The following is a 55,499-nucleotide window of genomic DNA, read 5'->3' as shown; positions in this document are numbered from 1 at the left end:
CAAGCTAGAAAGGCAAGTTGCCGACGCTCAAGCTCAAGGCAAAGTTCCCTTTGCCGCAGGGGACGGCGTCACAGCGCTGCGCCGCGCCGCGCTGTTCGGTCACGCAAGTCCTTGCCACCCTGACCGATTCGGCGAGTTGTCCACAGGCCCCGGCGATCCCACATGCTGAGTCCCATGCCGAGCCCCACCGACGCGCAAGCCGACCTGATCGCCTATCTCGACTTCCACGTGGAGGCCGGGGCCGACGCGGCGCTCGACGAGCAGCCGCACGACCGCTTCAACGAGGCCGACACGCCCGCGCCTACCCTGCGCGCGCCGCGCCGGGCGCCCCCCCGGGCCGCCGAGCAGCCGCCGGTCAGCCCGGTCGCCAACACGCTCGTGCCGCCCCCCGGATCGGCGCCCCCGGGCACGGCCGCGCCCACCGCGGCGCCGCGCACCTTCGGCCGCGCCGCCAGCGCCCAGCCCGACGAGGCCGCGAGCGACGCCCGCGCCCGGGCGGGGCAGGCCAAGTCCCTCGACGAACTCGAGCGGATTCTCGCGGATTTCGACGCCTGCCCGCTGCGGTTCACGGCGAAGAACCTCGTCTTCGCCGACGGCAATCCCGAGGCGCGGGTGATGTTTCTCGGCGAGGCGCCCGGCGCCGACGAGGACCGGATCGGCAAGCCGTTCATGGGCCGCTCGGGCCAGCTCCTCGACAAGATGATGAAGGCGGTCGGGCTCGACCGGACGAGCGCCTATATCGGAAACATCGTGCCCTGGCGGCCGCCCGGCAACCGCAACCCGACCCCCCAGGAGGTGGCGGTGTGCCGGCCGTTCGTGGAGCGCCAGATCGAGCTCGTCGACCCGGACATCATCGTCTGCCTCGGCGCGCCCGCGACCCAGACGCTGACCGGCACCAAGGACGGCATCCTGCGGACCCGAGGCCGCCTCTTCCCGTACAAGTTGCCGAGCCGCGAGGTGAAGCTGCTCGCCACGCTCCACCCGGCCTTCCTGCTGCGCCAGCCGGTCCAGAAGCGCCTCGCGTGGCGGGACTTCCGGTCCCTGCGCGCCCTCCTCGACGGGAAAGCGTGACCGCGAGCTTGACCGGAGTGACGGAACCGGCTCTCCCCTCCCGCCATTAGAGCTTCGTTCCCGCTGCTGGCGCGCCATCGGCCGGACACGACGACGCACAGCCAATCCCGGCCCGCCCGAGGCGGCCGGCGCAGCACCGATGGCGGGACCCAACCATGCGCTGGGAAGATCTACGCAGCTCCGACAACGTCGAGGATCGCCGGGGCGAGGGCGGCGGCGGTGGCGGCATGGGCTTTCCCGGCGGCGGCGCCGGCGGGCTCGGCATCGGCACCATCGTGGTGCTGCTGATCATCAGCTACTTCACGGGCATCAACCCGGCGATCCTGATCGGCGGGGCCCAGCAGATCGGCGGCGGCGGCCGCGGCCAGCAGGAGCAGGTCGACCCGCAGACCCAGGCCAAGCGGCGCCAGGCCCCGACCGACGAGAGCGGCCGGTTCGCCTCCAAGATCCTCGGCAACACCGAGGACGTGTGGAGTCAGATCCTGCCGCAGCAGACCGGCAAGCAGTACACCCCGACGACGCTGGTGCTCTACACCGGCGGCACGCGCTCCGGCTGCGGCTCGGCCCAGGCCGCGATGGGCCCGTTCTACTGCCCGCTCGACAAGAAGGTCTATCTCGACACCGGCTTCTTCAAGGAGATGGCCTCGAAGTTCGGCGTGAAGGGCGACTTCGCCTACGCGTACGTGATCGCCCACGAGGTCGGCCACCACGTCCAGGACGTGCTCGGCATCCTCGGCAAGGTCCAGGCCCGCCAGCAGCAGGCCTCCAGCAAGACCGAGGCGAACGCCCTCTCGGTGCGGATCGAGCTGATGGCCGACTGCCTCGCCGGCGTCTGGGCCAAGAACTCCAACGACAAGTACGCCGAGCTCGAGCAGGGCGACATCGACGAGGCGCTGAACGCCGCCGCGCAGATCGGCGACGACGCGCTGCAGCAGCGCTCGCGGGGCTACGTGGTGCCGGATTCCTTCACCCATGGCTCCTCGGCCCAGCGCCAGCGCTGGTTCATGGCCGGCTACAAGAGCGGCCAGACCAAGTCCTGCGACACGTTCCGGACGGCCAACAACTGAGGCCGGCTCAGGGCTTCGCGAGCGGGCTCCGTCATCGCGGGCGTTGCGAAGCGACCCGGGGCAGCGCGACGTCGTCCGCTGCGCCGCCGGTGGATCGCTGCGCTGCGCTCGCGATGACGGCGTGCTGGAACGCGCGCAGGCGCGGGCCTCACCCCTGGCTCAGCCGCCGCGCGTTGGCCTGGACCTTCCGCCGGTAGCTGCGGATCACCTTGCCGTTCGAGGCGCCCGCGGCGAGCATGAGCGCCGCCTCGCCGGCGGCCAGCATCTTCTCGGTCACCATGAGCTGCGCCTCGGCCTGGGCCGCCGGGCCGCCGAGGGCGAACATCGCCATGCGCTGCGCGATGACGCCCTGCGCCTCCAGCCCCAGCATGGCCATGTCCATGCCCGTCATCCACCAACCGAACAGCATCGCGATCCTCATGTTGCCCAGGGCAACGGCCGAGCCTCATCCTGGGTCCCGGGATGCGCCCAGGCCTGCGCCGGACGCAAGCGTTATCCCGCACTGCGGCACCCTGCCTTTGCGCCGCGTCGGCCGATGCCGTAAGCGGCCGGGATACTCCCGGACACCTTCCGGACAGCGACCTCCCGGACAGCGCCCGCCATGATACGCCTGGACAAGATCACCAAGCAGAACGGGCGGCAGCTCGTCTTCATCGAGGCCTCGGCCGCCCTCCAGCGCGGCGAGAAGGTCGGTCTGGTCGGCCCGAACGGGGCCGGCAAGACCACCCTGTTCCGGATGATCATCGGCCAGGAGCAGCCCGACGAGGGGCAGGTCGCCGCCGACCGGGGCATCACGATCGGGTATTTCAGCCAGGATGTCGGGGAGATGTCCGGGCGCAGCGTCGTCACCGAGGTGATGGACGGGGCCGGCCCGGTGAGCGCGGTGGCGGCCGAGCTCGCCGCGCTCGGCGCGGCGCTCGCCGACCCCGACCGCGCCGACGAGATGGACGCCCTGGTCGAGCGCTACGGCGAGGTCCAGGCCCGGTTCGAGGAGCTCGACGGCTACGCCCTGGAGGGCCGGGCCCGCGAGGTTCTCGACGGGCTGAGCTTCAGCCAGGAGATGATGGACGGCGACGTCGGCGCCCTCTCGGGCGGCTGGAAGATGCGCGTGGCGCTCGCCCGCATCCTGCTGATGCGCCCGGACGTGATGCTCCTCGACGAGCCGTCGAACCACCTCGACATCGAGAGCCTGATCTGGCTCGAATCGTTCCTGAAGGGCTACGACGGCGCCCTGCTGATGACCTCGCACGACCGCGAGTTCATGAACCGCATCGTCACCAAGATCATCGAGATCGACGCCGGCGCGCTCACCACCTATTCGGGCGACTACGCCTTCTACGAGGGCCAGCGGAAGCTCAACGAGGCGCAGGCCCAGGCGCAGTACGAGCGCCAGCAGGCCATGCTGGCGAAGGAGATCGCCTTCATCGAGCGCTTCAAGGCCCGGGCCTCCCACGCCGCGCAGGTGCAGAGCCGGGTGAAGAAGCTCGACAAGATCGAGCGCGTCGAGCCGCCCCGGCGGCGGCAATCGGTGGCCTTCGAGTTCCAGCCGGCGCCGCGCTCGGGCGACGACGTCGTCATGCTCAAGGGCGTGAACAAGCGCTACGGCAGCCGCACGATCTACGAGGGATTCGACTTCTCGGTGCGGCGCAAGGAGCGCTGGTGCGTGATGGGCATCAACGGCGCCGGTAAGTCGACGCTGCTCAAGCTCGTCACCGGCACCACCGCGCCCGACGACGGCTCGGTCACGGTCGGCGGCAGCGTCAAGCTCGGCTACTTCGCCCAGCACGCCATGGACCTGCTCGACGGCGACCGCACGGTGTTCCAGACCCTGGAGGATTCCTTCCCGCAGGCCGGCCAGGGATCGCTGCGGGCGCTGGCCGGCTGCTTCGGCTTCTCGGGCGACGACGTCGAGAAGCGCTGCCGGGTGCTCTCGGGCGGCGAGAAGGCCCGGCTGGTCATGGCGCTGATGCTCTACGACCCGCCGAACTTCCTGGTGCTCGACGAGCCGACCAACCACCTCGACATGGGCACCAAGGAGATGCTGATCGAGGCGCTGGCCAATTACGAGGGGACGATGCTGTTCGTGTCGCACGACCGGCACTTCCTGGCCGCCCTCTCGAACCGGGTCCTCGAGGTCACGCCGGATGGAATCCACCAGTACGGCGGCGGCTACACCGAGTACGTGGCCCGCACCGGCCAGGAAGCGCCCGGCCTGCGGAGCTGACGGTCCGCTCCGTCCTCGCGGGCGCCGCGTTCCGGCCGGGAGCCCTGCGACCGGCGCGCCGCTATCGCCCCCCGACGCCCCGCGCTAGGCTGCGCCGAAACGGCCCGGGTGAGACGCCGTGCGACGCCTGCTGAAATTCCTCCACACGATGGGGTCCGCGGGGCTGCTGGGCGCCATGGCGTCCCTGGTCGTCATGCTGAGCCTGTCGCCCGCGCCGTCCGCCCTGACGGGCTACGCGGCGATGCGGGGCGCGATGGGCGCCGTCGCCACCTGGATCTTCCTGCCCGCCCTGGCGGTGACGCTGATGTCGGGCCTGCTGGCGATGGCGCTGAACCGCGCCTTCCTCAACGCCGGATGGGCGTGGGTGAAGCTCGCCACCGGCGTCCTGATGTTCGAGGGCGGGCTGGTCTACGTCCAGGGCCCGATGAAGCAGGAGGCGGAGCAGAGTGTCCGCGCGCTGGCGGGCCTCGTCGACCCCGCGGTGCTGGCCGTCTCGCTGACCGGCGAGCGCGGCACCCTCTGGGTCCTGCTGGCGGTCGCGACCGCGAACGTGGCGCTCGGGATCTGGCGGCCGCGGATCCTGCGGATCCCCCGGTAGCGAAGCCGCGTCGGGCCCGATTCCAGCCCGATTGGTTGCCGGCTTTAAATCTATTTCCCGATGCAGAACCCGCTGAACAGCCGGTCGAGGACGTCCTCGACGCCGACATGGCCCGCGACCGCGCCGAGCGCCCGCACCGCGAGCCGCAGATCCTCCGCGGCCAGCTCCGGGAGACCGCCGGCACTCCCCGAGACGCGGTCAAGGTGGCCGATGCAGGCCTCCAGCGCGGCCCTGTGCCGGGCGCGGGTGATGAGCGCGTCGCCGGTGCCGAGACCGTCCTCGGCCGCGGCCTGGATCGCATCGAGCAGGGCGTCCATGCCGGCGCCGGTACGGGCCGAGACCGTCACGTCCACCGGATCACCCCCCTGTTCTGAGCCGGCAAAAAGATCGGCTTTGGTACGCACGGTCAGGACCGGGCCGCGCGCCGGCCCGAGGTCCGGGACCGCGCCGCCGGGGGGCATGAGGGCCACCACGAGATCGGCCATGTCGATCCGCGCCCGCGTCCGCAGGATCCCCGCCGCCTCGATCGGCTCCGCGGTCTCGCGGAGCCCGGCCGTGTCGACCAGCAGGACCGGCAGGCCGCCGAGGTCGAGCCGCACCTCGATGGCGTCGCGGGTCGTCCCCGGGCTGTCCGACACGATGGCCACGTCCCGTCGGCTCAGCGCGTTCAGCAGGGTCGATTTCCCGCTGTTCGGAGCCCCCGCCAGCACCACCATGAACCCGTCACGCAGGCGCTCGCCGCGCTGGCCGTCGCGCAGCGCCGCGGCGATCGCGTCGCGCAGGCGGGCGGCGCGGTCGAGCAGCGCCGCGTCGAGCCCGGCATCGTCCACGTCCCCCTCGTCGGCGAAGTCCAGCGCGGCCTCCGCGGCGGCGAGGCAGTCGATCGCCTCCGCGCGCCACGCGGCCACCTGCCGGCTGAGCGCGCCGTCGAGCTGGCGCAGGGCCTGCCGGCGCTGGCCCTCGGTCTCCGCGTCGATCAGGTCGGCGACGGCCTCCGCCTCGGCGAGATCCATCCGCCCGTTGAGGACGGCCCGCCGGGTGAAAGCCCCGGGCTCGGCGGCCCGGCAGCCCGGGAGGCGGGCGAGGGTGGCGAGGACGCGCATCCGCACGGCCGCGCCGCCGTGCAGGTGCAGCTCGCCCATATCTTCGCCGCTGTAGGTGTCGGGCCCGGGAAACCACGCCACCAGCGCCCGGTCGAGCTCGGTGCCGTCGTGGGGATCCCGGAGGCTCCGCAGCGACAGCCGGCGGGGCGGCGGCAGGCGTCCGCCCAGGGCGACGAGCGCGTCGCGCGCGGCCGGGCCGCTGATGCGGATCACCGCGACGGCGGCCCGGCCGAAGCCGCTGGCCGGCGCGAAGAGTGTTTCGGTATCGGTCATGGTCCCACAGGGCCGCGCGAGGGGCGGAGTTTCACGTGAAACAATCGCGGTCGCCCTATACCATCCCGGCGCCGATGCGCCGCACTCGCTTGCGCCGTCGCGAACTCGAACGGGGATGCGCCATGATCGTCTGGACCCGCCGCGCCGTCGGCCTCGGCCTGCTCGCCGCGCCCCTCGCCGCCGCCCTCCCCGCGTCCCCGGTCCTGTCCGCGCGCGCCGCGGAGGCCGAGCCGGACTGGGCCGCCATCGAGCGCCGGCTCGGCGGCCGCCTCGGGATCGCGGCCGCCTCGGCGGACCGCGTCCTCGCCGCCTACCGCGCCGACGCGCGCTTCCCGATGTGCAGCACCTTCAAGGCGCTGGCGGTGGCGGCGGTCCTGGCGCGGGTCGATGCCGGCCGCGAGACCCTCGACCGGGTCGTCAGCTACGGGGCCGGGGACCTCCTGAGCTACGCGCCCGTGACCCGGAAGGCGCTGGAGGCCTGCGCCGGGACCGGGCGGATGAGCGTCGCGGACCTGTGCGCGGCCACGCTGATCTGGAGCGACAACACGGCCGCCAACCTGCTCCTGGCGGATCTCGGCGGGCCCGAGGCGCTGACCGCGTGGCTGCGGACCACCGGCGATCCCGTCACCCGCCTCGACCGGACCGAGCCGACCCTCAACACCGCGTTGCCCGGCGACCCGCGCGACACGACCACGCCGGACGCCATGCGGGCGACCCTAGGCCGTGTCCTCCTCGGAACCGTCCTGTCGCCGGCCTCGCGCGCCCGGCTGGAGGCCTGGATGGTCGCCTGCGAGACCGGCCGGAAGCGCCTGCGAGCCGGCCTGCCGCCCGACTGGATCGCGGGCGACAAGACCGGGAGCGGCGACAACGGCACCGTCAACGACGTGGCGATCCTCCGGCCGCCGGGGCGCGCGCCGATCCTCGCGGCGGTCTACGTCACGGAATCGACCGCCTCCCCCGACACCTGCGCGGCGGCCTACGCGGAGATAGGCCGCCTCATCGCCGCGCGCGCCCATTCGACCTGACCGGACGAACCATGAAGACAGCCGCCAAGACACCCAACAAGACACCTTCCAAGACGACCCGCGCGACGCTCGCCCTCGACAAGGCCGGCATCCGGTACAGCCTCCACGTCTACGCGTACGATCCGGACGCGCCGCGCATCGGCCTGCAGGCCGCGGAGGCGCTCGGGGTGGACCCGGGACGCGTACTGAAGACCCTGATGGCGTCGGTGGACGGACGGACAGTCTGCCTGCTCGTGGCCTCCGACAGGGAGGTGTCGATGAAGCGGGTCGCCGCCGCCTTCTCGGGCAAGGCCGCGTCCATGCTCAAGCCGGCCGATGCCGAGCGGCTGACCGGCTACCATGTCGGCGGGATCAGCCCGCTCGGACAGAAGCGGTCCTTCCCGACCGCGATCGACGCCGGATCCCTGACCGAGCCGGCGGCCGAGATCCACGTCAACGGCGGCGGCCGCGGCTTGCAGATCCGGCTGACCGAGGGCGATCTCGCCGCCGTCTTGGACGCCCTCGTCGTGCCGCTGACGTAATCCCGCGGTAATCACTCGTTTACCCTGCCGTCGCACGGTGTCGCCTTCCGACAGAGACGAAGGCGGTGCAGGGGCGGCATGCGGGAAACGGCGCGCAGGGCGATGACGGCGCTCGGACTCGTCCTGCTGCTCGCGGTACCGGGCTGGGCGGCCGATCTCGACGTCCGCTACGGCGCCGAGGCGGGCGCGGGCGGCAGCCCCCGCTTCTTCCCGCGCAACGACGGCCTCGACCGTCGGCCGGTCTACGCGGTCCGGTCCCGTCGCGTGCCGGTGGGCTGCACGCCCCGGCGGGTGCCCGTGCCGACCAACGCCCCGGACGATCCGAGCTACGTCGGCTCCGAGTACGGCCTGGGGCATCCGAGCTACTACGGCTTCACGCCGCCGCTGGGCGTGGACGACCCCTTCGGGCGCTCCCTCCTGCCCTACTGCCCCTGACGCCGATCGCGACGACTCGGTCCGGCGTCGACTGCCGGATTCCACCGCCCGGCATCATGCTCTAGACCGGCCCTGCCCTCCCCCGGAGCCCGTGCCGTGTCCGAGTCGACCTTCCAGTCCTTCCGCGACCTCGCAGCCCTGCGCGGATGCGTGGCCGCGTGGCGCGCGGCGGGCGAGCGCGTCGTCCTGATCCCGACCATGGGCGCCCTGCACGACGGGCACCTCGCCCTCGTGGCCGAGGCGCGGCGGATCGGCCGCCGGACCGTGGCCAGCATCTTCGTCAATCCGACCCAGTTCGGCCCGAACGAGGATTTCGCCCGCTACCCCCGCGACCTCGACGCGGATCTGGCCCTGCTGGCGGGGGCCGGCGCGGACGCCGCCTGGACGCCCGGCGCCGAGACCATGTACCCGCCGGGCTTCGCCACCCGGATCGAGGTCGCGGGCCTGACCGAGGGGCTGTGCGGGCCGTTCCGGCCCGGCCATTTCGCCGGCGTCGCCACGGTGGTGACCAAGCTCCTCAACCAGGTCCGGCCGGACGTCGCCCTGTTCGGCGAGAAGGACTTCCAGCAGCTCCGCGTGCTCCAGCAGGTAGCGGCGGATCTCGACCTCGCGGTGGAGATCCGCGGCGTGCCGACCGTGCGCGAGCCCGACGGCCTCGCGCTGTCGTCGCGCAACCGCTACCTCTCGGCCGAGGAGCGCGCCGTCGCCCCGAAGCTCCAGGCCGTCCTGGCCGAGATCGCCTCCGCCTCCCGCAACGGCACCCCGGTGGCCGGCCGGATCGCCGCCGGGCGGGCGGCGCTGGAGGCGGCGGGGTTCCGCGTCCAGTACCTCGCGGTCTGCGACGCCCGGACCCTGGTGCCGGTGGAGCGGGTCGACGGCCCGGCCCGCGTCATCGCCGCGGCCTTCCTGGGCCGGACCCGGCTGATCGACAATCGCGCCGTCTAGGCCGGCGCCGGTCCGACCGCCGACGGTCGTGGCCGCCGGGCCACGACGCGCGGATTTCCGGGTTTCACTGCGCCAGGTGATTGGCGCCGCCCGGCCGACCTGCTCTCTGCTGGTCGCGTGATCGGAACGCGCACCGCACCGGCCATCCTGGCCGTGTCCCTCGCCCTGGCGGGCCCCGCCGGCGCCGGCGAGGACGCGTTCGAGGGGATGGCCGGCCCCTACCGCGAGCGCCTGCGCTACGACGCGAAGGGGTTGACGCTCACCTTCCCCGACCCCGACGTGAAGCTCCGGATCGGCGGGCGGCTGCACATCGACGGCGGCGCGGCGGGTTTCAGCCGGCCGGACCTGCCCGAGGCCTTCCCCGACAACGTCGCCGTGCGCCGGGCCTGGATCGAGCCGACGCTCACGATCGGCCGTGACTGGGTGATCGCCTTCCAGTACGATTTCGCCGACCCGATGCTGCCGATCAACGACGCGCTGGTCGCCTGGAAGGGGCTGCCGGACACGATCCTGACGCTCGGCAACATGAAGGAGCCCTTCAGCCTGGAATGGCTGCAGAGCAACAACGACACGCTGTTCGCCGAGCGCTCGGTGGCCAACGCCCTCGTGCCGGAGCGCCGGTTCGGCTTCGCGGCCGGGCACCATGGGGCGGCCTGGACCGCGGTGGTCGGCGTCTTCGGCAACGCCGCCAGCAGCGGCATCGACGGGGACGGTGTCGCGGTGGCGGCCCGCGCCACCGTCGCGCCGATCATGGAAGGGGACGAGACCCTGCATCTCGGTCTCGCCGGGGTCTTCCGCAGCCGGTCCCGGTCGGACGGGGCCTTCAGCTTCTCCAGCCCCGCTGGCGCCTTCCTGTTCGAGCGCCCCCTGGTGGATACCGGCGACCTCCCCGACGCCGCCAGCGTGTCGCGCCTCGGCGCCGAGCTGGCCTATCGCCGCGGCCCGTTCCTGCTGCAAGGCGAGTACATCCGGGCCGCGTTGCAGCCGTTCCGCGGTCCCGGCCAGCCCGGCACCGCGCTCGATTTCCAGGGCGGCTACGTCGAGGCGGCCCTGGTGCTCAACGGCGAGGGCCGCGCCTACGCGCTGACGCCGCAGAGCGGCACCACTTACGCGACCTTCCGGGGCGTGACGGTTCCGGAGGCGCAACGATTCTCCCGGGGCGGGATCGGGGTGTTCGAGCTTGCGGTGCGCTACAGCGCCGTCGACCTTGACGCCCGGGGCTTCCGCGGGGGCATGGAGCAGGACGTGACCCTCGGTCTGAGCTGGTATCCCGAACCCAACCTCCGGTTGATCGGGAACGTCGTGCACGGGCGCGTGCAGCCGGGGGTGGCCCAGGCCGAGACGCTGGGCACCCGCCCGTTCACGGTCGACACTGTGATCGCGCGCCTGCAGATCTACTGGTGACGGGGACCGCCGGGCCGGCAGCGTGCCCGGGCACGGCCCCTCACACAGGCTCTCACACGGCCCTGCGCAGGACCGACCGGAACGGGCGCCGCTCCGGCTCCGGCGGGGGCGTCGGCTCCTCGGCGGGCGGGGTCGCCAGGACCTCCGCGCGCACCGGGCGCGGGGCCGCGAAGGCCGTCCCCTGCGCGAACGGCACGTCGAGGTCGATCAGGTCCGGGACGTCGGCCTCGTCGGCGACGCCCGTGGCGACGACGCGGATCCCGGCCCGGGCCAGGGCCGGCGCGGTGTCCTCCAGGGCGATGTCCGACAGGCTGTCGCGGCCCGCGCCGGGCCGGAGCAGCATCTCCGCCGGCACCTTGACCTGCCCGATGCCGAGCGCCGCGAGTTCGGCGGCGTCGAAGCGGAGGTCGTCCGGGCGGTCGAGGCTGAACCCGATCCGGCCCTGCAGGGGTGCGAGCAGGCCCCGCTGGCCGGCATCGAGACGGCGCCAGCTCTCCTGCGGCAGCGCGATGGTCAGGCCGGCCAGGGCCGGATCGTCGGCGGCCGTGCGGGCCAGCTCGCGCAGGAGGCCGGGCTCGAACAGCGACAGCGGCGACAGCCCGTAGGTCAGGAGGGTCTCGCTGCCGCGCCGGGCGAGGTGGCGCGCCACGATCGTGGCCCGCTGCAGCATGCGGCGGTCGAGCTCGGTGGTGCGCCCGTAGCGCTCCAGCACCGGCAGGAAAACCTCGGGCTCGGCCGGCGGCGCGCCGGGGCCGCCGATCCGCAGCCGGGCCAGCGCCTCGTAGGCCACCACCTTGCGTTGCGGCAGGGTGACCACCGGCTGCAGGTGGATCTCCAGACCGTCCCCCTCGAAGGCCGCGACGATCGCGCCCTCGTCCGCGGGGGGGATCGCGGGGCGGGGCGGGATCGGCCGCGGCGGGATCGGCCGCGCCGGGACGGACGGGGCCGGGGCGAGCTGAGACCGGGGCGGGACTTGCTCGAGCGGGGCGGCCTGAACCTGCGGAGGCGGTACCGGCGCTGGCTGCGGCGACGGGGCCGCTGCGGCATCCGGAAGGGCTGCGCCGGGCACCGCGGGCAGGGGCCGGGGCGCCTCGGCGGGTGCGATCGCGGGCGCGATCTCCGGCCTCGCCTTGAGGCTCGCGATCTCGGCATCCTGGGCGCTCACGACCGTGGTGAGGTCGCGGACGATCCCGCTGAGGAGCCCGAACTCGACGGTCAGTTCCTCGATCTGGGCGCGCAGGGCGGCCTCGGCGGTCTCGGGCCGCGGCTGGGCCGCCGCGGTGGCGGCCGCCGTCTCGACCTTGAGCAGGCGCCGGGACAGCAGATCGACCTCGCCGGACAGCTTCTCGCAGCGCGCCTTGAGGGTGGCGATACGGGTCAGGGCGAGACCGCCCGCCAGGGCGGCCGCGGCGCCGAGCGTCAGGGCACTCCAGAGCGGCAGGAACACCGCGAGCGGCCCGAGAACGACGAGCCCGAGAAGGCCGACCGTCAGCAGCCCCGCGTACCGGCCGAGGACCGGGACCATCGTCTGAACACCTGCCAGGAACGCGCGCCGGTCGCCGGGGGACATCCCGAGCGATCCCCACCGGGCGCGAACCGAATCGCAGGATCATTGGCCGCCCGCACCCCGCCCGGCAAGGCTCAGGGACCGCGATGGGGCGGCGCCGCCTGTTAATTCCGGGCGGTGTGACGCCCGCGCCCGCTGGAACGTTGCGGATTCATCACGGCGGACCCGATTGCGGGGCGATCCGGGGAGGGTTGCGCGGCTTGCGAATGCGGACGGGATGAAAAAGGATCATAAAGCGTGGCCATGACGCCCGCCCCCCCGCGTACTCCCCGATTTCGCGCCGTTCTCGGCGCCGGCGCGCTCCTCGCGACCCTCGGCACGACGGCGCCGCGGGCCGCGGATCTCGGCGCGGATCTTCCGCGCACCACGCCGACCTTCGCGATGGTCGATCCCAACACTTGGATCGTCACGCTGAGCGGCTCGATCCAGGCCGTGCCGCGCTATCCGGGCGCGAGCGACTACACGGCCGTCGGTTACCCGTCGATCGACATCCGCCGGGTCGGCGAGCCGCGCCGCTTCTCGACGCCGGATGACGGGTTCAGTTTCTCGCTCTTCGACACCGAGTCGTTCCGCATCGGCCCGACCGCGCGCTTCGTGCCGGGGCGCTACTACGGCGACGACCGGCGCCACCTGTACGGTTTCCGCGACGCCCGCTTCGCCGTGGAGCCCGGCGTGTTCGCGGAGTTCTACCCGGTCTCGTTCATCCGGACCCGCGTCGAGCTGCGCCAGGGCGTCTACGGGCACCACGGAACGGTCGGCTCGGTGGCGGCCGACTACCTGATCCCGGCGGAGAAGTTCCTGTTCTCCATCGGGCCGCGCCTCAATGTCGGCGATGCCAGCTACGCCCGGAAGTACTTCGGCGTCTCGCCGATCGAGGCGGCGCTGAACGGGCGCGTCACCCCCTACGATCCGCGCAGCTTCTACTCGGCCGGCGTGCTCGGCGGCGTGACCTACACGCAGAGCGAGACCTGGGCCTACACGGCCTATGCCGGCTACACCCGGATCCTGGGCGCCTCCGGCAACAGCCCGCTGGTGCGGCGCCCGTTCGGCAACCCCAACCAGTATCAGTTCGGCCTGCGCATCGATTACGCCTTCCGCATGCCGGCGCTGTTCTGAGCCGACACCCGGCTTGCGCCCGCCCCGCCGGGCCCCGACATCCCCGGGAAGCGGTTATGGAGGCCCCGATGGACGAGACGCGCGCCGACCTGCTGATGCGGGTCGAGGGCATGACCTGCGACGGCTGCGCCGCCGCGGTGACCCGCACGGTGAAGCGGATCGATCCCGCGGCCGACGTGCAGGTCGACCGGGACGCCGCGCGCGTGGCGATCCGCACCGACGCGCAGGCGCTGACCATCGCCGAGGCCCTGACCAAGGCCGGCTACACCGCGACGGCCATGACCGGCTGAGCCGGCTCGGCGTCCCGCGTTCGCGGGCCGCGGGAGGCACCGCGCGGCCGTCCGCGCGCGCGGTGCGGTCATCCGGGCCGGCGCGACGCTCGGCCGGGAAGCCTGGCCCGAGACGATGCGCCCCCGGGAACCGCCCTCAGGAGCGGCTCAGGAACATCCCGGTCAGGAGCAGGGCGAAGCCCGCGAGGCCGAACAGGCCTTCCTTGCGCCGGGTGCGGTCGAGGAAATGGGCGGCGGCGCCGGCCGCGCAACAGGCGGCGCCCAGGCCGATTGTCAGCGACGACATCTCGAGTCTCCTCCTCGCGCGTCGCTCGGCGGCGCGGCGAAAACGGTCCCTCTCGTGGGCCTGCCGGACGGCGTTGTCCGCACAGGATCGCGTCACGGCGCAAGATTTGCACGGCCCGGAGAGACTGGCAAGACGCGACGCCCAAGTCCTCGCGGGTTCCGCGACAGCAACGCGCGCGGGAACGACAGATCTTCGCGCGACGGGCATTCTGAATACCGCATTCAGAGGATCCGCCGGCGCCGGCGGAGGGGGCGTCGTTGCGGCGGGCGGGACGCGTTGACCGGCGCGCCTTCGCGCGCTTAGACCTCCCGGCAGATCCGCCGGTCCCGCGCCCACCCGCCGTGCACGGTCCGGGGCGCTCCTCGCACCCGCGGCGGGATGTCCGCGAAAGGCTGCTCGGTACCCGATGCTCACCCCCTCCTCCGCCCGGTTCGACGTCGCGGTCGTCGGCGGCGGCCATGCCGGCGTCGAGGCCGCCGCCGCCGCGGCGCGCTGCGGCGCGCGCACCGCGCTGGTCACCCACGATCCGGCGACGATCGGGGCGATGTCCTGCAACCCGGCGATCGGCGGCCTCGGCAAGGGCCACCTCGTCCGCGAGGTCGATGCCCTGGACGGGCTGATGGGTCGGGTCGCCGACGCGGCCGGCATCCAGTTCCGCCTGCTCAACCGCCGCAAGGGACCCGCGGTGCGCGGCCCCCGGACCCAGGCCGACCGCAAGCTCTACGCGGCCGCCATGCAGGCGGCCGTGGCCGGGACCGAGGGGCTGACGGTCATCGCCGGCGCCTGCGAGGACCTGGCCTTCGACGCCGAGGGCCGCCTCCGCGGCCTCGTCCTAGCCGACGGCCGGACCCTCGCCTGCGGCGCGGTTGTGCTGACCACCGGCACGTTCCTGCGCGGCCTGATCCATATCGGTGAGCGGCAGATCCCGGCGGGCCGCGTCGGCGAGGCGCCGGCGGTCGGTCTGGCGCGGACCCTCGAGCGGCTCGGCCTGCGCCTCGGGCGCCTGAAGACCGGCACGCCCCCGCGCCTCGACGGGCGGACCATCGACTGGTCCGGCCTGGAGATGCAGGAGGCCGACGCCGAGCCGGTGCCGTTCTCGACGCTGACCGAGCGGATCACGACGCCGCAGATCCGCTGCGGCATCACCCGGACGAGCCGGGCGGTCCACGACCTGATCCGCGCCAACCTGCACCGCTCGCCGATGTATTCCGGCGGCATCGCCAGCCGGGGCCCGCGCTACTGCCCGTCGATCGAGGACAAGGTCGTGCGCTTCGGCGACCGGGAGGGGCACCAGATCTTCCTGGAGCCCGAAGGTCTCGACGACCCGACGATCTACCCGAACGGCATCTCCACGGCGCTGCCCGAAGAGGTGCAGCACGACCTCGTCCGCCTGATCCCCGGGCTGGAGCGGGCCGCGATCCTGAGGCCGGGCTACGCCATCGAGTACGATTACGTGGACCCCCGGGAACTCGACGTCGGCCTCCAGGTGAAGAGCCTGCCGGGCCTGTTCCTGGCGGGCCAGATCAACGGCACGACGGGCTACGAGGAGGCCGCCGGCCAGGGGCTGGTGGCCGGCCTCAACGCCGCCCGGCACGCGGGCGGCCTCGGCATCGCGGGCTTCGACCGGGCCGAGTCGTATCTCGGCGTGATGATCGACGACCTCGTGACCCAGGGAGTCAGCGAGCCGTACCGGATGTTCACCTCGCGCTCGGAGTACCGGCTGTCCCTGCGGGTCGACAACGCCGACGCCCGGCTGACGCCGTGCGGGATCGCGCTGGGCTGCGTCGGAGGACACAGGGCGGCCCATTTCGCGGCCGGGCAGGCGGCGCTCGACGCGGCGCGCGCCCGCCTCGACGCGGTGAGCCTGACGCCGAGCCAGGCCGCGGCCCACGGGATTGTCCTGAACCGCGACGGCATCCGCCGCACCGGCTTCCAGCTCCTCGCCTACCCTGAGATCGGCTGGTCCGACCTGGCGGCGGTGTGGCCGGACCTCGCCGAGGTCGCCCCGCGGATCGCCGACCGGATGAAGACCGACGCGACCTACGCGGTCTATCTCGACCGGCAGGACGCCGACATCGCGGCCTTCCGCCGGGACGAGGCCGTGCGCCTGCCGGCGGGGCTGGACTACGCGGCGATCAGCGGCCTCTCGAACGAGATGCGGGTGAAGCTCGAGACCGTCCGCCCTGGGACCCTCGGACAGGCGGCGCGGATCGAGGGCGTGACGCCGGCCGCCCTCACCCTGCTGGCCGCCCACGCGCGGCGCGGCGCGCGCGCGGCGTCGGCCCCCGCGGACCGGCTCCCGGCATGAGCGATCCGGATCGCGCCCGTATCCTGGCGGCGGCCGGTGTTTCACGTGAAACAGCGGAGCGGCTCGACCTCTACGTGGCGCAGCTGCGGCGCTGGCAACCGATCAAGAACCTCGTCGGTCCCGCGACGCTGGCCGAGGTCTGGAGCCGCCACATCGACGACGCGCTGCAACTCCTCGACCTCGCGCCGGAGGCCCGCACGTGGCTCGATCTCGGTTCCGGCGCGGGGATACCGGGCCTGATCCTGGCCATCGCCGGACGGGAGCGCGGCGTCCGGGTCGATCTCGTCGAGAGCAACGCGCGCAAGTGCGCGTTCCTCACCGAGACCGCCCGGCTCACCGGGGCGCCGGCCCGGGTGCGCAACGCCCGCATCGAGGCGGTGATCGGCGAGTACGTCGGGACCGACGTGGTCTGCGCCCGCGCCCTCGCCCCGATGGCGCAGCTCCTCGCCTGGACGGAGCCTCTGTTGAAAACGGGCACCACCGGCCTGTTTCCGAAGGGGCGGGACGTACAAGCCGAATTGACCCAGGCCGGCGCGCAGTGGAGAGTCGTTAACGACCTCGTGCCGAGCCGGACCGATTCCGAAGCCCGGATCGTGCGCGTCACTGCCCTCGCCGCCCCGAGCCACCGATGAGCGAAGCGATCCTCGGCGACCCCGCCGACAGGTCCATGGATTCATCCATGCGACGCCCCCTGCGCGTTCTGGCGCTCGCCAACCAGAAGGGCGGCGTCGGCAAGACCACGACGGCGATCAACCTCGGCACCGCCCTGGCGGCGATCGGCGAGGACGTGCTGGTCGTCGATCTCGACCCGCAGGGCAACGCCTCCACGGGTCTCGGGATCGACCGCGCCAAGCGCCGGGTCTCGACCTACGAGGTCATGGCCGGCGAGGCCTCGCTGGCGCAGGCGGTGGTCCCCACCGCCGTGCCGCGGCTGTCGCTGGCGCCGTCGACCATGGACCTCCTCGGCCTGGAGCTGGAGCTGGCCACCCTCCCCGACCGGGCGCACCGGCTGCGCGGCGTGCTGAAGAGCCTGACCCAGGCGCCGAGCCTCAGCCGGATCAGCTACGTGCTGATCGACTGCCCGCCCTCGCTCAACCTGCTGACCATCAACGCGCTGGCGGCCGCCGACGCGGTGCTGGTGCCGCTGCAGTGCGAGTTCTTCGCCCTGGAGGGCCTCAGCCAGCTGCTGCGCACCGTCGAGCAGGTCCGCGGCGCCCTGAACCCGAAGCTGACGATCCAGGGCATCGTGCTGACGATGTTCGACCCGCGCAACAACCTCTCCGCCCAGGTCGTGGCGGACGTGCGCGGCTTCATGGGCGACAAGGTCTACGAGACCGTGATCCCCCGCAACGTCCGGATCTCCGAGGCGCCCTCGCACGGGAAGCCGGCGCTGCTGTACGACCTGAAATGCGCCGGCAGTCAGGCCTACCTGCGCCTCGCCTCGGAGGTGATCCAGCGCGAGGGCCGGGTTCCGGCCGCGGCCTGACAGGTTTGAGTCCCCCTCCCGGTTCGAGGGGCGAGTGTGGAGCGTGACACGGGTGGCGATCATGGCGGAGGAGGGGGCGAAGCCTCGACTGGGGCGCGGGCTCGCGGCGCTGATCGGTGACTTCAACGAGGCCGGGAAAGCCTCGGCCAAGGCCGAGGAGCAGCGCCGGGTTCCGATCGAGTTCCTGCGCGCCAACCCGCGCAACCCGCGCCGGAGCTTCGCCGAGACGGAGCTGTCCGAGCTGGCGGCCTCGATCGGCCAGCGGGGCATCATCCAGCCGATCGTGGTCCGCCCGATCGGCGACGTGCCCGGGACCTTCGAGATCGTGGCCGGCGAGCGGCGCTGGCGGGCCGCCCAGCGCGCCGGCCTCGACGAGGTGCCGGTGGTGGTGGTCGAGATCGACGACCGCGGCTCCCTGGAATTCGCCATCCTGGAGAACGTCCAGCGCACCGACCTCAACGCGATCGAGGAGGCGTCCGGCTACGAGCGCCTGATGAAGGATTTCTCGTACACACAGAAGGAGCTGGCCGAGATCCTCGGCAAGAGCCGCAGCCATCTCGCCAACACGCTCCGGCTGCTCAACCTGCCGCTGTCCGTGCAGGAGCGGGTCACCGCGGGCGAGCTGACCGCCGGCCACGCGCGCGCGTTGCTGGCCGTGCGCGATCCGGAGGCGACGGCGCGGCGCGTCGTGGCCGAGAGCCTGTCGGTCCGGGACGTGGAGGCGATCGCCTCCGCGGAGGCCGCTCCGGCCGAGACGCCGCGCCCCGGGCGCCCGCGCCTCTCGGCCGAGCGTCCCGCGACGGTGCGCGACCTGGAACTGCGGATCCACCGGGCCCTCGGCGTCCCGGTCTCCTACAAGCCCAAGGACGCCGATTCGGGCGAGATCCGCATCCGCTACGAGACCCAGGACGAGCTGCAGGCGCTGCTCAACCGGTTCAAGGTCTCGGACGCCTGAGGAACCGTCCCGGCCAGCCCGGGGGCCCGGGCTGAGCGAGCCCGGCGAAGACCCGGCGCGGGGCCGGCGCGGGCCCGGTCAGCAGGCTGCGGCGCGCGGTGGTAGAGGGCGTGGTGTCTCGCTCAGGTCAGGCGGTCCGGGCCGGGCGATGGAGCACCGACATCGCGCGTCAGTGTCCGCGTCGGGTCGTGTCGCAGCCGTCTCGCATGCGGGCCTCTCCGGCCGAGACTGTCGCGCGGTACCCCCCTCTCCGGTGCGGGAAAGGCAATCCGCGCCGCCGACGGCGCGGCCTCAGCGCCGCCGCCGCGCGCCCGCCTCGGCGACCCGCAGGAGGGCCGCCGAGGCCAGCGCGTGGGCCAGGTCGGGCTCGGCCCGCCGGCAGGCGAGGACGGCCTCCTGCAGGGCCGCCACGGCCTGCCGGAGGGTCCCGGGCGGCCACGCACCGAGCTGGCCCTCGATGCTGGCCCTGCGCTTGAAATGCAGGCCCCGCCACGTCGCGACCATCATGGCGGGCGTCTTGTCGGGATTGTCGAGGCGGGTGGTGAGCAGCGTCAGGGCATGCCGCAGCGCCGAGCTCAGCACCACCCCCGGGTCGAGACCCTCGTGCCGGAAGCGGCGGTAGTCGCGCTCCACCGCGTCGCGGCGGCCGTCGAAGGCGGCGTCGATCAGGGTGTTGAGCACGCTCGCCGCGACGTCGCTGGTGACGGCCTCCACGTGCTCGAGGGTCACGGTCCTGTCCCCCTCCCCCGCGGCGTAGAGGGCGAGCTTCTCGATCTCCATCAGGCTCGCCCGGCGGTCGCCGCCGAGGCTGCGGGCCAGGACCTCCCGGGCGGCGCGGTCGATGCGCAGGCCGCGCTCCTGGAGGGTGCGCTCGATCAGGTCCGAGAGGGTCCGCTCGTCGTCGGCGTAGCAGGGAATCGCGAGCGCCTTCGGCGAGCGCTCGCAGAGGGTGCGGAGCGGGTTGTTCTTGGCGAGGTCACCGGCCTCCACCACGATGCGGGCGTCGGCGACCGCCGCGCCCAGCACGGCCTCGACGGCCGGCGCGTAGTTGCGGGTGCCGGGCCGGACCCAGATCGACCGGCGGCCGCCGAACAGGCCCATCGTCCCGGCCTCGTCGCACAGCCGGCCCGGATCGGAGGCGAGGGCGTCGCCGTCGATCCGCACCAGCGCGAACGGGTCGGCCGGGTCCTCGACGAAATCCTCCGCGAGCTTCCGGGCCCGCTCGGTCACCAGACCGGTATCCGGCCCGAAGACCAGGATGACGGGGATGCGCGGATCGGGCCCGCGCCGGATCAGCCCCTCGATCTCGCCGGCCTTGACCGCCGTCACGTCGGGTTACGGCTTCGTCGAGAGGACGGCGGCGAGGCGGCTCTTGATCTGGTCGGACAGCACGCTGGCCAGACGGATCTCGGCGTCCCGCGCCGCCCGCTGGCTGGCGAAGCGCTGCACCGAGCGGTCGTAGGTCGCGGTCGAGGTGGCGACGCCCTCGGTGTAGACCTTGGTGCCGCCCATATCCTCCAGGCTGTACTTGATGTTGGCCACCAGGGTGCCGGCCTCGGCGCGGCCGGTGGTGGAGGAGACGATCGGGGTCTGCACGATCTCGGAGCCCGAGAGCTTCAGCCGGTAGCGCTTGGTCGCCGGGTGGCCGGACCCGTCGAGGTCGAAGACCAGCTCGCTGCGCAGGTAGTGGCCGAGGCGCTCCTGGCCCTGAGCCATCGCGACGTCGTCGACCTGGACCGAGGCGAGCAGGGCCTGGACGGATTCCCCCGAGGCGGTCGGCCCATAGAGCGGCCGGAAGCAGGCCGAGAGGCTCAGCGCCAGGCCGGTCGCGCAGGCGAGGCGGGCGATCCGCCCCGCGATGGAAACTCCCGAACCCACCATCCGCCGTCGTTCCGCCCCTGCCTGTCGGATCGTTCTAGCGCGGACACGGCGTTCCGCGCCACGACGCTACGGGGCAAACGTTACGATTCCTCTGCGGCAAGAGCGTGGTCGCCCGGTTTCCGAATGTGAGGCCGCGGCCGTCCGGAGAGCCCGGGATCACCGGGCCGCCTAGGCGATCGCCGCGAGGTAGGCCGAGACCGTCACGACGGCCAGCACGGTCGAGACCAGCACCACGGTGGCGGTCAGGTCGGCCTCGCGCCGGTAGAACTCCGCCAGCATGAACGGCCCGGTGCCGGTGGGGAGGGCGGCCATGAGCACCGCGGTGTGCAGCAGGAGCGGGGGCAGGTCGAACAGGTAGCGGCCGAGGCCGTAGGCCAGGAGCGGGTGGAGCACCAGCTTCAGGCCGACGAGCAGCGCGGCGGTGCGCCCCTGCCCGCCCCCGGTCTGTCGGGGCTGGGCCAGGAACAGGCCGAGCGCCACCAGGGCGCAGGGCGCCGCCGCGCCGCCGAGGAGCTTCAGGAACGTGGCCACCGCGTCCGGCACGGCGAGGCCGGCGCTCGGCACCAGCGCGCCCAGCGCCGGTGCCACCAGCAGCGGGTTGCGCACCAGCGAGCGGCCGACCGTCCACCACACGGGCCGGCGCGCCCCGCCGCCCCTCCCCCACGCGGCCGCCTCGCGCCGCAGACCGGTCTCGATGAGCACGATCGCCACCGCGAAGACCCCGCAGACCGTGAGGATCGCCGCCACCGTGGTGGGCGCGAGCGCCTCCGGCCCGAAGGCCACGAGCGCCAGCGGGAAGCCCATGAAGCCGGTATTGGCGTAGCCGGCGTTGAGCCCGTCGACCGCGGCGTCGGCCAGCGGCCGCCCCGCCCCGCCGCGGATCAGCACGGCGAGGGCGAAGATCGCGAGGCTGCTGAGTCCGAAGGCGCCGATGAAGCCGGGCTTCCAGATGGTGCTCCAGTGGGCGTGCGCCGTCACGTCGAACAGCAGCGCCGGCAGGGCCAGGAAGACCACGAACCGGTTGAGTTCGGTGGTGGCGGCAGCCCCGAGCACGCCGACGCGCCGGGCCAGCCAGCCGGCGAAGATCAGCGCGAAGATCGGCAGCACGACCAGCAGGGTCGAGAGCATGGCGGGTCCGGGTCGGAGGACGATGCTCCGGCCTTAGGACGGTTTCCGATCCCGGCTCCAGTGCCGGGGGCGGGGAGCTGCCATGCCGCGCCCCTCGCTCCCGGACATTACCAGCGGTAGATCAGGCTGCCGATGACCGTCGCGGGCGCGCCGCGGTAGCAGAACCCGGCCTGGCAGGTCGTGTAGCTGCGGTCGAAGATGTTGGACGCGTTGATCTGCGCGCGGAAGCCCCTGTACTTCGGGTCGAGGGCCGCGAAATCGTAGGCGACCAGCGCGTCGAACAGGGTCACGGTCGGGTTGCGGACGGTGTTCTCGTCGTCGGCGAAGCTCGTCCCGGCGTAGCGGATGCCGCCGCCCAGTTGCAGGCCGGCCAGCGGCGAGCCGGGCGCGAACTGATAGGTCCCGAAGGCGGTGAAGCTGTCGCCCGGGATCCCCGAGAGGGCGTTGCCGTCGATCGGCCGTCCGGTGACCAGGGAGGTCTGGCGCAGATAGCGAAGGTTGAGGTGGGTGTAGGACAGCGTCAGGTTGGTTCCCGGCGCGAAGTTCGCCGTCAGCTCGGCCTCGAACCCTCTCGACTCGACCGACCCGGTCGCGACCTGATTGGCGATGTTGTTGGGATCCTGCCGCAGGAGCGACGATTGCACGATGTCGAACCCTGAGAACGACGTCGTGATGTTGGTGTTCGGGATGGCCGCCTTCACGCCGGCCTCGATCTGGTCGCCGGTCGCGGCCTTGAACGGGTTCCCGTTCACGTCGACGCCGACCTGCGGCGTGAAGGTCGTGGCGTAGCTGGCGTAGGGCACCAGGAACTCGGTGAGCAGGTAATTCAGGCCGATGCGGCCCGAGAAGGCCCGATCGGTCTGGTCGGCGACCGTGCCGGCCGTCCGGTCGCTCGTGTTCTGGAAGACCCAGTCGTGCCGGCCGGTGAGGGTCAGCACGAAGCGCCCGAGCTTGGCCTGATCCTGCAAGTAGGCGCCGATCTGATCCTGCGCCTGGCTCTGGAAGTTCGTGTAGCGCGGCCGGGCGATGACCTGCTGCCCGTAGTTCAAGGTCAGGAGGTTGAGGTCCGGCGCGGCCCCGAAACCGAAGGCGCGCGTGTAGTCGTAATGGGCGTAATCGACCCCGCCGATCAGGGTGTGCTGGATCGGACCGGTGGTGAAGCGGCCCTCGAGCTGGTTGTCGAGGGAGATCTGGCCCAGCGTGTCCAGGTAGGCGCCGGTCGTCCGCGCGCCCAGGGTCCGGGCCGGGTTCAGCCCCGTGATCGAGGTGTAATCGTAATCCGCGCGAACGTCATAGTAGCGAAAGTTCTGACGGAAGATCAGATCCGGCGAGAACCTGTGCTCGAAGGCGTAGCCGACGCGATACTGCTGCTGCTTGTACTGGTTGAGCGCCGGATCGCCGGAGTAGAAATTGGTCACCCGGAAGCCCGGATCGTTGTAGAAGAAGGACGTTCCCGGCAGGCGCGACTCGAAATACTCGCTGAGGAAGGTGAAGCTGGTGTCGGAATCCGGGCGCCACGTGAAGGACGGGGCGATGAAGGTGCGGTCGTCGTCTCCGCCGGGCAGGTAGGTGTTGGACTGGCGCTTCACGCCGGTCACGCGGTAGGCCATCGTCCCGTCGGTGCCCGCCACCGGGCCGCCGATGTCGAAATTGCCCTGGAAGCGGTCGTAGTTGCCGGCCTGAAACTGCACCTCTCCGAAGGGTACGAAGACCGGGCGCTTCGAGGTCGAGTCGACGATGCCGCCGGGCGAGCCGAGACCGTAGAGGCCCGAGGCCGGCCCCCTCAGGATGGTGACCGCGTCCAGCCCGTAGGGCTCGCTGCGCGGGATCGTCAGGCCCACGGCATTGAGGCGCAGGCCGTCGCGGAAGATGCCGTTGTAGGTCGCGCTGAAGCCGCGGATGTAGAAGGCATCGTAGCGGGGATCGAAGCCGAACACGCTGCTCGACACGCCCGGCGTGTAGGCGATCGCCTGGGCCAGATCCTGCACGTTGCGGTCGTTGAGCTGCTCGCGGGTGACCACGGAGACCGATTGCGGGGTCTCGAGCAGGGGCGTGTTGGTCTTGGTCGCCGCGGGGCTCACGCGCGCCACGTAGCCGGTGACGCCGGAGGGCCCGCCGCCGCCGCCGCTGGTGGCCGCGCCGCCGCCGTCGCCGCGGCTGACATTGCCGCCGCCGCCGACGCCCGTCGGGGCCGCGGCGGCCGGGCGGGCGGCCTCCACGGAGATCTCGTCGAGCTGGACGGCGGCGCCCTGCGCGGCGGCCGCCGGGACCAGGGCGACGGTGGTCAGCGCGGTGGTGGCGAGGAGCAGACCGGACGGAGCGGAACGAAACGACATCGGGGACCCACGAACGCGCCTCTACACGGCGCCCGGGGCTCCCGTACCATCGATCACGGCCGCTCGATCAAGCCGAAAACGTGTTGTAAATCACACACTTGGAAGCGTTCAAATCTACAATCGTTCGCGCCTAGAACTCGAGCGGGGGCTCCCGCAGGGCGGTCGCCTCCCGGGTGCAGGCGGCCTGATCGGGAACCGTCCCGGGGCTGGCGAGGGAGCCGCGAAGCTCGGCGCGGGCCTTGTCGAGATCGGCGCGGAAGGCCGCGTCGCCCATCAGGGCGGCGAAGACCGCGGTGCCGGTCAGGCGTCCCGCGGCCACGTCGCTGAGCCAGTGCACGCCGCACACGATCCGGCTCTCGCCGTAGGCCCGGCCGCGGGCCAGGATCGGGGTCGCCTTCTCGGGCACCAGGGACGCGAGGATCAGCGCGTAGGCCCAGCCCTGCGTGGCGTGGCCCGACGGGTAGCTGAAGCTGTCGGCCAGGGCCTGGCTGCGCTGCACGCAGATCGGCGCCTCGTTGCCAACGAACGGGCGGAGGCGCCGGTAATGGACCTTGGGTCCGCGCGTCGCACGGGCGAGATCCAGGCGGGCGCGCTCCAGGAGGTTGATCACCGCCGGCACCCGCGCCTGATCGATCCGGGTGCCGAGCACGCAGGCGAAGTTCTCCAGGACGGCGGCGGCGCCCTCGGACACGTCGTTGGCGGCCAGCTCCCAGCGCGGCGACCCCTTGAGGGCGCGGGTGCTGTTGAAGGCCGCCCGGTCGGCCTTGTCGAGGGGCGCGTCGTGGGCCGGCGGGGAGGGCAGGAACTGGACGGCGTCCGGCACCGCCCCGTCGGCCAGATAGGGCTTCACGGCCGGCTTGCCGGGCTTCAGCGTGTCGGCACCGAGGGACGGGGCCGCCGGTGTTGCCGGGGGGGCCGAGGGGGCCGGGCGGGGGGAATCCTCGGCGCGGGCCGCGACGGCCAGGAGGAGGGCGAGGGCGGCCGGGGCGAGGAGGGGCAGGGACGGCGTGCGCAGCATCGGATCCGGGACTCTCTCGGATGGAATCTGCGGGGCGCGCCCGCTGCCGGAGGAACGGCTCAGCCGGCCCGTTCAGTCCCTGCACAGGCGGCCCGATCTGTCCAGCGTGCGGCGGCCGAGGCGCCTTATGAACCGCTGCATGTTGTAGGTGCGCATTCCGATCGGCGCGCGGTGCGAAGCGTCGTCAGAGCATGGCGATGCCCGGGGAAACGCACGTCGACAACCTCCGATGCAAGCCCGAGGCAAGTTTGCTCGGCAACACTGACCGGTAGATGTTCTATCGCGGGCAGCGCAAAGCGGCACTCTGATGATTGACACCCAGAAGGAGGATCATCGCCGCGAAGAACTTGGATACCTCTACGTCATCACGGCGCATGAATTCAATCATGTCGCGAGATCGACGCCGATAGACAGGAGGTTTTTCGACAGAGACCTCCCCGCGAAATTCTATTTCGTCGATAAAACCGGCGCGCCACGCGACTTTCGGAGCGCGTACATCGAGGAACGCATCCTCAATCCCAGCATCATTGACGCCGGGAGCAGATTTATCGCGGAATGGTCGTTCCTTCTCACCGAATTCGAGAAGCCTTTCGCGCAGTATCCGTTCTTCGTCGTGTCGTCACGGTTCTTCGAGAAGAATCTGTCCCTACCCCTAGAGCTTCAGACGTTGCTGGCGTTCGCCTTCCCGTGCCTGAAGTGTTACGGATGGGGATACCTACCTTCGTACGATCGAAAGGCCAATTTCCAAGATCTCCAATTCTACAAGAAAGTTGGCTATCTCGGCATCAAGGATGAGGGAATCGCTTTTCTCGACGGGCTGTACGGCGTGCGCTTCGTCGATCAGTACCGCATGATTTCCGACTTTTTCTGCAACTATATCGGATTCCAATCGCGGGAACATCTGATCGAGTACGTCAAATTCTATCTCCCATTGATACGAAGATTTTTTGACGCAGACTGGAACATCGTTCGACAGCCCGAACTCTACGTGCGCAGAACAGGGACGTATCGGAACGAGAAGCCATTCACCTTCCTTCTGGAAATGGCGTCCCATCTGTTCTTCTACAAGAATAACCTGAGGTTTTGTGGCGTCAGCTACGACGGCATTCACGAAGTCGACGAGCGCGAAACGATCATGAGGCCGATCATAACGTGGGATCAGGCGGGATGACCGGCTAGAACCTTTCCGGGAGCCCTCGAACGGATTCAGCCTTCCCGGATCGCGGCGGCCACGGCGTCCGGATGCTCCTCGTGCGGGCTCAGGGCGCCGGGGATCGCGGCGCCGGTCACGCGGCCGCCGGCGACGAGGGCGTCCATCTCGGCGCCCGAGCGCCGCGGGGCGCCCGCGGGGCGCAGCACCAGGGTCGGCGGCAGGCCGTCGCCGAACAGGGCCAGGAAGGCGTCGCGGCTGCCCACCGGGTCGAGGCCGCCGGTGACGAAGGCGGCGGTGCCGAAGCGGCCGTTGCGCTGGCGGGTGATGGCGTGCTTGTCGCGGATCACCGCCGGGGTGACCCGGGCCGCGTCGGCGTAGACGTGGGCGCGCATCATCCGGCCGATGATCGGCGGGCTGATGTTGATCCGGTAGAGCGCCTCGCCGAGGAGCGGGGCCTCCACGGCCCGGCGGATGCGCGGGAACCAGTGCGCCCGCCCCGGCATCGCGGTGGGCAGCGGTCCCCGCCAGGTCGGGGCCACCAGGACCAGCCGCCCGAAGGCCCCCGGGTGGCGCCGCGCCGCCGCCACGAGGTAGCCGGCGGCGTGGCCGGCCGCGACGCCGAGGGCGTAGGGGCCGGGCGCGGCCGCCAGCAGGGCGTCCAGGAAGGCGTGGAAGGTCGCCGGGGCGAGGGGGACGCGCGCCCGCGGCCGGGCGCCGAAGCCCGGCCAGTCGGGGACGAGGCAGCGGTACTGCGTGCCGAGGCGGCCGGCGAGGCCGCGCATCTCGGCCCGCGCCGAGATGGTCGACAGGGCCGGGAGCAGGAGCGCGTCCGGCCCCGCCCCGATCCGGTCGCAGGGGGTCGGCACCGTCCGGCCCGCCACCGTCAGGGTCAGCTCGGACGTCTCCATCGCGCTCCCGCCAGGTCCCGGATGAATCAGGTGCGCAGCAGCTCGTTGATGGCGGTCTTGGACCGCGTGCCGGCATCGACGCGCTTGACGATCACCGCGCAGTAGAGGCCCGGGCCCGGCGTGCCGTCCGGAAGCGCCTTGCCGGGCATCGTGCCCGAGACGACCACCGAGTAGGGCGGCACCCGGCCGTACATGACCTCGCCGGTGGTCCGGTCGACGATCTTGGTGGAGGCGCCGATATAGACGCCCATGGACAGGACGCTGCCCTGGCCGACGATGACGCCCTCCGCCACCTCGGCGCGGGCGCCGATGAAGCAATCGTCCTCGATGATCACCGGGTTCGCCTGCAGCGGCTCCAGAACGCCCGCGATGCCGGCACCGCCCGAGATGTGGCAGTTCTTCCCCACCTGCGCGCAGGAGCCGATCGTCACCCAGGTGTCGACCATCGTGCCCTCGCCGACATGCGCGCCGAGATTGACGAAGCTCGGCATCAGCACGGCGCCGGGGGCGATGTAGGAGCCCCGGCGGACGAAGCAGCCCGGCACGGCGCGCAGGCCCGCGGCGCGGAACTCGGCCTCGCCCCAGCCGGCGAATTTCGACGCGACCTTGTCCCACCAGGGCGCGCCGCCGGGGCCGCCCTCGATCGTCGCCATGTCGTTGAGGCGGAAGGAGAGCAGCACCGCCTTCTTCAGCCACTGGTTCACCACCCAGTCGTGGTTGCCCGACTTCTCGGCGACGCGGGCCTTGCCCGAATCGAGCAGCTCCAGGGCCGCCTCGACCGCCTCGCGCACCGCGCCCTTGGTGGCGGTCGACACGTTGGCGCGGTCTTCCCAGGCGGCTTCGATGGTCTGGGCGAGATCGGAATGGGCGAGATCGGAATGGGACTTGCCGGCCTGGGACATGGAACGGGTCAGAACTCTTGCGGCGGGAGCCCGTGCTTACAAGCGGCCACCGGAGCTGTCACCTGAGGAGATGCCGTCGATGACCTCGAGCAGTTCGCGCACCTGATCGAGATCGGTCACCAGGCCGGCGAGGTCGTCCGCCAGGGTGTCGTGGACGGCCCGCGCGGCGGCGGGGAACTCCTCCAGCACGCGGCGCATCAGCATCGGGGTGATCCGCATCACCGCGGCGCTCCCCTCGGCCCGGGCCTCGGTCGGGCGCGTCCCGCGTACGAACAGGGCGAGCTGGCCGATCAGGGCCGAGCGCCCGGCCCGCACCGGCTCGGCCGCCGGAACCCGGGGCTCCAGGCGGATTGTGCCCGCCATCACCACGAAGCCGCCATCGGCCGGATCGCCGCGGGCGAAGAGCAGGTCGCCGTCCGCGAGGTCGCGCCGCTCGGCCGCGAAGGTCAGCAGGCGCAGGGCGTCCCGGTCGAGGAAGCCGAACAGCGGCGCGGCCGCGAGGATCGCGATATCGTCGTCGAGCCCCAAGAACGCCTCACCACCCTGCGCATACGCGAACCCGCCGGATCGCCTACACGTAAAGCTTCAATTCGTCAGGGCAGCAACTTGTATCCGCCGCCCTCGGTCACGAGGATCGCGGCGGTGGCGGGGTTCGGCTCGATCTTCTGGCGCAGCCGGTAGATATGCGTCTCCAGCGTGTGCGTGGTCACCTGGGCGTTGTAGCCCCAGACCTCGGCCAGCAGGGTGTCGCGGTTCACCACGGCCCGGCCCGCCCGGTAGAGGAAGCGCAGGATTGCGGTCTCCTTCTCGGTGAGCTTCAGCTTGGAGCCGCGCTCGCCGACGAGGAGCTTGGCGCCCGGGCGGAACGTGTACGGGCCGATCTGGAAGACCGCGTCCTCGGAGGCCTCGTGGCTGCGCAGGTGGGCGCGGATCCGGGCCAGCAGGATGCCGAACTTGAACGGCTTCGTGACGTAGTCGTTGGCGCCGGCCTCCAGCCCCTCGACGTGGTCCGCCTCGGAATCCTGGGCGGTCAGCATGATCACCGGGCCGCGGAAGCCGGCGGCGCGCATCCGGCGCACGGCCTCGCGCCCGTCGAGGTCGGGCAGGCCGACATCCATGACGGCGAGGTCGATCCGCTCCGCGGCGACCCGCCGGATCGCGTCGGTGGCGTTGGCCTCGGTGAAGACCGTGAACTCGTCGCAGAGATCGAGCTGCTCGGTCAGGGTATCGCGCAGGACCGCGTCGTCGTCGCAGATCAGCAGGCGGTAGACATTCGGCATCGTCCGGGCCCCAATGCGTGCTGCGGGAGGGGCGAGGGCCGCCTGCCGGGTGCAGCATGCGATGATGTCAGATCTCGGCAGGATCGCGCGACGACCCTACCCAGGCTTGTGTTTCCGCATCCTTTCGCCGCCGTGACAAGCGCCCCGGCGAACGGGCTGCGGGATCGGGGGCGCGCCGCTCCGGGATCACAGCGGCGGTCCCCGCGGCGCGGCGGGGGGCTGGCGCGCTCCCGAATCCCGGCTCGGCGGCCCGGGTTCAACCGAGAGATAGAGCATCCTTTGTGGCCGGAAGTTGCCTTGTGCGCAATTTTTCACCGGTTCGAAGTACCGATCCCGGGCATAAGGCCCCGGGATCGGACGGATCGGGGAGGACGGAGATGCGGCGGCCGAGCAGGGGACCCATCCGCCTGACCCTGGGGGAGATCCGCGTCCGCGCCCTCGTCGGGGACCGGCGGCGCGGGCAGCTCCTCGTCGGACCGGCGGTGATTCCCTGCGCCCTCGGGGCGGGCGGGATCGTCGGCGACAAGCGCGAGGGCGACGGCGGCTCGCCGCGCGGGCGCTTCCGCCTGCGCGGCGGCGCGTACCGGCCCGACCACCTCGCGGTCCGGCCGCGCACGCTGCTGCCCCTGCGGGCGACCCGCCCCGACGACGGCTGGTGCGACGAGAGCCGGGACCGCCGCTACAACCGGCCGATCCGCCTGCCGGCCCCGGGGGTCAGCGCCGAATCGATGTGGCGGGGCGACGGGCTCTACGACGTGGTGATCGACCTCGACTACAACCGCGCCCCGATCCGGAAGGGGCGGGGCTCGGCGATCTTCCTGCACATCGCCCGGGACGGCTACCGCCCCACGGAGGGCTGCGTCGCCCTGGCCCGGGCCGATCTCCTGCGCCTGCTCGGGCGCCTCGGGCCGCGGACGCACCTGCGGATCGGCTGAGGCCCGGGCCCAGCGTCAGGCCTTCCGGGTCCGGGCCCCGAAGATCGCGGTCCCGACCCGGACATGGGTGGCGCCGAGCTGGATCGCCGCCGGGAAGTCCGCGCTCATGCCCATGGAGAGGATCGGCAGGTTGTGCTCGTGGGCGAGCCGGGCCAGCAGGGCGAAATGGGCCGAGGGCGGGTCGTCCGCGGGCGGGATGCACATCAGGCCCTGGATCGCCAGCCCGTGGGTCTCCCGGCACTCCGAGAGGAGGGTGGCGAGCTGGTCCGGGAGCACGCCACCCTTCTGCGGTTCCGCGCCGGTGTTGACCTGGATGAGCAGCTTCGGGGTCCGGCCGGACCGCTCGATCTCCTTGGCCAGGGCCGCCGCGAGCGACAGCCGGTCGAGGGAGTGGATGACGTCGAACAGGGCGACCGCCTCCCGGGCCTTGTTGGATTGCAGCGGCCCGACGAGGTGCAGCTCCACGTCCGGGAAGCGGTGGCGGAGGGCCGGCCACTTCGCGGTGGATTCCTGGACGTAGTTCTCGCCGAAGACGCGATGGCCGGCCTTCAGCGCCGGCAGGATGCCCTCGGCCGGGACGGTCTTGGAGACCGCCACGAGTTGCACTTCGGCCGGGTCGCGCTCCGAATCCTCGGCCGCGCGGGCGATGGCGGCGCGCACCTCGGCGAGCCCGGCCGCGACATCGGCCTGACCGACGGGGAGCTTGTCGGTCCTCTGTCCCATCCCGTCGGTCGGAGGGGCATTCGTGCCGGTCGTCGCGTCGTCCATGGCGTGCCTGTCCTGTCGCTGCCGGGCGTCGGTCTGCGCGGTATGAGCCTCGGCGCGCGTCGTCGTCGCGCCTGATCCCCGCCGACCTATGCGTTCGCGCGCCCCGCGCAAGCCCGAATCGCGCGCCGCGTTGACCGGCTGCGGCGCAGATATGCTATCGCGGCGCGACCGTGCCGTGGTCATCCTTCGGAATGACCGACGAGCCCCTGACGCAGCCGGATCCATGACCGCCAGCACCGCCCCCCAGCCCGTCGAGCGCTACAACGCCAAGGATGCCGAGCCGCGCTGGCAGGAGGCCTGGGCCGAGAAGCGGCTGTTCGAGACCGACAATGCCGACGGCCGCCCGAAATACTACGTGCTCGAGATGTTCCCCTACCCGTCGGGGCGCATCCACATGGGCCACGTCCGCAACTACGCGATGGGCGACGTGGTCGCCCGCTACAAGCGCGCCCGCGGCTTCAACGTGCTGCACCCGATGGGCTGGGACGCCTTCGGCCTGCCGGCCGAGAACGCCGCCATGGAGCGCAAGGTCAACCCACGGGACTGGACCTACGCCAACATCGCGTCGATGCGCGACCAGCTGAAGGCCATGGGCCTGTCGCTCGACTGGAGCCGGGAGATCGCGACCTGCGATCCCGACTACTACAAGCACCAGCAGCGCATGTTCCTGGACTTCCTGGCCAAGGGCCTCGTCACCCGCCGCACCGCGAAGGTGAACTGGGACCCGGTGGACCACACGGTGCTGGCCAACGAGCAGGTGATCGACGGCCGCGGCTGGCGCTCCGGCGCGCTGGTGGAGCAGCGCGAGCTGACCCAGTGGTTCTTCAAGATCACCGACTTCGCCGAGGACCTGCTGACCGCCCTGGACGGGCTGGACCGCTGGCCCGAGAAGGTCCGGCTGATGCAGAAGAACTGGATCGGCCGCTCGGAGGGCCTGGAGGTTCAGTTCGCCCTGGCCCGGCCGGTGGCCGGCGCGGCCGATCCGGTGACCGTCTACACGACCCGGCCCGACACCCTGTTCGGCGCCAAGTTCCTGGCGATCGCCGCCGACCATCCCCTGGCCGCCGCGCTGGCCGAGGGACGGCCGGAGCTGCAGACCTTCATCGAGGAGTGCCGTCGCACCGGCACTGCCCAGGCCGCGATCGACACCGCCGAGAAGCACGGCTTCGACACCGGCCTGACCGTCCGCCATCCCCTGGACCCGTCCTGGGAGCTGCCGGTCTACGTGGCGAACTTCGTGCTCATGGAGTACGGCACCGGCGCGGTGTTCGGCTGCCCGGCGCACGACCAGCGCGACCTCGATTTCGCCAACAAGTACGGGCTCGGCAACACGCCCGTGGTCTGCCCGGAAGGGCAGGATCCGGCGAGCTTCGTGATCACCGACACCGCCTATGTCGAGGACGGGCGGATGATCAACTCGCGCTTCCTCGACGGGATGCGCACGGACGAGGCCTTCGAGGCCGTGGCCCGGCGCCTCGAAGGGGAGGGGGTCGCCCGGCGCAAGGTCCAGTTCCGCCTGCGCGACTGGGGCGTCTCCCGGCAGCGCTACTGGGGCTGCCCGATCCCGATCATCCACTGCGACAGCTGCGGCCCGGTCCCGGTGCCGGTGGCCGACCTGCCGGTGAAGCTCCCCGAGGAGGTGTCGTTCGATCAGCCCGGCAACCCGCTGGAGCGCGACGCGGCGTGGCGGAACGTGCCCTGCCCGCATTGCGGCGCGCCGGCCCGGCGCGAGACCGACACGATGGACACGTTCGTCGACTCGTCCTGGTACTACGCGCGCTTCACCGCGCCCTGGCTGGCGGACGCGCCCACCGACCGGGCCGTGGTCGACCGCTGGCTGGCGGTGGACCAGTATATCGGCGGCATCGAGCACGCGATCCTGCACCTGCTCTACGCCCGGTTCTTCATGCGGGCGATGCGCGAGACCGGCTGGGCCGGCGTGGCCGAGCCGTTCGCCGGCCTGTTCACGCAGGGCATGGTCGTCCACGAGACCTACAAGGACGCGTCCGGCGCTTGGGTGCCCCCGGCCGAGATCCGCTTCGCCACCGAGGAGGGCGAGCGCCGCGCGTTTCACGTGAAAACCCAGGCGCCGGTCGCGATCGGCCCGATCGAGAAGATGTCGAAGTCGAAGAAGAACGTGGTCGACCCCGACGACATCATCGCCAGCTACGGGGCCGACACGGCGCGCTGGTTCATGCTGTCCGACTCGCCGCCCGAGCGCGACGTGATCTGGACCGAGGAGGGCGTGCAGGGCGCGGCCCGCTTCGTCCAGAAGGTCTGGCGCCTGGTCAACGCGGCCGGGCAGGCGGCGGGCGACGGCGCCGCGGACCTGACCCTGCGCAAGGCGGCCCACCGGGCGCTCGCCTCCGTGCAGGACGATATCGAGCGCCTGCGCTTCAACCGCTGCGTCGCCCACATCTACACCCTGGCCAACGCCCTGGAGGATGGCCTGCGCGGGCCGGTCTCGGCCGGTGCCGCCCAGGAGGCGGCCGGCATCCTGGTGCAGCTCATCGCCCCGATGATGCCGCACCTCGCCGAGGAGTGCTGGTCCGTCCTCGGCCGCGGCGGCCTCGTCGCCCAGGCGCCCTGGCCCGAGACCGAGGCGGGGCTCCTGGTCGAGGACGAGATCACCCTGCCGGTCCAGATCAACGGCAAGAAGCGCGCGGACGTGACCGTGCCGCGGGACGCCGACGCCAAGGCCGTGGAGGCCGCGACCCTGGCGCTGGAGGCCGTCCAGAAGGTGCTGGAGGGCAAGGCGCCGCGGAAGGTGATCGTGGTGCCGGGGCGGATCGTGAACCTCGTGCTGTGATCCGGCGTCCGGTTGATGGCATCGATCTGACCGTCTTTGCGAGCGGAGCGAAGCAACCCAGCGGCACGACGCCCACCGAGGTCGCGCTACCCTGGGTCACTTCACTTCGCTCGTGATGACGGAGCGCGTGACGCCGGCCGAGAGACTCCTCGGGACATGGAGAGAACCCCGGATCGTGAGGTTCCGCCCGATCCTCTGTCCGTCCGTAGATCCGATCGTGAGGTGCCTGCCCCAGCAGGCCTCGAATGAGGGATCCAGTCGGCCGCACGAGCCCTGAAAGGGCTCCTTCGAAGCTCCTTCGAGGCGCCTTCCGCTCGCACCTCAGGACGAGGTGTGCGGGTTCGATGGCCGCCGATAACTCATGGCGCCGCCAGCTCCGGATCCTGTCCGCTGGCCTCCAGGCCGCGCCGCACCAGCCCGTCCCGCTTCGCCCGCGCGACGAAATCCGCGAGATACGCGGCGCCGGCCGGATGCCCGACCGGCATTCCCATCGCCTGCGGGATCTCCATGAAGTGCCCCGGCAGCAGCCGCACCTCCGGGTGGGCCGCCGCGTAGCCGGCGAGGGGCTGGTGGACGCCGGCCGCGACGTCGAGCCCGTCCCGGGCGAAGGCCGTGACCGCCTCGGCGGAGGTCGGCGCCCGCACCAGGGTCGCGTGCTGGAGGGCGCGGGTCAGATACAGGTCGTAGGCGCTCCCGCGCCCGACCGACACGCGCACGCCGTCGCGGTCCACCGCCTCCGGGGAGCGGATCGGCGAGGCGGCCGGCACGAGGTAGCTGCCGGCGATCAGCACGTAGGGCTCCGTGAAGGCGATCCCCTCCGCCCGCTTCGGGTCGATCGCCAGGAAGCAGATGTCCCAGGTCCCGGAGCCCGCCGAGCCCGAGACCGCGCCGGCCCCCGGGAAGGTCACGAACGCCACCGGCACGCCGAGTCGGGCCGCCAGCGCCCGCGCGAGGTCGACCGACACCCCCGCGGGGCCGTCGGCGCCGGCCTGGGCCAGGACCGGATTGCCGAGGTTGATCGCCGCCCGCAGCGTGCCGGTGGGGGCGAGGTCGTGCAGGACCGTCGGATCGGGCGCCATCGGTTTCGTCTCCGCGTGGACGGCGGCGGGGAGGAGCAGGAGGAGGAGGGCCGCGCGCATCCGCATGACGGTCGCTCCCTCTCAGGCGCGCCGCGCCGGACCGGTCGACGCGGGGGCGCCGTCCCGGGCGGGACGGCGGCGCCGGCGGGCCAGCATGTTGAGGCCCTCGACGCCGGCCGAGAAGGCCATCGCGGTGTAGATGTAGCCCTTCGGCACGTGCGCGCCGAACCCCTCGGCGATCAGCGTCATGCCGATCATGATCAGGAAGCCGAGGGCCAGCATCACCACGGTGGGGTTTCGGGCGATGAAGGCCGAGAGCGGCTCGGCGGCGACCAGCATCACCACCACGGCGACCACCACCGCCACCATCATCACCGGCACGTGCTCGGTCATGCCGACCGCCGTGATGATCGAGTCGATGGAGAAGACGAGGTCGAGGAGCAGGATCTGGCCGATCGCCGCGCCGAAGCCGATCGTACCCCCGGTCACGCCCGGGGTCTCGGGCTCCGGATCCACCGTGTGGTGAATCTCCTTGGTCGCCTTCCAGAGCAGGAACAGGCCGCCGCCGATCAGGATCATGTCGCGCCAGGAGAAGTCCTGGCCCAGCACCGAGAAGACCGGCTCGGTCAGGTGCACGATGAACGCCACCGTGCCGAGCAGCCCCAGCCGCAGGATCAGCGCCAGCCCGATCCCGATGCGCCGCGCCCGCGTCTGATGCTCGGGCGGCAGCTTGTTGGTCAGGATCGAGATGAAGATCAGGTTGTCGATGCCGAGCACCACCTCCATCACCACGAGCGTGGCGAGGGCAGCCCAGACGGCGGGCTGACTGGCGAGCTGGAGCAGATCGGTCACGGGCGCGGTGCCTCGCTGGTCGGGAACAGGCGGCTCCCGAGGGCCGTCAGGTCGAAGGGGGCCGGTCCGCGCACCGGTTCGGGCGCCAGGACCTGCAGGATCTTCGGGAAGACCTTGAAATGGGCGGGCGTGCGCGTGGTCAGCTCGCCGTCGGTGTTCACCGGCCGGGGCCTGCGGGTCGAGAGCCGGATCTCCTGGGTGTGGAACGCCCGCACGTCGGCGGCCCGTCCATGCGTGCCCCGCCGCAGGGCGGGCAGCAGCGCGAGGAGCCGCCACCAGTGCTTGATCTCCAGGCTGTAGAAATCGAGCTTGCCGTCGTCGACCGCGGCACTCTCCTCCACGGTCATGCCGCCGCCGTAGTGGCGCCCGTTGCCGACCGAAACTTGGATCGTGGTGACCTTCTCCACCACGCCGTCGTGCTCGATCGTCACCGTGAAGGGCCGGACCCGGCGCAAGACCCGGACGGCCGCCACCGCGTAGCCGAGGACGCCCCAGGTCTTCTTCGATTCGGACGTCAGCTCGCCCGCGAGCTCCGCCGAGAAGCCGATGCTCGCCACGTTGAAGTAGTAGTGGCCGTTGACCCAGCCGAGATCCACCGGCCGCGCCTGGGCGGTCGGGATGAAGCGGGCCGCCGCCAGGGGGTCGAGCGGCAGGTTGAGGGAGCGGGCGAGGTCGTTCGCCGTGCCGAGCGGCAGGATCGCGAAGGGCAGGCCGCTCGCCACCAGGGCGGGCGCGGCGTAGTTCATGGTACCGTCGCCGCCGCCCAGGATCACGAGATCGACCGCGCCGGCCCGGTCGCGGATCACGTCGCGGCAATCGGCCTCCGGCGGCGGCTCCTCCGGCTCGATACCGCCCGCCCGCAGGATCTCCCGCACCTCGTCGAGATCCAGGGCGCCGTTGCGCGCCTTGGCGTTGCAGAGCAGCAGGGCCCGGCGCGGCTGCGTGCTCATCGCGCGCTCTCGGGAAGCGGGCCGGAGGGCGACTCGGTCTCAGGTCGGGCCAAGGGAGCCTCGGTGCACGGGGGAGCGGGCAGTCTGGAACGCGGTAGGGAACCCGGGACCGGCCAAAGGCCAAGTCTGTCCCCGACTTGGTACCCAAACGCACGAACGCAACCCCATCATCCCCGCAATTCCGGGCTGGTCGCCGTCGCGGAGTTCGGCAGGATGTGGGCGCGCCCGAGCCCTTCGTGGAACCCCCGACCCACGCGGGCGCGTTCTCCATGATGCCCGCCCCGGCCGCCAGGAAGGCACCGATGTCCGCCACACGTCCCGTCCGTCCCCAGGCCCTCGCCCTCGGCATGCTCCTGCCGTTCGCCCTCGCGGGCGGTGCCGCCGCCCAGAGCGCCTGGGTCGACCCGCCGCCCCGGGCCGCCGCGCAGGCGCAGGGTTCCGCGCAGGGTCCGGGGAAGGAATCGGCGCAGGAGGCGGCGAAGGAATCGACGAAGGACGCGGCGAAAGCGCCGGTGCGCGCCGCCGAGCCGGTCCGGCAGGCCGCCAGACCCGAGCCGGGCGAGGACGCCCTGCCGAAGGCGGCGGCCACGCGGGCGCCGGGACCGAAGCGGGCGGCCGCCCTGGAGCGTCCGCCGGTCCGGGAACACCTGCACCACCCCGCGCGCCACCCGCACCGGCTCGCCGAGACGCCGGCCGCGACCGCCCCGGCGCCGGGCGCGTCGGCGGAGCGCGTGGCCGCCGCCCGGGCGCTGACGACGAGCTATCTCGCCACCGTCTCGGGTCCGAGCGACACCATGGTCGGGGCCGCGACCCAGTACTACGCGACCCGCGTACGCTTCTACGGGCGGCCGATCACCACGGCGGCCCTGGTCGCCGAGAAGCGCAGCTTCGTCCAGCGCTGGCCCGAGCGGCGCTACGAGCCGCGGGCGATGCGCGCCGCCTGCGACACCGAGACCTGCACGATCCGCACGATCGTCGATTTCCGCACCGCCAATCCGGGCCGGGGCGCCGTGTCCAGCGGCGAGGCCGAGCTGGTCCTGGAGGTGGGTTTCGCCGGGACGCGGCCCTACATCCTCGGCGAGACCGGTCGCGTCCTGCGGCGGAGCATCCAGGCCGGAACCCTGGCCGCCTCGCCCGGCAAGGCGTAAGAGCCGCGCGTCGCGGTCCGCCACCCCGCGGCGAGCACGGGCTCGCGCGGGACGTGCGGCGGCCCCTACAAGAACGCCCGCAAGGGCGGCTAAAAGGGCGCCAACGAGGGAAGCGTGCGGCGGGGCGCGTCGCGGGATCGGTCCTGCGGGCGGGGCGCCCGCGGGCGCCCTTCGTCGGGAGGCGCGATCGAGCTTCCTTCGCGCTGCGCGTCGGTGATGCCGGGATCGGGTGAATGACGTCTTCAACGGTGGTGGAGCAACAGGAGACGGAGCCGGCCCGGCCAGTTCTCGACAGTCCCGGCCGCCTCGCCCTGCGCGAGACGATCCGGGCCGAGATCGCGCGCGCGCGTCCGCGCCCCGTCGCGGTCCGGACCCTGGAGCTCCTGGCCGAGGCCGCCTGCGCCCCGGACGAGTCCGGGACCGGCCTCCGCGTCCTCGACCGCCACGGGGCCGCGCGGCGGCGGGAGGGCACCTCCGAGCCGATGACCCTCGCGGACCTCGTCGCGGAGCTGCGCGCGCGCCATCCCGCCCTGTTCCTGCCGCCGGAGCCCGAGCCCGAACCGGCCCCGGCGACCGCCGAGGAGGCCCGGGACTCGTCCCTGCTGAGCGGCGCCTACGAGATGAAGGCCGCGACCGCCCGCTTCGTCGGGACCCAGTCCGAGCGGGCGCGCTCCCTGGCGGAGCGCTCCTCCGAGCAGGGCCGCGTGCTGGCGCAGACCGCCGCCGGCCGGTTCGCCAGCCTGCGGACGAACCTGCGCGGACGCTTCGCCCGCCCGCCCGTCGACGCAGAGGCCGGGCCGGCCGCGGGCGCGGATCCGGCAGCGGCCTGGAACAGCGGTCCCGGACGGTTCGGCGAGACGCTGCGCGACGGCCTCGGCCACGTGCGCGACCGCCTCAGCCCCGGCGGGGGCGGGATCGATGACGGCGGGCGCCGGCAGCGCCGGCTGCTCCTCGGCGCCGTTGCCGGCACCCTGGTGGCGGTGCTCGCCGCGGGGCTCGTGCTGGACCGCTCCGCGCCGGAATCCGGGCGCCCCGCCGCCCCGACCGCTTCCCGCACGGATTCCCGCGCGGAAGCCCCGAGCGGCGCCGCGCCGAACGCGCGGCCCGCGGCCCCCCCGGCCTCCGCCCCCGACACGGTGACGCCGCCCCCCGAAACAGGCGGCGATCCCGAGCCCGACGCGCCGCTGCCGCCGAACGCCGTGACCGGACAGGCCCAGGTGATCGATACCGCGACCCTCAAGGTCGGCGGCAAGGTCGTGCATCTGTTCGGCGTCGAGTGGGTGCGGGGCGGCCAGGCGGAGGAACTGGCCCGGTACATCGGCAACCGGTCGGTGACCTGCCAGCCCGCCCCCGGCAGCGCGAACATGAACTGCCTCGTGGACGGGCGCGATCTCTCCGAGGTGGTGCTGTTCAACGGCGGCGGCCGCGCCGCCCCGGAGGCGAGCCCCGAACTGGTCGCGGCCGAGGACCACGCCCGGAGCGAGCGGCTCGGGGTCTGGAAGCGCTAGCCGGATGCCGGCCGAACCGTTCGGCACGACGGCGGACGGCCGACCGGTCGGCCGCCACACCCTGAGCCGGGGCAGCCTGCGCGTCGCCGTCATCGAGTACGGCGCGGCCGTCACGGCGATCGAGGTGCCCGACCGCACCGGCCGTCCGGCCAACGTCGTGCTCGGCCTCGACACCCTGGCGGGCTACGAGACCGTGAGCCCGAGCTTCGGCGCGATCGTCGGGCGCTACGCGAACCGCATCGCGGGCGGGCGCTTCAGCCTCGACGGGCACGACTACCGGCTACCGGTGAACGAGCCCCCCAACACCCTCCACGGTGGCCCGGAGAATTTCGGCCGGCGCCTGTGGCGGGCGGAACTCAGCGACGCGACGCGCCTCGTCCTGAGCCGCCGCTCGCCGGACGGGGAGGAGGGGTTTCCGGGCACTCTCGACGTCCGCGTCACCTACAGCCTGCCCGCGGAGGGCGTGCTGCGCGTGGACTACGCCGCGGTGACCGACCGGCCCACGGTCCTGAACCTCACGAACCACAGCTACTTCAACCTCGCCGGCGAGGGAGCAGGCAGCGTCCTCGGCCACGTCGTGCAGGTCGAGGCGGACGCCTTCGCGCCGACCGACGCGACCCAGATCCCCACCGGCGCGCTGCTGCCGGTCGCCGGGACGCCGTTCGATTTCCGCGCGCCGCGGGCCCTGGAGGCGCGGATCCGCGCCGGGGACACGCAGCTCACCTACGCCAAGGGCTACGACCACACCTTCGCGCTGCGCGGGGCCGCCGGGACGCTGCGGCCGGCCGCCGCCTGCGTCGATCCCGGCAGCGGGCGGCGGCTCGAGGTCTGGACCACGCGGCCGGCGCTGCAGCTCTACAGCGGCAACACCCTCGACGGGCGCCTGATCGGCCCGTCCGGGCGGATCTACCGGTCGGGCGACGGCGTCTGCTTCGAGACGCAGGGCTTTCCGGACGCGCCGAACCAGCCCGGCTTCCCCTCCGCGGTCCTGCGGCCGGGCGAGACCTTCGCGGCCGCCACGGAGTTCCGGTTCTCGGTCGTGTGATGGTCGAGTGACGGCCGCGGCGCGCTCAGGCCGCCGCGCGATCGAGCGCCCGGGGCGCCGGGATCGCGGCGGCCGGCGCGGCGGGATCGGGACGCTGCGCCTCGCCGAGCGCCAGGAGGGCGGCCTTCACGGCGTCGAGTCGCGACGGCTCGCCCTCGGCCATCCCCTCGGCGGCGGCGACCTCCTTCAGGTACTCGTCCCAGGCCCAGCGCCGCAGGATCTCCCGCTTGCAGCTCGGGAGCAGCCGGGGATGATCGCGCAACGCGGCCGGGGTGTCGAACACCGCGGCCGGGTTGACCAGGGCGCGCTCCAGGTCGGGCAGGCGCGCGGCCGCCGGGCCGAGCGGGATGGCGTGTCCGATTCCGATCGTCCCATCTTGCATGGTTGCCTCCCTGGAGGAGCGCGCTCAGCCGCCGAAGAGGCCGAGGCGCGCCGCCGATTGGACGGCGAAGCTCGCCGCGAAGGACAGCAGGGCCGCGTCCCAGGCGGTCAGGTGCCGGGCGTTGGCCGGCGGCCCGGCCCGCGTGATCGCCCGGCCGAGCCACGCGAAGCTCGACAGGCTCAGCAGGGCCGCCAGCACCCAGGGCAGGGCGGGCGCCGGGCAGGGCGCCGCCAGGGCGAGGCACAGGGCCACGGACAGGAGCCAGCGGCCGAGCACCGTGCCGTCGGTGGTCCGCGCCGGCCCTCCGCGCCGGCCGCGCCGCGTCCGGGGCAGGAGCCCGTGCCCACCCCGCAGGTCGAAGGTTGCCATCGCGCGCCTCCCCGGCTCAGTTCAGCAGGGGCTCCGGTCCGGCCGGACCGCGCTCCCAGCGCCGGAAGAGCGCCGCGGGGACGGGGGGCTCGGGCGGCGGGGCTGCGGGCGGTGCCGAACCCTCATCGAGCGCCTGGAGCGCCTCCAGGATCGCGCTCAGTGGCACGGGCTCGGCCCGGCAGCCCGGCAGGCAGCGCAGCGTCGGGCAGGACTCGACCGCGCGGGCGTCGGAGGCCCAGGAGGCCAGGATCGCCCGCTTCTCGGCCCGCGACAGGCCGGGATAGCGCAGCACCTCCCGGGGATGCCGGAAGACGTCGCCCGGCGCCACGAAGGCCTCGAACGGCTCGACCGCCTGCGGCCTCAGGCTGGCGGCCGCCACCGGACCGAGGCGCCCGATCTCGGGATGGAACGCGGGATGGACGGGGTTGGTATCGATCGGCTGCATGCGACCCTCCTCATCGTGAGCAAAGGCTGGGGCGGCCGGCACGCCCGATCGGGCCGCGCCGGCCGTCGCGTCATGCGTTCGGGTCCACGACCGCGCAGGCGGTCACCCCCAGGGTCGGCCCAGGGCCCGGCTCAGTGCTTGGCGGCCGGCGCGCCGGTGCCGTTGATGGCGATGCGCCGGCGGCGCTCCGGCGCCTCGGCCGCGCGCGGCAGCGTCACCGTGAGGACGCCGTTGCGGAATGTCGCCTCGGCCTTGTCCTCCTCCACCGGCACAGGGAGGGCGATCGACCGCTCGAAGCGGCCGTAGCTGCGCTCGGAATAGCCGCGGCCCGTGTCGGTGGACTCCGCGCGCTTCTCGCCCTTCAGGGTCAGGACGCCCTCCGCGATGAGCAGCTCGACGTCCTTCTCGTCGAGCCCGGGAAGCTCGGCGGAGACGCGAAGCGCGCCGTCCGCCTCCGCCAGCTCGACATGGGGCCAGCCGAAGCCGCGGCCCGCGAGGCTCGGCATCCCGCCGAACCCGCCGAACACGTCGTCGAACAGGCGGTTCATCTCCCGGTGCAGCGTCAGGAAGGGGCTGGCCGGCTCCTGCGACAGGGCGGCCGGCGCCGGGGCGGGGGTGCGGTTCCAGGGAATCAGATCTCTCACGCTCATGGTCCTCGCTCCATCGAATGCGGTGCAGTCGTGGGAACGGGCCCGCGGGTCCGCGGACCCGTGAGGGATGTCATCCGTGTCGACAGGGGTGCCCGGGCGCGCCGCCCGGGGCACCGGATCAGGCCGCCATTCAGGCTGCCATTCAGGCTGCCTTGGCCTCGCGGGCGATCTGCGCCGGGGCGTTGTCCTGGCCGGACGCGGCCGTCGTGCCGCCGATGGCGATGCGGCGGGGCTTCAGCGCCTCCGGCACCTCGCGCTTCAGCGCGACGGTGAGCAGGCCGTTCTCCAGCGACGCGCCCACGACCTTCACGTGCTCGGCCAGATTGAACGTCTGGCGGAACGTGCGGGCCGCGATGCCGCGGTAGAGATAGTGCTTCTCACCCTCCTGGGCGGCCTTCTGACCCGAGACGAGGAGCGTGGTGTCCTGCTGGGTCAGCTCGATCTCGTCCGGCGTGAAGCCCGCGACCGCCATGGTGATGCGGTACTGGTCCTCGGCCACCTTCTCGATGTTGTAGGGCGGCCAGGCGGCCGACGGCTCGACGCGGTCGGCTTGGTTGATCAGCTCGAACAGGCGGTCGAACCCGATGGACGACCGGAACAGGGGCGAAACGTCGTACGTCCTCATAACCACATCCTCCGACGAGCAACGTGACTACAAGCAGCACCGGACACCGTGCCCGGCGCCCTCAGAGCGAGCCCGTTTCCAGGCCTCGCACGCGCGTAACGTGCGGGCGAAGGGTCGGTTCCGCGCCGCGCGAAATTTTTCGGGTTGGGCGAGGGCTGGCCGAATACGGTGATCCGATCCGCGCGGCCTCTCCCGCTGAGCTGCCGGCTGCACGCGCTCGCGGTCTCTCTGTCCCTGAGATCGAGAGCGCGGGTCCCCTCTCCCGTGCGGGAGAGGGTGGGGGTGAGGGACGCGAAGCTTCAGAAGACGGCGCGCCCCGTCCGCGCGTCAAACGCGTGCCCTGTCCGGAGACTTCCCATGCCTCCCCCCAACACTCTCCCGCTCGGGAGAGGGGGCGCGTCGTGCTCCGTCGCAGGGCGCACCGCGAACACGCGTCTGCCGCACGAGGGAGGGGGTGCCGCGGACGCGGCAGGCCTCGCTCTCAGCCGACCGCCTCCTCCACGAGGATCTCGCGCTTGCCGGCGTGGTTGGCCGGGCCGACGATGCCCTCGATCTCCATCCGCTCCATGAGCGAGGCGGCGCGGTTGTAGCCGATCTGCAGGCGGCGCTGGATGTAGCTCGTCGACGCCTTCTGATCGCGCAGCACCACCTGCACGGCCTGATCGTAGAGGTCGCCGCCGGCCTCGCCGAAGGAGCCCTGATCGAACACCGCGCCGTCGAGTTCGAGCTCCGCGGCGCCGGCCTTGCCCTTGCCGCCGCCCTTCTCGGTCGCGCCCTCCTCGTCGTCGGCGGTGACGGCGTCGAGGTAGCTGGGGCGGCCCTGGCGCTTGAGGTGGGCGACCACGCTCTCGACCTCGCTGTCCGAGCAGAACGGCCCGTGCACCCGCGTCGTGCGCCCGCCCCCGGCCATGAACAGCATGTCGCCCTGGCCCAGAAGCTGCTCGGCGCCCATCTCGCCCAGGATCGTGCGGCTGTCGATCTTGCTCGTCACCTGGAAGCTGATCCGGGTCGGGAAGTTCGCCTTGATCGTCCCGGTGATCACGTCCACCGACGGGCGCTGCGTCGCCATGATCAGGTGGATGCCCGCCGCCCGCGCCATCTGCGCCAGGCGCTGGATCGCCCCCTCGATGTCCTTGCCGGCCACCATCATCAGGTCGGCCATCTCGTCGACCACGATCACGATGTACGGCAGCGGCGCCAGATCCATCGCCTCGTCCTCGTACACGGCCTCGCCGGTGTGGCGGTCGAAGCCGGTCTGCACGGTCCGGGTCAGCACCTCGCCGCGCGCCGCCGCCTCGGCGACCCGGGCGTTGTAGCCGTCGATGTTCCGGACGGCGATCTTGGCCATCTTCTTGTAGCGCTCCTCCATCTCGCGCACGGCCCACTTGAGGGCGATGACCGCCTTCTTGGGGTCGGTGACGACCGGGGAGAGCAGGTGCGGGATGCCGTCGTAGACCGACAGCTCCAGCATCTTGGGATCGACCATGATCAGGCGGCACTCCTCGGGCTTCAGCCGGTAGAGCAGCGACAGGATCATGGTGTTGATCGCCACCGACTTGCCCGAGCCGGTGGTGCCGGCGACCAAGAGGTGCGGCATGCGCGCGAGGTCGGCGATGATCGGCTCGCCGCCGATGTTCTTGCCTAAGCACAGCGCCAGCTTGTGCTTGCTCTCGGCGAAGTCCGTCGAGGCCAGGAGCTCGCGCAGGTAGACCGTCTCGCGCTTGGCGTTCGGCAGCTCGATGCCGATGGCGTTCCGGCCGGGCACGACCGCGACGCGGGCCGAGACCGCCGACATCGACCGGGCGATGTCGTCGGCGAGCGCGATCACGCGGCTGGACTTGGTGCCGGGCGCGGGCTCGAGCTCGTACAGGGTGACGACCGGGCCCGGCCGCACCGCCAGGATGTCGCCGCGCACGCCGAAATCGCCGAGGGTCGCCTCCAGCAGCGTGGCGTTCTGCTCCAGCGCGTCCGCCGAGATCAGGCTCGCCTGGGACGGGCCGCGGGGGGCCGCCAGCAGGTCAAGGGCGGGCAGGGCGTAATCCTCGGGACGGACGGGCGGCGCGGGCGCGCGCCGTGCCGGCACGGGCGCTGCGGGCGGCGGCGCCACCCGGGACGCGGTCGGCTCCGCCCGCGGCGGGACCGGGCGCTGCGGCGCCTCGAAAGCCTCCGGATCGTCCTCCGCGTCGGCCGGCGGCGCGGCGCGGCGGCCCGGCGCCGCGGGGGCGTCCTCGGACGCGTCGAAGACGGGCTCGCGCCGGCTCGCGCCGGCCTGCCGGCCTTCGGGCAGGTGCTCGGCCCAGGGAAGGTCGGCGTCCGTGAAGGCGCGGCGGGCCGCGAGGGCGGGCGACGCGCCGTCGATCGGCTCGGCCCGGCCGGCGCGCCACGCGGCGATCCGGTCGGCCGCGGCGCCGCGCAGGCCCATCAGCCCCTGCGCCAGGGCGCCGACACCCACGAGGCCGAGGCTCGGCTCGTCGGAATCCTCGCGCTCGTCGCGGCCCGAATCCCGGCCCCGCGCCGGCGCGCGCCGGACGGGGTAGGGATCGTCGTGCAGGCTGTCCTCCTCGACGGCGCCGAACCGGCAGGCGCCGGTCAGGCTGAGGATCGCCACGGCGGCGTAGCCGAAGCCGACGAGGTGGGCCGCCGCCGACGAGACCGCGCCGACGATCACCCGCGCCATCGACAGCAGGCCGTCGCCGGCCACGCCACCGAGGCCGGTGGGCAGGGGCCAGCGGGTCGTCGGCGGGAGCGCGCTCGCCACCGCGCTCGCGGCGCAGAAGCCGATGATCCAGAGGGCGATGCGCAGCCCGCCCTCGGGCAGGTTGCGCTCCCGCATCAGCCGGATGCCCCAGAGCACCGGCGGCAGCACGAAGGCCAGGGAACCCAGGCCCAGGATCTGCATGGCGAGGTCGGCCACGACGGCGCCCGGCTGGCCGAGGACGTTGTGGGCGGCGTGGTCGGTGGCGTGGTTGAGGCTCGGGTCGTCGATCGACCACGTGGCCAGGGCCACGGTCAGCGCGACCGCGCCGGTGAACAGCACGAAGCCGCCGAGCTCCGTCAGGCGCTTGCCCAGGAAGGGGCGAACGCTGTCGACGAAAGTCTCGTAGGGCGATGCGGGACGGCGAAGCGAGCGCATGCGGGACCGGACGCAGGACGGGGACTTACCCCCGAGGCTAGGCACGACCCCCTTAACGACCTGCTAAGGTTGAGGAAGGCTCACCGGCGCCCGGCCGCGCATCCCGAGGCTGTCGCCGTCCGCGCCCACGGGTGCAAAATCCGCCCCGCTGTGGCACAGGATCGGCCATGAACATCGACGGCCAGCCCTACCGCACGATCTTCCCGGACCCGGACGGCCTCAGCGTCCAGGTGATCGACCAGACCCGCCTGCCCTTCGCGTTCGAGGTGAAGCGCCTCGCCACGCTGGAGGACGCCGCGGTGGCGATCCGCACGATGATCGTGCGGGGCGCGCCGTTGATCGGCGTCACGGCCGCCTACGGGCTGGCGCTCGCCATGCGCGCCGACGCGTCCCACGACGGGATCGACCGGGCGGTGGCGACCCTCGCGGCGACGCGGCCGACCGCGATCAACCTGCGCTGGGCGCTGGACCGGGTCTCCACCAACCTGCGCCAGGTCGCGCCGGACGAGCGCTTCGCCCGCGCCTTCGCGGAGGCCGGCCGCATCGCCGAGGAGGACGTGGCGAGCTGCCGCTCGATCGGCGCCCACGGCGGCCAGATCATCGCCGACCTCCACGCGGCAAGGGGCGGCGACCGGCCGGTCACGGTCCTGACCCACTGCAATGCCGGCTGGCTGGCGACGGTGGACTGGGGCACGGCGCTCGCGCCGATCTACGCCGCCCACGAGCGGGGCGTGCCGGTCCACGTCCTGGTCGACGAGACCCGGCCGCGCAGCCAGGGCGCCGCGCTCACGGCCTTCGAGCTGAACGGCCACGGCGTGCCGCACACGGTCATCGCCGACAATGCCGGCGGCCACCTCATGCAGCACGGCGGCGTCGATCTCTGCATCGTCGGCTCGGACCGGACCACGGCGAGCGGCGACGTCTGCAACAAGATCGGCACCTACCTGAAGGCGCTGGCGGCCCACGACAACGGCGTGCCGTTCTACGCCGCCCTGCCGTTCTCGACCATCGACTGGACCCTCGACGACGGGGTGAAGGAGATCCCGATCGAGGAGCGCGACGGGCGCGAGGTCACCCACATGACCGGCCGGCTGCCCGACGGCGGCTTCGCTACGATCGAGGTCGTCTCCCCCGGCAGCCCGGTGGCCAACCCCGCCTTCGACGTGACGCCGTCGCGCCTCGTGACCGGGATCATCACCGAGCGCGGCATCTGCGCGGCGAGCCGCGAGGGCCTGTACGGGCTCTACCCGGAGCGCCGCCGGGCGGCGTGAGGGTGGATCTCTGCGCGGCCGCCCGGCGCAGTATCCGGGTCTTCCCGAACGCGGTGTGACCGAAAAGGCAGCCTCGGGGGCAATTCGCGCCCCGTATCCGCGCGGCCGCTTTCGCGGCTCGACGGTGTTCGGCAGAACGGATGCCGGAGCGTCGTGGGGAAGAACAAATCTCGACGGCGGATGGACTGATCATCCCAGTCCGATCTCGACACCTTCGAGGTGGCCGCGATGGCGAAATTTCATTTCGTCGAGGATTACGAGGCGTACGTCCGCCAACTGATGCGCGACTTGCCCCTGGATGAGGCGATGAGCGTGGCGGTGGGCGGCGACTACGACCGCATCGGCGCGATCGAGTGCGAGATCCTCCAGCATTTCGGGCTCCGGGACGGCCAGTCGGTGGTCGATTTCGGGTGCGGCTCCGGGCGCCTGGCGGTGCATCTCGCCCGCACCGCGAGCGTCGCGTATCTGGGCCTCGACGTCGTTCAGGACCTGCTGGACTACGCGAAGCGCCGCTGTCCCAGGGACTACCGCTTCGCCCGGAACACGGCGCTGTCGCTGCCGGTCGCCGACGGCAGCGTCGACCTCGTCTCGGCCTTCAGCGTGTTCACGCATCTCCTGCACACGGAGTGCTACATCTACCTGGAGGAGATGCACCGCGCCCTCAGGCCCGGGGGCCGCGTCGTGGCCTCGTTCCTCGAGTTCAGCATGGCCTCGCACTGGGGCGTCTTCACCAAGACGGTCGGCGAGCAGCGCACCAGCACGGTGCCGCACCTCAACACGTTCATCGAGCGCAGCGTCTGGCAGACCTGGGCCGACCATATCGGCTTCGACAGCGTGACGTTCCTCGACGGCACGGCGGCGCCGTGGCCGTCGGGCGTGTATCTGGGTCAGTCCCTCGCGGTGCTCGGCAAGGCGCCGGCCTGAGGCCCGCTCACGGCTCCCACTGGTGGAAGACCGCGCTGTCGAAGGCGAAGACCGCCTCGCCGCGCTGGTTCACCCCGGTGTTGCGCGCGAAGGCCAAGCCCCAGCCCGGCCGCGACGCCGAGGCGCGCTTGTCGGTGAGCTTGGCGCTGAACCGGACCGTGTCGCCCGCGTAGACCGGCTTCAGCCAGCGCAGGTTCTTGAACCCGGGGGAGGGGCCCGCCTCCGGGACCGGCCCGCGGGCGGCCGTGTAGGCGGCGTCCCGGGCGCGGGTCGTGAGCATCCGGTTCATGTAGGCGGCGGTCGTGTGCCAGCCGGAGGCGCAGAGGCCGCCGAAATGGCTGCGCTTGGCCGCGTCGTGGTCGAGGTGGAAGGCCTGCGGGTCGTAGGCCCGCGCGAAGGCCACGATCGCCTCGGCGCTGAACGGGTAGGCGCCCAGCTCCCGCACGGCGCCGATCTCGGCGTCCCGCAGGAACGGCAGGATCTCGGCATCCTCCGGCTCGGTGACCGGCCCCGGCACGCCGATCTCCACGGGCCGCGGGGGCAGGGGATCGGTGCCGCGGCGGGCCAGCATGAAGGTGAAGCGCTGGGTCAGGACCGTCTCGCCGCGCTGGTTGGCGAGGGCGACCTCGGCGGTCAGGAAGCCGAGGCCCGGCTTCGAGGCCGAGTCGCGCAGGCCCGCGACCCGGAAGGTCAGCGTCAGCGCGTCCCCCGGCAGGACCGGCGCGAGCCACCGCAGCTCGTCGATGCCGGGCGCGCCCAGCGACGAGCCGCCCCGGAACGGCCCCTGCTGGAGCAGGCGCATGCCCAGGGCCGCCGTGTGCCAACCCGAGCCGATCAGCCGGCCCGCGAAGGTCGTCTCCGCCGCCGCCTCGTCGAGGTGAAAGGGTTGGAAGTCGAAATCCTTCGCGAAGCCCACGATGTCGTCGCGGGTCACCGTCAGCGGCTCCCCGACGATCACGTCGCCGACGGAGAAGTCTTCCAGGGCGGGATCGGGCATGGCGGGCTCGTCACGTTGATCAATGGGGCAGGCGATCGGGATCGCCGTCTTTGCGAGCGGAGCGAAGCAATCCAGGCGGCGCCGCGCGCACCGATGTCGCGCTGCCCCGGGTCGCGTCGCTGCGCGCGCGATGACGGGGTGGGGCCGACCTCAGTTGGCGAAGCGGAAGTGCAGCACGTCGCCGTCCTGCACCACGTAATCCTTGCCCTCCAGCCGGAGCTTGCCGGCGTCCCGGGCCCCGGACTCGCCGTTGAGCGCCGTGTAGTCCTTGAACGCGATGGTCTCGGCCCGGATGAAGCCCTTCTCGAAATCCGAGTGGATCACCCCGGCCGCCCCGGGGGCGCGGGTGCCCTTGGTGATCGTCCAGGCGCGGGCCTCCTTGGGGCCGACCGTGAAGTAGGTGACGAGGCCGAGCAGGTCGTAGCCGGCGCGGATCACCCGGTTCAGGCCCGGCTCGGCGAGGCCCACCGCCTCCAGGAACTCGGCCTGGTCGGCCTCCGGCATCACGGCGATCTCGCTCTCGATCTTGGCCGAGACCACCACCGCCACGGCGCCCTCCGCCTTGGCGCGGGCGAAGACCGCGTCCGAGTAGGCGTTGCCCTTGTCGGCGTCGCCCTCGTCGACGTTGCAGACGTAGAGGACGGGCTTGGCCGTCATCAGGCCGAGCGACTGGAACAGCTTCTCCTCGTCGGGCTTGCGCTCCACGAGGCGGGCGGGCTTGCCCTCGCGCAGAAGCGGCAGGGCGCGGTTGACGAGGTCGAGGGTCTCCTTGGCCTCCTTGTCGGCGCCCTTGGCCTTCTTCTCCAGCGCCTGGGCGCGGCGCTCCAGGCTGTCGAGGTCGGCGAGCATCAGCTCGGTCTCGATGGTCTCGATGTCGGCGGCCGGATCGACCTTGCCCTCCACGTGGGTGACGTCGCCGTCCGTGAAGCAGCGGACCACGTGGGCGATGGCGTCGACCTCGCGGATATTGGCCAGGAACTGGTTGCCCAGGCCCTCGCCCTTGGAGGCGCCGCGCACGAGGCCGGCGATGTCCACGAAGGTCAGCCGCGTCGGGATGATCTCCTTCGAGGAGGCGATCCGGGCGAGGTCATTCAGCCGCGGATCCGGCACCGCCACCTCGCCGACATTCGGCTCGATGGTGCAGAACGGGTAGTTCGCCGCCTGGGCGGCCGCCGTCTGCGTCAGCGCGTTGAAGAGGGTCGACTTGCCGACGTTCGGCAGGCCGACGATGCCGCATTTGAAGCCCATGGGTCAGTTCCGTCGCAGCGCGTCGTCGGGCGACGCGCGGAATGGGTTGATGAGAATCGGGCCCGCGAACACGACGCCGCGCGCCCCGTCCTCGGTCGAGCGCGCGGCACCGACGTGCCGGGCCGCGGCCGCCGGGAGGCAATCGAACCGCCGACAGCCGGGCGCGACGCGCACCGCCTTCATCGGACCCTCTCGCCCGCCCCGATATCCCGTCCCCGTGTGGGCGTGTCAATTTCTGGCGCCCAGCGTCTTCACGTCGTCCCAGCCGCGGCCGGCCATGGCGAGGTGGACCTTGTTCTGGAAGCTCGCGTCCTCGCCGGCGGCGAGCAGGGCGGCGTGGTCGGCCACCGCCCGGCAGAGATCCTCGACCCAGGGCAGCTCGGCCTTGCCGAAATCGTTGAGCACGTAGGCGTGGACCAGCGCCTTGTCGCCGGGATGGCCGATGCCGAGCCGGACCCGGCGGTAGTCGTTGCCGCACTGCGCGGTGATCGAGCGCAGGCCGTTATGGCCGGCATTGCCGCCGCCGAGCTTCACCCGGAGCTTGGCGGGCGCGAGGTCGAGCTCGTCGTGCAGCACGATCACGTCGGCCAGCGGGATCTTGTAGAAGCGCTGCGCCTCCGAGACCGCGCGGCCGGACTCGTTCATGAAGGTCGAGGGCTTCAGCAGGATCGCCCGCTCGGTGCCCAGCACCACCTCGGCGGCCTCGCCCTGGAACCGGTGGCGGAACGGGCTCGCCCGGTGCTGTCGGGCGATCGCGTCGACGGCGAGGAAGCCGATATTGTGGCGGTTGCCCGCGTAGCGCGCGCCCGGGTTTCCGAGGCCGACGATCAGCCGCATGGTCTGCATCCCTCTCAGGCCGCGGTCTGTGCCACGCTTCGGCGCGGGACGCATCCCCGGCCGTGCCTGGACCCGTCGCGCGCCTTCCGGCCCGCGCCGCGTCTCCCCGTGCGCCAGCGCACGGCGGCGGTCGAACCCGGGGCAGAGTATCTCCGTTGAGAGGTCACATTCGGCCAAGCAAAGCCGGAGCGATCAAGACCGCCGCCCAGCGCATCGCGACGACGATCTTCCTCACTCGACACGGTTGACCGGATGACTTCCCGCTGAAGTCATACGAAGACACTCGGAGATCATCATGACCGTTCGCATGCTCGCCGCCGCCGCCCTGGTCGCCGCGGTCGCCACGCCCGCCCTCGCACAGGGCCTGGACTCAAAGCACTCGCCCTACCCGGCCTCGGCCTATTCGGGCTGGGTCGGCAACGCTCCCGTCCTGTACCGGGACGCCGCCGGCCCGGCCCGGCCGACCGCCTACCGCTACAGCGGCCCGCATGCCGGCGGCCCGGCCAACGCCCTGCCGCGGTTCTGACGGGGGGCCGTCCGTCAGGACGGCAGGACGGGCTGACCGGCCCGCGCCGCGGTCCCGTCGCTCGAAGCCGGGGCCCCGCCATCGACCCCCGTCGCGGCCCGGATCTCCCCGGGCCGCAGGGTCCCGACCAGAAGATCGACCTGACTGACGAGGCGCACGAGCGACTGTCCGCGATCCAGCGCCGGCCGCTCGGGCACGGGCCTGTCCGCGCCCAGGGCCGCCAGGGTCGCGGTGATCCAGGCCCGCCACGGCTCCGCCTCGGGGGCGGCCGCCTCCGGGGCGTGCCGCAGGACGATCAGCCGGGCGCTGATCCGGCGCAGAGTCGCGTCGGCCACCAGGGCGGATTCCACCTCCGGGTGGCTGCCGGCCCGGGGCTGCTGCAGGGCGCGGGAGAGCGCCGCCTCCAGATCGTTGAGGGCGAGGCCGGCCTCGCGGCTCTGCGCCGCGATCGCGGCCTCGCGGCCCTCGCCGGGCGGCGCGCGGAGCACCGCCTCGGCGAGCCCGGCCTGGGCCTTCAGCGCCCGGCGCAGCTCCTGCCGGACCTGATCGGGCTCCCAGATCGGCCAGAGCACGAGGCAGCTCGCCACCGCGATCACGCCGCCCAGCACCGTGAAGCCGCCCCGCATGGCGACGATCTCCCAGGAGCTGTGGCCGGGCTCCAGCAACTCGACGAGCAGCACCACGAGGGGCGTCAGGCAGGTGACGAAGAACCCGTACGAGATCTGGCGCGCCGCGAAGCCGACGATGCTGAGCACGAGGATGAGCCCGGCCTCCGCCAGCGGGCTCGTGGCGTAGTAGGCGAGCCCGGCCCCCACGAGGCCGCCCAGCACCGTGCCGCCGATCCGCTCCAGGGCCCGCTGCCACGTCGCCGCGTAGAAGGGCTGCATGGTGAGCACCACGGTCATCACCAGCCAGTGCGTGAAGGCGCCCGCGTAGGTCAGGGTGGCAGCGAGCGCCGGCGCCGCGACCGCGCTCGCCCGCAGGGCGTGCCGCAGGTTGGGCGAGGCCAGGGTGAAGTTCTGCGCCAGCGGCCCGACGTAGCGGGTCCAGCGGTCGAGGCTGCCGCCCTCCGTGATCGTGCCGCCGGGCCGGTAGCCCTCCGGCGTCGACAGCTTGGCGCCGAGCCGCACGCGCCCGGCGATCCGGTCGGCGAGGCGGGCCAGGGTCGGGTCCTCCGACAGGCCGTCGGCCACCCGGGCGATGGAGTGCTCCAGGCGGCCGAGGTCGAGGTTGACGTCGTCGCGGATCGCCCGGGCGATGGTCACCAGCAGGGGGCGCAGGCGCCGCAGGAAGACCTTGGCGAGCGCCCGGCGGCGCGCGTCGGGCCGGCTGTCGATCAACTCGCCCACGGCGATCAGCGCGGCGAAGATCTGCTCGGCGCTCTCCAGGCGCAGCAGGGCCTGGGCGGTGCGGTCCGAGACCCGCTCGCGGGAGCGGGCGAGGTCGAGGATCATGGTCCGCGCGGTCTCGATGCTCGCCCGCACGCCGCGGCGGTGGCCCCGCGCGTGGCCGTCGAAGGCGGCCGTGTCGGGCTCCGGCAGGGCGACGAGCCGCTCGAGGTCGCCGCAGAGCCGGGCGAGATTGTGCCAGACCTCCGCCACCGCCCGGTGGGCCGGTCGGTACGGGTGCAGCCGCCAGATGACCAGGGCCAGGAAGGTCGCCCAGAGACCGCCGGCCGCGAACATCGCCGCGGTGACGGCCGCCTGCGCGACGTCGAGCGGCCGGTCGAGAGCGATGCACAGCACCACCACGAGCACGTTGCCGGCCGACTGGGCCTGCACGCTCCAGACGCGCGCGTACGAGCAGGCGAAGATCAGCGCGCAGGCGACCGGGACGACCACCGGCAGGCCGAGGGGCTGGATCAGGCCGAGGCCGGCCCAGAGCAGGCCGCCGAGGAACGAGAAGGCGGTGAGGACGCGCAGGCGCGCCCGCATCGGGCCGCCGTTGTCGCAGAAGCAGGCGAGGTTGGCGGCGAGCGCCATGGTCAGCAGCGGCGACCACTGGATCCAGATGTTGAGGAGGATGACGACGCCGAACGCGAAGGCGGCGCGCACGCCCTCCACGAGCCGCACGTTCCGGAGGTCGAGGCCCGTGGGCAGGCGCCGCAGATCGCCGCCCGGCCGGCTCAGGCTGCCCCGGCCGGCGGCGAGGCGGCGGCGCCGGACATGTCCGGGGGGCGAGGCTGTGGGACTCGGCGCGGTCAAGCTCGGTCTCCCGACGGGGGCGCGGCGCCCCGGCATGAACCGCGCTCCGGCCTGACCGGATCCGCGGCGGCGCGCAACCCCGGCCCGCTCCCGGCGCCGGATCGCTAAGGCGCGTCCGGCGCATCGCCGCGGGGCAGTCTCTCCATCCTCGGCCCGATCCGGGACGCCGCGCCGGTCCTCGCCCCGCGCGCTTGACCCTCGGGCGAGCCCGTGGCTTCTGGGGCCGCCTGGCCCCGACTCCGTAGCTCAGCTGGATAGAGCAGCCGCCTTCTAAGCGGCAGGTCGTAGGTTCGAGCCCTACCGGGGTCGCCAGGATTTAACCCGCCACGTCAGTGACTTGGCGGGTTTTTCTTTGCCGCAGCGACCCATTCTGACCTCACAACACGTCGCAACACGGACCGTGAAATCACAAAGGGTTACGACCCGAGCCTACGTGGTTGCGGTTGCTCCACGCAACACGGAAGCAACACGAGAAGGCTGCATTCCTCCTGGCCGCGCAGGCACGTCTTTCGTGCCCTCAGGCCTGATTGATCAGAGGCCCGGTACCTCATCGATGTCGGGTGCCGGCTCTTTGCCCGGCGGTGCGGGATCGTCGTCAGGAGCCGGCGGTAGCCTCGGTGGCGGCATGTCGCCGGTGTTGGGCGGCATCGGTAGACCGTGGGGCAACTCGGGCTCCGGCGGGTCGCTCTCAGGTCTCTTCGTCAGGCCAGCCATCCTTTGCACTCCTGTCGCCGCAGGAAGCGAACAGGTAGCCAGGACGGGTGTTCCACGTGGCGAGGTCACCGCCTGCCTAGCAGCGCGCCGCCGCCAGTCAGCTGGCCTTGACCAAAGCAGGAAGCCTATAGCGGCCAACAGGAGCCAACCGGACACGCGGGCTATCTCAGCCGCCGGCTCCTCTACTTCCTGACGATCATGATCAGCCTCCGCTAGGATCGTGGAGCACAGCGCGGTCTCGAGGCTCAGGACGGCAGTCAACCACGGCGACATGCTCGAGCCTCACGAAAGAGGCCGGAGTCCGTAGGCCCCAGCCGTGTCTGGGAGGATACGCCCGCCAAGGGCGAAGTTGCGTCGTGCATGTTTCGGGCTGCAGCCGCGCGGCTGCGGCATGCTGCCAGTATCGAGCTACTCGGCGACCATGCGGCGGCCCTAGGCCCACAATCCCGCCGCGATCGGCGTGCCTCCTGAGGTGATCCGCCCCCAGTGAAGTGGTCCGCCCTGAGGTATGGCTTTCGGGCCAGGACGAGGACGGACAGATGGGAACGAAGGGGCACAAGCCGGAGGATGTCGTCGCCAAGCTGCGGCAGGTGGATGTGCTGGTCTCGCAGGGCCAGAGCGTCGGGGACGCGATCCGCACGATTGGCGTGACGGAGGTGACGTACTACCGCTGGCGCAAGGAGTACGGCGGCCTGAAGAGCGACCAGGTCCGGCGCATGAAGGACCTGGAGACCGAAAACCAGCGGCTCCGGAAGGCGATCGCAGATCTCACGCTCGACAAGCTGATTCTGCAGGAGGCT

At 72.4% G+C, this 55,499-nt stretch carries 53 protein-coding genes and 1 tRNA gene; 26 read left to right on the top strand and 28 right to left on the bottom strand.

What is annotated here, in order from left to right; translation table 11 throughout:
* The first annotated feature begins 162 nt into the window (after positions 1–162).
* Positions 163–1,071 (top strand): uracil-DNA glycosylase, encoded by a 909-nt coding sequence (locus BMY19_RS24395; protein ID WP_100253214.1) that lies wholly within the window; start codon positions 163–165, stop codon positions 1,069–1,071.
* Positions 1,072–1,226: 155 nt separating this feature from the next.
* Positions 1,227–2,138, top strand: a complete 912-nt coding sequence (locus tag BMY19_RS24390; protein WP_100253213.1) for a KPN_02809 family neutral zinc metallopeptidase — start codon at positions 1,227–1,229, stop codon at positions 2,136–2,138.
* A gap of 148 nt (positions 2,139–2,286) precedes the next feature.
* Here BMY19_RS24390 and BMY19_RS24385 read toward each other — a convergent pair whose 3' ends face one another.
* Entirely contained in the window at positions 2,287–2,547 is a 261-nt protein-coding gene (locus BMY19_RS24385; protein WP_100253212.1) for a hypothetical protein, read from the bottom strand.
* A 192-nt stretch (positions 2,548–2,739) separates the two neighbouring features.
* On the opposite strand from BMY19_RS24385, the gene BMY19_RS24380 reads away from it, so the two are divergent.
* Both BMY19_RS24380 and BMY19_RS24375 read left to right on the top strand, forming a co-directional pair.
* Positions 2,740–4,362 (top strand): ABC-F family ATP-binding cassette domain-containing protein, encoded by a 1,623-nt coding sequence (locus BMY19_RS24380; protein WP_100253211.1) that lies wholly within the window; start codon positions 2,740–2,742, stop codon positions 4,360–4,362.
* A 118-nt stretch (positions 4,363–4,480) separates the two neighbouring features.
* A complete protein-coding gene (locus BMY19_RS24375) occupies positions 4,481–4,960 on the top strand; it encodes a hypothetical protein (RefSeq protein ID WP_100253210.1) in 480 nt (159 codons plus the stop codon).
* 50 nt (positions 4,961–5,010) lie between these two features.
* Here BMY19_RS24375 and mnmE read toward each other — a convergent pair whose 3' ends face one another.
* Complete coding sequence (mnmE, locus tag BMY19_RS24370) at positions 5,011–6,336, bottom strand: tRNA uridine-5-carboxymethylaminomethyl(34) synthesis GTPase MnmE (RefSeq protein WP_100253209.1); 1,326 nt, start codon at positions 6,334–6,336, stop codon at positions 5,011–5,013.
* A gap of 122 nt (positions 6,337–6,458) precedes the next feature.
* Between mnmE and bla the strand changes: the two genes are divergently transcribed.
* From bla to BMY19_RS24345, 5 genes are all read left to right on the top strand, one after another.
* Positions 6,459–7,361, top strand: a complete 903-nt coding sequence (gene bla / locus BMY19_RS24365) for a class A beta-lactamase (RefSeq protein ID WP_100253208.1) — start codon at positions 6,459–6,461, stop codon at positions 7,359–7,361.
* A gap of 11 nt (positions 7,362–7,372) precedes the next feature.
* Entirely contained in the window at positions 7,373–7,882 is a 510-nt protein-coding gene (locus tag BMY19_RS24360; protein ID WP_091682710.1) for an aminoacyl-tRNA deacylase, read from the top strand.
* A gap of 78 nt (positions 7,883–7,960) precedes the next feature.
* Complete coding sequence (locus BMY19_RS24355; RefSeq protein WP_100253207.1) at positions 7,961–8,317, top strand: hypothetical protein; 357 nt, start codon at positions 7,961–7,963, stop codon at positions 8,315–8,317.
* Positions 8,318–8,413: 96 nt separating this feature from the next.
* Positions 8,414–9,262, top strand: coding sequence for a pantoate--beta-alanine ligase (gene panC / locus BMY19_RS24350; RefSeq protein ID WP_056533511.1), 849 nt, complete (start codon positions 8,414–8,416; stop codon positions 9,260–9,262).
* A 117-nt stretch (positions 9,263–9,379) separates the two neighbouring features.
* The gene (locus BMY19_RS24345) at positions 9,380–10,666 is read left to right on the top strand and encodes an OprO/OprP family phosphate-selective porin (RefSeq protein WP_100253206.1); all 1,287 of its coding nucleotides are present in this window, start codon (positions 9,380–9,382) and stop codon (positions 10,664–10,666) included.
* Between the two features lie 52 nt (positions 10,667–10,718).
* Here BMY19_RS24345 and BMY19_RS24340 read toward each other — a convergent pair whose 3' ends face one another.
* Positions 10,719–12,236 (bottom strand): EAL domain-containing protein, encoded by a 1,518-nt coding sequence (locus BMY19_RS24340; protein WP_100253205.1) that lies wholly within the window; start codon positions 12,234–12,236, stop codon positions 10,719–10,721.
* A gap of 240 nt (positions 12,237–12,476) precedes the next feature.
* On the opposite strand from BMY19_RS24340, the gene BMY19_RS24335 reads away from it, so the two are divergent.
* Positions 12,477–13,349, top strand: coding sequence for a MipA/OmpV family protein (locus BMY19_RS24335; protein ID WP_244492316.1), 873 nt, complete (start codon positions 12,477–12,479; stop codon positions 13,347–13,349).
* A gap of 68 nt (positions 13,350–13,417) precedes the next feature.
* Positions 13,418–13,639, top strand: coding sequence for a heavy-metal-associated domain-containing protein (locus BMY19_RS24330; RefSeq protein WP_026605107.1), 222 nt, complete (start codon positions 13,418–13,420; stop codon positions 13,637–13,639).
* Between the two features lie 136 nt (positions 13,640–13,775).
* Here BMY19_RS24330 and BMY19_RS31030 read toward each other — a convergent pair whose 3' ends face one another.
* A complete protein-coding gene (locus tag BMY19_RS31030; RefSeq protein ID WP_020094296.1) occupies positions 13,776–13,925 on the bottom strand; it encodes a hypothetical protein in 150 nt (49 codons plus the stop codon).
* 406 nt (positions 13,926–14,331) lie between these two features.
* Between BMY19_RS31030 and mnmG the strand changes: the two genes are divergently transcribed.
* The 4 genes from mnmG to BMY19_RS24310 all read left to right on the top strand — a co-directional run bounded on the left by mnmG (position 14,332) and on the right by BMY19_RS24310 (position 18,674).
* Positions 14,332–16,233 (top strand): tRNA uridine-5-carboxymethylaminomethyl(34) synthesis enzyme MnmG, encoded by a 1,902-nt coding sequence (mnmG, locus tag BMY19_RS24325; protein WP_100253204.1) that lies wholly within the window; start codon positions 14,332–14,334, stop codon positions 16,231–16,233.
* Complete coding sequence (rsmG, locus tag BMY19_RS24320) at positions 16,230–16,865, top strand: 16S rRNA (guanine(527)-N(7))-methyltransferase RsmG (protein WP_091682698.1); 636 nt, start codon at positions 16,230–16,232, stop codon at positions 16,863–16,865. The genes mnmG and rsmG overlap by 4 nt, the downstream gene beginning before the upstream one ends.
* Positions 16,862–17,719, top strand: coding sequence for a ParA family protein (locus BMY19_RS24315; protein ID WP_020094293.1), 858 nt, complete (start codon positions 16,862–16,864; stop codon positions 17,717–17,719). Before rsmG ends, BMY19_RS24315 begins: the two co-directional genes overlap by 4 nt.
* Before the next feature lie 61 nt (positions 17,720–17,780).
* Positions 17,781–18,674, top strand: coding sequence for a ParB/RepB/Spo0J family partition protein (locus BMY19_RS24310; RefSeq protein WP_026605106.1), 894 nt, complete (start codon positions 17,781–17,783; stop codon positions 18,672–18,674).
* A gap of 291 nt (positions 18,675–18,965) precedes the next feature.
* Here the strand turns inward: BMY19_RS24310 and holA are convergent, their stop codons facing one another.
* The 5 genes from holA to BMY19_RS24285 form a co-directional block, all read right to left on the bottom strand.
* A complete protein-coding gene (gene holA / locus BMY19_RS24305) occupies positions 18,966–20,003 on the bottom strand; it encodes a DNA polymerase III subunit delta (RefSeq protein WP_100253203.1) in 1,038 nt (345 codons plus the stop codon).
* A 6-nt stretch (positions 20,004–20,009) separates the two neighbouring features.
* Positions 20,010–20,555 carry an LPS assembly lipoprotein LptE gene (gene lptE, locus BMY19_RS24300; RefSeq protein ID WP_056533523.1) on the bottom strand — a complete coding sequence of 182 codons (546 nt, stop codon included), beginning with the start codon at positions 20,553–20,555 and terminating at the stop codon, positions 20,010–20,012.
* A gap of 168 nt (positions 20,556–20,723) precedes the next feature.
* The gene (locus BMY19_RS24295; protein WP_100253202.1) at positions 20,724–21,683 is read right to left on the bottom strand and encodes an AEC family transporter; all 960 of its coding nucleotides are present in this window, start codon (positions 21,681–21,683) and stop codon (positions 20,724–20,726) included.
* Positions 21,684–21,790: 107 nt separating this feature from the next.
* On the bottom strand, positions 21,791–24,019 hold the full coding sequence (locus tag BMY19_RS24290) for a TonB-dependent siderophore receptor (protein ID WP_100253201.1): 2,229 nt from the start codon (positions 24,017–24,019) through the stop codon (positions 21,791–21,793).
* Positions 24,020–24,149: 130 nt separating this feature from the next.
* Positions 24,150–25,037: an acid phosphatase gene (locus tag BMY19_RS24285; RefSeq protein WP_100253200.1), complete on the bottom strand. Its 888-nt coding sequence runs from the start codon at positions 25,035–25,037 to the stop codon at positions 24,150–24,152.
* A 307-nt stretch (positions 25,038–25,344) separates the two neighbouring features.
* On the opposite strand from BMY19_RS24285, the gene BMY19_RS24280 reads away from it, so the two are divergent.
* The gene (locus BMY19_RS24280) at positions 25,345–26,208 is read left to right on the top strand and encodes a hypothetical protein (protein ID WP_100253199.1); all 864 of its coding nucleotides are present in this window, start codon (positions 25,345–25,347) and stop codon (positions 26,206–26,208) included.
* Between the two features lie 35 nt (positions 26,209–26,243).
* On the opposite strand, the gene BMY19_RS24275 is transcribed toward BMY19_RS24280, so the two are convergent.
* The 4 genes from BMY19_RS24275 to BMY19_RS24260 all read right to left on the bottom strand — a co-directional run bounded on the left by BMY19_RS24275 (position 26,244) and on the right by BMY19_RS24260 (position 29,280).
* On the bottom strand, positions 26,244–27,098 hold the full coding sequence (locus BMY19_RS24275; protein WP_100253198.1) for an alpha/beta fold hydrolase: 855 nt from the start codon (positions 27,096–27,098) through the stop codon (positions 26,244–26,246).
* A gap of 26 nt (positions 27,099–27,124) precedes the next feature.
* Positions 27,125–28,000: a 2,3,4,5-tetrahydropyridine-2,6-dicarboxylate N-succinyltransferase gene (gene dapD / locus BMY19_RS24270; protein ID WP_100253197.1), complete on the bottom strand. Its 876-nt coding sequence runs from the start codon at positions 27,998–28,000 to the stop codon at positions 27,125–27,127.
* A gap of 36 nt (positions 28,001–28,036) precedes the next feature.
* Positions 28,037–28,528 carry a cyclic nucleotide-binding domain-containing protein gene (locus tag BMY19_RS24265; protein ID WP_091682691.1) on the bottom strand — a complete coding sequence of 164 codons (492 nt, stop codon included), beginning with the start codon at positions 28,526–28,528 and terminating at the stop codon, positions 28,037–28,039.
* 65 nt (positions 28,529–28,593) lie between these two features.
* Complete coding sequence (locus BMY19_RS24260) at positions 28,594–29,280, bottom strand: response regulator transcription factor (RefSeq protein ID WP_020094282.1); 687 nt, start codon at positions 29,278–29,280, stop codon at positions 28,594–28,596.
* A gap of 377 nt (positions 29,281–29,657) precedes the next feature.
* On the opposite strand from BMY19_RS24260, the gene BMY19_RS24255 reads away from it, so the two are divergent.
* Positions 29,658–30,215 (top strand): L,D-transpeptidase family protein, encoded by a 558-nt coding sequence (locus BMY19_RS24255; RefSeq protein WP_020094281.1) that lies wholly within the window; start codon positions 29,658–29,660, stop codon positions 30,213–30,215.
* A gap of 15 nt (positions 30,216–30,230) precedes the next feature.
* On the opposite strand, the gene BMY19_RS24250 is transcribed toward BMY19_RS24255, so the two are convergent.
* Complete coding sequence (locus BMY19_RS24250) at positions 30,231–30,938, bottom strand: YggS family pyridoxal phosphate-dependent enzyme (RefSeq protein WP_170855234.1); 708 nt, start codon at positions 30,936–30,938, stop codon at positions 30,231–30,233.
* A gap of 268 nt (positions 30,939–31,206) precedes the next feature.
* Between BMY19_RS24250 and leuS the strand changes: the two genes are divergently transcribed.
* The gene (gene leuS, locus BMY19_RS24245; RefSeq protein ID WP_100253196.1) at positions 31,207–33,792 is read left to right on the top strand and encodes a leucine--tRNA ligase; all 2,586 of its coding nucleotides are present in this window, start codon (positions 31,207–31,209) and stop codon (positions 33,790–33,792) included.
* 359 nt (positions 33,793–34,151) lie between these two features.
* Here the strand turns inward: leuS and BMY19_RS24240 are convergent, their stop codons facing one another.
* Genes BMY19_RS24240 through BMY19_RS24230 form a run of 3 tightly spaced genes read right to left on the bottom strand, consistent with a single transcriptional unit; the run spans position 34,152 to position 36,673 of the window.
* Positions 34,152–34,937, bottom strand: a complete 786-nt coding sequence (locus tag BMY19_RS24240) for an ABC transporter substrate-binding protein (RefSeq protein WP_100253195.1) — start codon at positions 34,935–34,937, stop codon at positions 34,152–34,154.
* Positions 34,938–34,952: 15 nt separating this feature from the next.
* Positions 34,953–35,723: a TerC family protein gene (locus tag BMY19_RS24235; protein ID WP_020094277.1), complete on the bottom strand. Its 771-nt coding sequence runs from the start codon at positions 35,721–35,723 to the stop codon at positions 34,953–34,955.
* Entirely contained in the window at positions 35,720–36,673 is a 954-nt protein-coding gene (locus BMY19_RS24230; protein WP_020094276.1) for a lipid kinase, read from the bottom strand. The genes BMY19_RS24235 and BMY19_RS24230 overlap by 4 nt, the downstream gene beginning before the upstream one ends.
* Before the next feature lie 302 nt (positions 36,674–36,975).
* Between BMY19_RS24230 and BMY19_RS24225 the strand changes: the two genes are divergently transcribed.
* The 3 genes from BMY19_RS24225 to BMY19_RS24215 all read left to right on the top strand — a co-directional run bounded on the left by BMY19_RS24225 (position 36,976) and on the right by BMY19_RS24215 (position 40,374).
* On the top strand, positions 36,976–37,821 hold the full coding sequence (locus tag BMY19_RS24225; protein WP_026605104.1) for a hypothetical protein: 846 nt from the start codon (positions 36,976–36,978) through the stop codon (positions 37,819–37,821).
* A gap of 233 nt (positions 37,822–38,054) precedes the next feature.
* The gene (locus BMY19_RS24220) at positions 38,055–39,329 is read left to right on the top strand and encodes a thermonuclease family protein (protein WP_100253194.1); all 1,275 of its coding nucleotides are present in this window, start codon (positions 38,055–38,057) and stop codon (positions 39,327–39,329) included.
* Positions 39,330–39,333: 4 nt separating this feature from the next.
* Positions 39,334–40,374, top strand: a complete 1,041-nt coding sequence (locus BMY19_RS24215; protein ID WP_100253193.1) for an aldose epimerase family protein — start codon at positions 39,334–39,336, stop codon at positions 40,372–40,374.
* A 25-nt stretch (positions 40,375–40,399) separates the two neighbouring features.
* On the opposite strand, the gene BMY19_RS24210 is transcribed toward BMY19_RS24215, so the two are convergent.
* The 6 genes from BMY19_RS24210 to BMY19_RS24185 form a co-directional block, all read right to left on the bottom strand.
* Entirely contained in the window at positions 40,400–40,756 is a 357-nt protein-coding gene (locus BMY19_RS24210; protein WP_244535003.1) for a hypothetical protein, read from the bottom strand.
* Between the two features lie 24 nt (positions 40,757–40,780).
* On the bottom strand, positions 40,781–41,125 hold the full coding sequence (locus tag BMY19_RS24205) for a hypothetical protein (RefSeq protein WP_100253192.1): 345 nt from the start codon (positions 41,123–41,125) through the stop codon (positions 40,781–40,783).
* Positions 41,126–41,141: 16 nt separating this feature from the next.
* Positions 41,142–41,570, bottom strand: a complete 429-nt coding sequence (locus tag BMY19_RS24200) for a hypothetical protein (RefSeq protein WP_020094270.1) — start codon at positions 41,568–41,570, stop codon at positions 41,142–41,144.
* A gap of 131 nt (positions 41,571–41,701) precedes the next feature.
* Entirely contained in the window at positions 41,702–42,220 is a 519-nt protein-coding gene (locus BMY19_RS24195) for an Hsp20/alpha crystallin family protein (RefSeq protein WP_100253191.1), read from the bottom strand.
* 142 nt (positions 42,221–42,362) lie between these two features.
* Complete coding sequence (locus tag BMY19_RS24190; protein WP_020094268.1) at positions 42,363–42,845, bottom strand: Hsp20 family protein; 483 nt, start codon at positions 42,843–42,845, stop codon at positions 42,363–42,365.
* A gap of 481 nt (positions 42,846–43,326) precedes the next feature.
* Positions 43,327–45,978 (bottom strand): DNA translocase FtsK, encoded by a 2,652-nt coding sequence (locus BMY19_RS24185; RefSeq protein ID WP_100253190.1) that lies wholly within the window; start codon positions 45,976–45,978, stop codon positions 43,327–43,329.
* Positions 45,979–46,145: 167 nt separating this feature from the next.
* Between BMY19_RS24185 and mtnA the strand changes: the two genes are divergently transcribed.
* Both mtnA and BMY19_RS24175 read left to right on the top strand, forming a co-directional pair.
* Complete coding sequence (gene mtnA / locus BMY19_RS24180; RefSeq protein WP_091682668.1) at positions 46,146–47,249, top strand: S-methyl-5-thioribose-1-phosphate isomerase; 1,104 nt, start codon at positions 46,146–46,148, stop codon at positions 47,247–47,249.
* A 228-nt stretch (positions 47,250–47,477) separates the two neighbouring features.
* A complete protein-coding gene (locus BMY19_RS24175; protein ID WP_091682754.1) occupies positions 47,478–48,173 on the top strand; it encodes a class I SAM-dependent methyltransferase in 696 nt (231 codons plus the stop codon).
* Between the two features lie 7 nt (positions 48,174–48,180).
* Here the strand turns inward: BMY19_RS24175 and BMY19_RS24170 are convergent, their stop codons facing one another.
* The 4 genes from BMY19_RS24170 to pth form a co-directional block, all read right to left on the bottom strand.
* Positions 48,181–49,170, bottom strand: a complete 990-nt coding sequence (locus tag BMY19_RS24170; RefSeq protein WP_056533555.1) for a MaoC family dehydratase — start codon at positions 49,168–49,170, stop codon at positions 48,181–48,183.
* Positions 49,171–49,320: 150 nt separating this feature from the next.
* Entirely contained in the window at positions 49,321–50,418 is a 1,098-nt protein-coding gene (ychF, locus tag BMY19_RS24165) for a redox-regulated ATPase YchF (protein WP_100253189.1), read from the bottom strand.
* 3 nt (positions 50,419–50,421) lie between these two features.
* A complete protein-coding gene (locus BMY19_RS24160) occupies positions 50,422–50,601 on the bottom strand; it encodes a hypothetical protein (RefSeq protein ID WP_100253188.1) in 180 nt (59 codons plus the stop codon).
* A 45-nt stretch (positions 50,602–50,646) separates the two neighbouring features.
* Positions 50,647–51,255, bottom strand: a complete 609-nt coding sequence (gene pth, locus BMY19_RS24155; protein ID WP_091682753.1) for an aminoacyl-tRNA hydrolase — start codon at positions 51,253–51,255, stop codon at positions 50,647–50,649.
* 295 nt (positions 51,256–51,550) lie between these two features.
* Between pth and BMY19_RS24150 the strand changes: the two genes are divergently transcribed.
* Positions 51,551–51,781, top strand: a complete 231-nt coding sequence (locus BMY19_RS24150) for a hypothetical protein (RefSeq protein WP_100253187.1) — start codon at positions 51,551–51,553, stop codon at positions 51,779–51,781.
* A gap of 14 nt (positions 51,782–51,795) precedes the next feature.
* On the opposite strand, the gene BMY19_RS24145 is transcribed toward BMY19_RS24150, so the two are convergent.
* Positions 51,796–53,985, bottom strand: coding sequence for an FUSC family protein (locus BMY19_RS24145; protein ID WP_170863030.1), 2,190 nt, complete (start codon positions 53,983–53,985; stop codon positions 51,796–51,798).
* Positions 53,986–54,220: 235 nt separating this feature from the next.
* Here BMY19_RS24145 and BMY19_RS24140 point away from each other — a divergent pair.
* Both BMY19_RS24140 and BMY19_RS24135 read left to right on the top strand, forming a co-directional pair.
* Positions 54,221–54,297, top strand: a tRNA-Arg gene (locus tag BMY19_RS24140).
* A 941-nt stretch (positions 54,298–55,238) separates the two neighbouring features.
* A partial coding sequence (locus tag BMY19_RS24135; RefSeq protein ID WP_020096081.1) for an IS3 family transposase occupies positions 55,239–55,499 on the top strand: 261 nt, incomplete at its 3' end.

The sequence above is a fragment of the Methylobacterium sp. UNC300MFChir4.1 genome (genome assembly GCF_900110155.1).
Lineage (GTDB): Bacteria > Pseudomonadota > Alphaproteobacteria > Rhizobiales > Beijerinckiaceae > Methylobacterium.
Note: the sequence above shows the minus strand (reverse complement) of the source record. Positions and strands in the feature narration are given on the sequence as shown.

Coding starts and splice junctions, on each gene's coding strand:
- BMY19_RS24335 (WP_244492316.1), top strand. CDS start 12,477: ATGACGCCCGCCCCCCCGCGTACTCCCCGATTTCGCGCCGTTCTCGGC.
- BMY19_RS24330 (WP_026605107.1), top strand. CDS start 13,418: ATGGACGAGACGCGCGCCGACCTGCTGATGCGGGTCGAGGGCATGACC.
- BMY19_RS24230 (WP_020094276.1), bottom strand. CDS start 36,673: ATGAGCACGCAGCCGCGCCGGGCCCTGCTGCTCTGCAACGCCAAGGCG.
- BMY19_RS31030 (WP_020094296.1), bottom strand. CDS start 13,925: ATGTCGTCGCTGACAATCGGCCTGGGCGCCGCCTGTTGCGCGGCCGGC.
- mtnA (WP_091682668.1), top strand. CDS start 46,146: ATGAACATCGACGGCCAGCCCTACCGCACGATCTTCCCGGACCCGGAC.
- BMY19_RS24225 (WP_026605104.1), top strand. CDS start 36,976: ATGTCCGCCACACGTCCCGTCCGTCCCCAGGCCCTCGCCCTCGGCATG.
- BMY19_RS24390 (WP_100253213.1), top strand. CDS start 1,227: ATGCGCTGGGAAGATCTACGCAGCTCCGACAACGTCGAGGATCGCCGG.
- BMY19_RS24380 (WP_100253211.1), top strand. CDS start 2,740: ATGATACGCCTGGACAAGATCACCAAGCAGAACGGGCGGCAGCTCGTC.
- BMY19_RS24250 (WP_170855234.1), bottom strand. CDS start 30,938: ATGGGACAGAGGACCGACAAGCTCCCCGTCGGTCAGGCCGATGTCGCG.
- mnmG (WP_100253204.1), top strand. CDS start 14,332: ATGCTCACCCCCTCCTCCGCCCGGTTCGACGTCGCGGTCGTCGGCGGC.
- BMY19_RS24290 (WP_100253201.1), bottom strand. CDS start 24,019: ATGTCGTTTCGTTCCGCTCCGTCCGGTCTGCTCCTCGCCACCACCGCG.
- mnmE (WP_100253209.1), bottom strand. CDS start 6,336: ATGACCGATACCGAAACACTCTTCGCGCCGGCCAGCGGCTTCGGCCGG.
- BMY19_RS24205 (WP_100253192.1), bottom strand. CDS start 41,125: ATGGCAACCTTCGACCTGCGGGGTGGGCACGGGCTCCTGCCCCGGACG.
- BMY19_RS24315 (WP_020094293.1), top strand. CDS start 16,862: ATGAGCGAAGCGATCCTCGGCGACCCCGCCGACAGGTCCATGGATTCA.
- ychF (WP_100253189.1), bottom strand. CDS start 50,418: ATGGGCTTCAAATGCGGCATCGTCGGCCTGCCGAACGTCGGCAAGTCG.
- BMY19_RS24260 (WP_020094282.1), bottom strand. CDS start 29,280: ATGCCGAATGTCTACCGCCTGCTGATCTGCGACGACGACGCGGTCCTG.
- BMY19_RS24185 (WP_100253190.1), bottom strand. CDS start 45,978: ATGCGCTCGCTTCGCCGTCCCGCATCGCCCTACGAGACTTTCGTCGAC.
- BMY19_RS24170 (WP_056533555.1), bottom strand. CDS start 49,170: ATGCCCGATCCCGCCCTGGAAGACTTCTCCGTCGGCGACGTGATCGTC.
- BMY19_RS24295 (WP_100253202.1), bottom strand. CDS start 21,683: ATGCTCTCGACCCTGCTGGTCGTGCTGCCGATCTTCGCGCTGATCTTC.
- bla (WP_100253208.1), top strand. CDS start 6,459: ATGATCGTCTGGACCCGCCGCGCCGTCGGCCTCGGCCTGCTCGCCGCG.
- BMY19_RS24355 (WP_100253207.1), top strand. CDS start 7,961: ATGCGGGAAACGGCGCGCAGGGCGATGACGGCGCTCGGACTCGTCCTG.
- BMY19_RS24285 (WP_100253200.1), bottom strand. CDS start 25,037: ATGCTGCGCACGCCGTCCCTGCCCCTCCTCGCCCCGGCCGCCCTCGCC.
- leuS (WP_100253196.1), top strand. CDS start 31,207: ATGACCGCCAGCACCGCCCCCCAGCCCGTCGAGCGCTACAACGCCAAG.
- BMY19_RS24275 (WP_100253198.1), bottom strand. CDS start 27,098: ATGGAGACGTCCGAGCTGACCCTGACGGTGGCGGGCCGGACGGTGCCG.
- BMY19_RS24175 (WP_091682754.1), top strand. CDS start 47,478: ATGGCGAAATTTCATTTCGTCGAGGATTACGAGGCGTACGTCCGCCAA.
- dapD (WP_100253197.1), bottom strand. CDS start 28,000: ATGTCCCAGGCCGGCAAGTCCCATTCCGATCTCGCCCATTCCGATCTC.
- BMY19_RS24220 (WP_100253194.1), top strand. CDS start 38,055: ATGACGTCTTCAACGGTGGTGGAGCAACAGGAGACGGAGCCGGCCCGG.
- pth (WP_091682753.1), bottom strand. CDS start 51,255: ATGCGGCTGATCGTCGGCCTCGGAAACCCGGGCGCGCGCTACGCGGGC.
- BMY19_RS24340 (WP_100253205.1), bottom strand. CDS start 12,236: ATGTCCCCCGGCGACCGGCGCGCGTTCCTGGCAGGTGTTCAGACGATG.
- BMY19_RS24150 (WP_100253187.1), top strand. CDS start 51,551: ATGACCGTTCGCATGCTCGCCGCCGCCGCCCTGGTCGCCGCGGTCGCC.
- BMY19_RS24160 (WP_100253188.1), bottom strand. CDS start 50,601: ATGAAGGCGGTGCGCGTCGCGCCCGGCTGTCGGCGGTTCGATTGCCTC.
- BMY19_RS24210 (WP_244535003.1), bottom strand. CDS start 40,756: ATGCAAGATGGGACGATCGGAATCGGACACGCCATCCCGCTCGGCCCG.
- BMY19_RS24200 (WP_020094270.1), bottom strand. CDS start 41,570: ATGCAGCCGATCGATACCAACCCCGTCCATCCCGCGTTCCATCCCGAG.
- BMY19_RS24280 (WP_100253199.1), top strand. CDS start 25,345: ATGATTGACACCCAGAAGGAGGATCATCGCCGCGAAGAACTTGGATAC.
- BMY19_RS24255 (WP_020094281.1), top strand. CDS start 29,658: ATGCGGCGGCCGAGCAGGGGACCCATCCGCCTGACCCTGGGGGAGATC.
- BMY19_RS24310 (WP_026605106.1), top strand. CDS start 17,781: ATGGCGGAGGAGGGGGCGAAGCCTCGACTGGGGCGCGGGCTCGCGGCG.
- BMY19_RS24360 (WP_091682710.1), top strand. CDS start 7,373: ATGAAGACAGCCGCCAAGACACCCAACAAGACACCTTCCAAGACGACC.
- BMY19_RS24215 (WP_100253193.1), top strand. CDS start 39,334: ATGCCGGCCGAACCGTTCGGCACGACGGCGGACGGCCGACCGGTCGGC.
- BMY19_RS24240 (WP_100253195.1), bottom strand. CDS start 34,937: ATGCGGATGCGCGCGGCCCTCCTCCTCCTGCTCCTCCCCGCCGCCGTC.
- lptE (WP_056533523.1), bottom strand. CDS start 20,555: ATGGTGGGTTCGGGAGTTTCCATCGCGGGGCGGATCGCCCGCCTCGCC.
- BMY19_RS24385 (WP_100253212.1), bottom strand. CDS start 2,547: ATGCTGTTCGGTTGGTGGATGACGGGCATGGACATGGCCATGCTGGGG.
- BMY19_RS24190 (WP_020094268.1), bottom strand. CDS start 42,845: ATGAGGACGTACGACGTTTCGCCCCTGTTCCGGTCGTCCATCGGGTTC.
- BMY19_RS24195 (WP_100253191.1), bottom strand. CDS start 42,220: ATGAGCGTGAGAGATCTGATTCCCTGGAACCGCACCCCCGCCCCGGCG.
- rsmG (WP_091682698.1), top strand. CDS start 16,230: ATGAGCGATCCGGATCGCGCCCGTATCCTGGCGGCGGCCGGTGTTTCA.
- BMY19_RS24395 (WP_100253214.1), top strand. CDS start 163: ATGCTGAGTCCCATGCCGAGCCCCACCGACGCGCAAGCCGACCTGATC.